General features: G+C 69.5%; 50 protein-coding genes and 1 tRNA gene (2 of these 51 cut by a window edge). 14 read left to right on the forward strand and 37 right to left on the reverse strand.

What is annotated here, in order from left to right; all coding sequences use genetic code 11:
- Positions 1–987, forward strand: the 3' portion of a protein-coding gene (ispG, locus tag ACEJ41_RS05895) for a flavodoxin-dependent (E)-4-hydroxy-3-methylbut-2-enyl-diphosphate synthase (protein ID WP_374013854.1). 282 nt of this gene lie to the left of the window's left edge; the window shows 987 of its 1,269 coding nt (coding positions 283–1,269); its start codon lies off the left edge, out of view; it ends in the stop codon at positions 985–987.
- Positions 988–1,033: 46 nt separating this feature from the next.
- Complete coding sequence (locus ACEJ41_RS05900) at positions 1,034–1,636, forward strand: phosphatase PAP2 family protein (protein WP_374013855.1); 603 nt, start codon at positions 1,034–1,036, stop codon at positions 1,634–1,636.
- Between the two features lie 337 nt (positions 1,637–1,973).
- Here ACEJ41_RS05900 and ACEJ41_RS05905 read toward each other — a convergent pair.
- Positions 1,974–2,049, reverse strand: a tRNA-Ala gene (locus ACEJ41_RS05905).
- Between the two features lie 91 nt (positions 2,050–2,140).
- A complete protein-coding gene (gene rnd, locus ACEJ41_RS05910) occupies positions 2,141–3,235 on the reverse strand; it encodes a ribonuclease D (RefSeq protein ID WP_374013856.1) in 1,095 nt (364 codons plus the stop codon).
- A 122-nt stretch (positions 3,236–3,357) separates the two neighbouring features.
- On the opposite strand from rnd, the gene ACEJ41_RS05915 reads away from it, so the two are divergent.
- Together ACEJ41_RS05915 and ACEJ41_RS05920 are read left to right on the forward strand one after the other, a co-directional pair.
- Positions 3,358–5,205, forward strand: a complete 1,848-nt coding sequence (locus ACEJ41_RS05915) for an SUMF1/EgtB/PvdO family nonheme iron enzyme (RefSeq protein ID WP_374014080.1) — start codon at positions 3,358–3,360, stop codon at positions 5,203–5,205.
- A 16-nt stretch (positions 5,206–5,221) separates the two neighbouring features.
- Positions 5,222–6,112 (forward strand): M48 family metallopeptidase, encoded by an 891-nt coding sequence (locus ACEJ41_RS05920; RefSeq protein ID WP_374013857.1) that lies wholly within the window; start codon positions 5,222–5,224, stop codon positions 6,110–6,112.
- 19 nt (positions 6,113–6,131) lie between these two features.
- Here the strand turns inward: ACEJ41_RS05920 and phaR are convergent, their stop codons facing one another.
- The 4 genes from phaR to ACEJ41_RS05940 all read right to left on the reverse strand — a co-directional run bounded on the left by phaR (position 6,132) and on the right by ACEJ41_RS05940 (position 8,973).
- Positions 6,132–6,632, reverse strand: a complete 501-nt coding sequence (gene phaR / locus ACEJ41_RS05925) for a polyhydroxyalkanoate synthesis repressor PhaR (RefSeq protein WP_374013858.1) — start codon at positions 6,630–6,632, stop codon at positions 6,132–6,134.
- A gap of 89 nt (positions 6,633–6,721) precedes the next feature.
- Positions 6,722–7,462, reverse strand: coding sequence for a beta-ketoacyl-ACP reductase (locus ACEJ41_RS05930; protein WP_374013859.1), 741 nt, complete (start codon positions 7,460–7,462; stop codon positions 6,722–6,724).
- A gap of 29 nt (positions 7,463–7,491) precedes the next feature.
- A complete protein-coding gene (gene gluQRS / locus ACEJ41_RS05935; protein ID WP_374013860.1) occupies positions 7,492–8,403 on the reverse strand; it encodes a tRNA glutamyl-Q(34) synthetase GluQRS in 912 nt (303 codons plus the stop codon).
- Positions 8,404–8,541: 138 nt separating this feature from the next.
- On the reverse strand, positions 8,542–8,973 hold the full coding sequence (locus ACEJ41_RS05940; RefSeq protein ID WP_374013861.1) for an MliC family protein: 432 nt from the start codon (positions 8,971–8,973) through the stop codon (positions 8,542–8,544).
- 267 nt (positions 8,974–9,240) lie between these two features.
- On the opposite strand from ACEJ41_RS05940, the gene ACEJ41_RS05945 reads away from it, so the two are divergent.
- The 3 genes from ACEJ41_RS05945 to ACEJ41_RS05955 all read left to right on the forward strand — a co-directional run bounded on the left by ACEJ41_RS05945 (position 9,241) and on the right by ACEJ41_RS05955 (position 12,395).
- The gene (locus tag ACEJ41_RS05945; protein ID WP_374013862.1) at positions 9,241–10,854 is read left to right on the forward strand and encodes an MFS transporter; all 1,614 of its coding nucleotides are present in this window, start codon (positions 9,241–9,243) and stop codon (positions 10,852–10,854) included.
- An 8-nt stretch (positions 10,855–10,862) separates the two neighbouring features.
- Entirely contained in the window at positions 10,863–11,480 is a 618-nt protein-coding gene (locus ACEJ41_RS05950) for a rhomboid family intramembrane serine protease (protein ID WP_374013863.1), read from the forward strand.
- 147 nt (positions 11,481–11,627) lie between these two features.
- A complete protein-coding gene (locus ACEJ41_RS05955) occupies positions 11,628–12,395 on the forward strand; it encodes a histone H1-like repetitive region-containing protein (protein WP_374013864.1) in 768 nt (255 codons plus the stop codon).
- A gap of 119 nt (positions 12,396–12,514) precedes the next feature.
- Here the strand turns inward: ACEJ41_RS05955 and ACEJ41_RS05960 are convergent, their stop codons facing one another.
- Positions 12,515–12,673 carry a hypothetical protein gene (locus tag ACEJ41_RS05960; RefSeq protein ID WP_374013865.1) on the reverse strand — a complete coding sequence of 53 codons (159 nt, stop codon included), beginning with the start codon at positions 12,671–12,673 and terminating at the stop codon, positions 12,515–12,517.
- A 180-nt stretch (positions 12,674–12,853) separates the two neighbouring features.
- On the opposite strand from ACEJ41_RS05960, the gene ACEJ41_RS05965 reads away from it, so the two are divergent.
- Both ACEJ41_RS05965 and ACEJ41_RS05970 read left to right on the forward strand, forming a co-directional pair.
- Positions 12,854–13,144 (forward strand): GNAT family N-acetyltransferase, encoded by a 291-nt coding sequence (locus tag ACEJ41_RS05965; RefSeq protein WP_374013866.1) that lies wholly within the window; start codon positions 12,854–12,856, stop codon positions 13,142–13,144.
- A gap of 5 nt (positions 13,145–13,149) precedes the next feature.
- Complete coding sequence (locus tag ACEJ41_RS05970) at positions 13,150–13,983, forward strand: hypothetical protein (protein WP_374013868.1); 834 nt, start codon at positions 13,150–13,152, stop codon at positions 13,981–13,983.
- Positions 13,984–14,108: 125 nt separating this feature from the next.
- Here ACEJ41_RS05970 and ACEJ41_RS05975 read toward each other — a convergent pair whose 3' ends face one another.
- The 6 genes from ACEJ41_RS05975 to ACEJ41_RS06000 all read right to left on the reverse strand — a co-directional run bounded on the left by ACEJ41_RS05975 (position 14,109) and on the right by ACEJ41_RS06000 (position 21,462).
- Positions 14,109–16,292: a M3 family metallopeptidase gene (locus ACEJ41_RS05975; RefSeq protein WP_374013869.1), complete on the reverse strand. Its 2,184-nt coding sequence runs from the start codon at positions 16,290–16,292 to the stop codon at positions 14,109–14,111.
- A 95-nt stretch (positions 16,293–16,387) separates the two neighbouring features.
- The gene (locus ACEJ41_RS05980; protein ID WP_374013870.1) at positions 16,388–17,170 is read right to left on the reverse strand and encodes a ferredoxin--NADP reductase; all 783 of its coding nucleotides are present in this window, start codon (positions 17,168–17,170) and stop codon (positions 16,388–16,390) included.
- Between the two features lie 95 nt (positions 17,171–17,265).
- Positions 17,266–18,447: a PQQ-dependent sugar dehydrogenase gene (locus tag ACEJ41_RS05985; protein ID WP_374013871.1), complete on the reverse strand. Its 1,182-nt coding sequence runs from the start codon at positions 18,445–18,447 to the stop codon at positions 17,266–17,268.
- 25 nt (positions 18,448–18,472) lie between these two features.
- Positions 18,473–20,347: an ABC transporter ATP-binding protein gene (locus ACEJ41_RS05990; RefSeq protein ID WP_374013872.1), complete on the reverse strand. Its 1,875-nt coding sequence runs from the start codon at positions 20,345–20,347 to the stop codon at positions 18,473–18,475.
- Between the two features lie 268 nt (positions 20,348–20,615).
- Positions 20,616–21,050 (reverse strand): cytochrome c, encoded by a 435-nt coding sequence (locus ACEJ41_RS05995; RefSeq protein WP_374013873.1) that lies wholly within the window; start codon positions 21,048–21,050, stop codon positions 20,616–20,618.
- A gap of 7 nt (positions 21,051–21,057) precedes the next feature.
- Positions 21,058–21,462, reverse strand: a complete 405-nt coding sequence (locus ACEJ41_RS06000; RefSeq protein WP_374014081.1) for a cytochrome c — start codon at positions 21,460–21,462, stop codon at positions 21,058–21,060.
- A 233-nt stretch (positions 21,463–21,695) separates the two neighbouring features.
- Between ACEJ41_RS06000 and ACEJ41_RS06005 the strand changes: the two genes are divergently transcribed.
- From ACEJ41_RS06005 to ACEJ41_RS06015, 3 genes are read left to right on the forward strand one after another with little or no spacing between them, the layout of a single operon-like run.
- A complete protein-coding gene (locus ACEJ41_RS06005; RefSeq protein WP_374013874.1) occupies positions 21,696–22,844 on the forward strand; it encodes an efflux RND transporter periplasmic adaptor subunit in 1,149 nt (382 codons plus the stop codon).
- The gene (locus tag ACEJ41_RS06010) at positions 22,844–26,326 is read left to right on the forward strand and encodes an efflux RND transporter permease subunit (protein ID WP_374013875.1); all 3,483 of its coding nucleotides are present in this window, start codon (positions 22,844–22,846) and stop codon (positions 26,324–26,326) included. The genes ACEJ41_RS06005 and ACEJ41_RS06010 overlap by 1 nt, the downstream gene beginning before the upstream one ends.
- Positions 26,327–26,330: 4 nt before the next feature.
- Entirely contained in the window at positions 26,331–29,399 is a 3,069-nt protein-coding gene (locus tag ACEJ41_RS06015; RefSeq protein ID WP_374013876.1) for an efflux RND transporter permease subunit, read from the forward strand.
- A 30-nt stretch (positions 29,400–29,429) separates the two neighbouring features.
- Here ACEJ41_RS06015 and ACEJ41_RS06020 read toward each other — a convergent pair whose 3' ends face one another.
- From ACEJ41_RS06020 to ACEJ41_RS06045, 6 genes are read right to left on the reverse strand one after another with little or no spacing between them, the layout of a single operon-like run.
- Positions 29,430–30,599, reverse strand: a complete 1,170-nt coding sequence (locus tag ACEJ41_RS06020; protein ID WP_374013877.1) for a cytochrome P450 — start codon at positions 30,597–30,599, stop codon at positions 29,430–29,432.
- A gap of 11 nt (positions 30,600–30,610) precedes the next feature.
- Positions 30,611–31,507: a UbiA family prenyltransferase gene (locus ACEJ41_RS06025; RefSeq protein WP_374013878.1), complete on the reverse strand. Its 897-nt coding sequence runs from the start codon at positions 31,505–31,507 to the stop codon at positions 30,611–30,613.
- Entirely contained in the window at positions 31,504–32,226 is a 723-nt protein-coding gene (gene ubiG / locus ACEJ41_RS06030; protein WP_374013879.1) for a bifunctional 2-polyprenyl-6-hydroxyphenol methylase/3-demethylubiquinol 3-O-methyltransferase UbiG, read from the reverse strand. Before ubiG ends, ACEJ41_RS06025 begins: the two co-directional genes overlap by 4 nt.
- The gene (locus ACEJ41_RS06035; protein ID WP_374013880.1) at positions 32,201–33,343 is read right to left on the reverse strand and encodes a sedoheptulose 7-phosphate cyclase; all 1,143 of its coding nucleotides are present in this window, start codon (positions 33,341–33,343) and stop codon (positions 32,201–32,203) included. The genes ubiG and ACEJ41_RS06035 overlap by 26 nt, the downstream gene beginning before the upstream one ends.
- Positions 33,340–33,822 carry an S-ribosylhomocysteine lyase gene (locus tag ACEJ41_RS06040; RefSeq protein ID WP_374013881.1) on the reverse strand — a complete coding sequence of 161 codons (483 nt, stop codon included), beginning with the start codon at positions 33,820–33,822 and terminating at the stop codon, positions 33,340–33,342. The genes ACEJ41_RS06035 and ACEJ41_RS06040 overlap by 4 nt, the downstream gene beginning before the upstream one ends.
- Complete coding sequence (locus ACEJ41_RS06045; protein WP_374013882.1) at positions 33,819–35,072, reverse strand: TIM barrel protein; 1,254 nt, start codon at positions 35,070–35,072, stop codon at positions 33,819–33,821. The genes ACEJ41_RS06040 and ACEJ41_RS06045 overlap by 4 nt, the downstream gene beginning before the upstream one ends.
- 1,154 nt (positions 35,073–36,226) lie before the next feature.
- On the opposite strand from ACEJ41_RS06045, the gene ACEJ41_RS06050 reads away from it, so the two are divergent.
- Both ACEJ41_RS06050 and ACEJ41_RS06055 read left to right on the forward strand, forming a co-directional pair.
- The gene (locus ACEJ41_RS06050; RefSeq protein ID WP_374013883.1) at positions 36,227–36,850 is read left to right on the forward strand and encodes a TetR/AcrR family transcriptional regulator; all 624 of its coding nucleotides are present in this window, start codon (positions 36,227–36,229) and stop codon (positions 36,848–36,850) included.
- A 113-nt stretch (positions 36,851–36,963) separates the two neighbouring features.
- A complete protein-coding gene (locus tag ACEJ41_RS06055; RefSeq protein ID WP_374013884.1) occupies positions 36,964–37,812 on the forward strand; it encodes an alpha/beta hydrolase in 849 nt (282 codons plus the stop codon).
- A 21-nt stretch (positions 37,813–37,833) separates the two neighbouring features.
- On the opposite strand, the gene ACEJ41_RS06060 is transcribed toward ACEJ41_RS06055, so the two are convergent.
- From ACEJ41_RS06060 to ACEJ41_RS06145, 18 genes are all read right to left on the reverse strand, one after another.
- Positions 37,834–39,315, reverse strand: a complete 1,482-nt coding sequence (locus ACEJ41_RS06060; protein WP_374013885.1) for a diguanylate cyclase — start codon at positions 39,313–39,315, stop codon at positions 37,834–37,836.
- Positions 39,316–39,440: 125 nt separating this feature from the next.
- Positions 39,441–41,312 (reverse strand): chemotaxis protein CheA, encoded by a 1,872-nt coding sequence (locus ACEJ41_RS06065; protein WP_374013886.1) that lies wholly within the window; start codon positions 41,310–41,312, stop codon positions 39,441–39,443.
- Between the two features lie 4 nt (positions 41,313–41,316).
- Positions 41,317–41,937 (reverse strand): protein phosphatase CheZ, encoded by a 621-nt coding sequence (locus tag ACEJ41_RS06070; protein WP_374013887.1) that lies wholly within the window; start codon positions 41,935–41,937, stop codon positions 41,317–41,319.
- Positions 41,934–42,326 carry a chemotaxis response regulator CheY gene (cheY, locus tag ACEJ41_RS06075; RefSeq protein ID WP_374013888.1) on the reverse strand — a complete coding sequence of 131 codons (393 nt, stop codon included), beginning with the start codon at positions 42,324–42,326 and terminating at the stop codon, positions 41,934–41,936. Before cheY ends, ACEJ41_RS06070 begins: the two co-directional genes overlap by 4 nt.
- A gap of 57 nt (positions 42,327–42,383) precedes the next feature.
- Positions 42,384–43,130 (reverse strand): RNA polymerase sigma factor FliA, encoded by a 747-nt coding sequence (locus tag ACEJ41_RS06080; RefSeq protein WP_374013889.1) that lies wholly within the window; start codon positions 43,128–43,130, stop codon positions 42,384–42,386.
- Positions 43,127–43,984, reverse strand: a complete 858-nt coding sequence (locus tag ACEJ41_RS06085; protein WP_374013890.1) for a P-loop NTPase — start codon at positions 43,982–43,984, stop codon at positions 43,127–43,129. Before ACEJ41_RS06085 ends, ACEJ41_RS06080 begins: the two co-directional genes overlap by 4 nt.
- Before the next feature lie 19 nt (positions 43,985–44,003).
- Positions 44,004–45,449 carry a flagellar biosynthesis protein FlhF gene (gene flhF / locus ACEJ41_RS06090; RefSeq protein WP_374013891.1) on the reverse strand — a complete coding sequence of 482 codons (1,446 nt, stop codon included), beginning with the start codon at positions 45,447–45,449 and terminating at the stop codon, positions 44,004–44,006.
- 163 nt (positions 45,450–45,612) lie between these two features.
- Positions 45,613–47,694, reverse strand: a complete 2,082-nt coding sequence (gene flhA, locus ACEJ41_RS06095; RefSeq protein WP_374013892.1) for a flagellar biosynthesis protein FlhA — start codon at positions 47,692–47,694, stop codon at positions 45,613–45,615.
- The gene (gene flhB / locus ACEJ41_RS06100; RefSeq protein WP_374013893.1) at positions 47,691–48,836 is read right to left on the reverse strand and encodes a flagellar biosynthesis protein FlhB; all 1,146 of its coding nucleotides are present in this window, start codon (positions 48,834–48,836) and stop codon (positions 47,691–47,693) included. The genes flhA and flhB overlap by 4 nt, the downstream gene beginning before the upstream one ends.
- Before the next feature lie 115 nt (positions 48,837–48,951).
- Positions 48,952–51,165, reverse strand: a complete 2,214-nt coding sequence (locus ACEJ41_RS06105; protein ID WP_374013894.1) for an EAL domain-containing protein — start codon at positions 51,163–51,165, stop codon at positions 48,952–48,954.
- Between the two features lie 201 nt (positions 51,166–51,366).
- Entirely contained in the window at positions 51,367–52,161 is a 795-nt protein-coding gene (fliR, locus tag ACEJ41_RS06110) for a flagellar biosynthetic protein FliR (protein WP_374013895.1), read from the reverse strand.
- A gap of 14 nt (positions 52,162–52,175) precedes the next feature.
- On the reverse strand, positions 52,176–52,445 hold the full coding sequence (locus ACEJ41_RS06115; RefSeq protein WP_374013896.1) for a flagellar biosynthetic protein FliQ: 270 nt from the start codon (positions 52,443–52,445) through the stop codon (positions 52,176–52,178).
- A 25-nt stretch (positions 52,446–52,470) separates the two neighbouring features.
- Positions 52,471–53,250 (reverse strand): flagellar type III secretion system pore protein FliP, encoded by a 780-nt coding sequence (gene fliP, locus ACEJ41_RS06120; RefSeq protein ID WP_374013897.1) that lies wholly within the window; start codon positions 53,248–53,250, stop codon positions 52,471–52,473.
- Positions 53,251–53,252: 2 nt separating this feature from the next.
- The gene (gene fliO / locus ACEJ41_RS06125) at positions 53,253–53,681 is read right to left on the reverse strand and encodes a flagellar biosynthetic protein FliO (RefSeq protein WP_374013898.1); all 429 of its coding nucleotides are present in this window, start codon (positions 53,679–53,681) and stop codon (positions 53,253–53,255) included.
- Positions 53,678–54,016, reverse strand: coding sequence for a flagellar motor switch protein FliN (gene fliN, locus ACEJ41_RS06130; protein ID WP_374013899.1), 339 nt, complete (start codon positions 54,014–54,016; stop codon positions 53,678–53,680). Before fliN ends, fliO begins: the two co-directional genes overlap by 4 nt.
- Entirely contained in the window at positions 54,013–55,029 is a 1,017-nt protein-coding gene (gene fliM, locus ACEJ41_RS06135) for a flagellar motor switch protein FliM (RefSeq protein ID WP_374013900.1), read from the reverse strand. Before fliM ends, fliN begins: the two co-directional genes overlap by 4 nt.
- A 16-nt stretch (positions 55,030–55,045) precedes the next feature.
- Positions 55,046–55,576, reverse strand: a complete 531-nt coding sequence (gene fliL / locus ACEJ41_RS06140; RefSeq protein WP_374013901.1) for a flagellar basal body-associated protein FliL — start codon at positions 55,574–55,576, stop codon at positions 55,046–55,048.
- A gap of 301 nt (positions 55,577–55,877) precedes the next feature.
- Positions 55,878–55,924, reverse strand: partial view of a flagellar hook-length control protein FliK gene (locus ACEJ41_RS06145; protein ID WP_374013902.1) — the 3' portion only. 1,234 nt of this gene lie beyond the right edge of the window; 47 of the gene's 1,281 nt are visible here — the last part of the coding sequence; its start codon lies off the right edge, out of view; the stop codon is at positions 55,878–55,880.

The raw sequence follows: 55,924 nt of genomic DNA on the forward strand, positions 1-55,924 counted from the left end.
GTGGACGTGCCCCTGATCGGCGACTTCCACTACAACGGCCACCAGTTGCTGGCTGGCGAGCCGGCCTGCGCCGAAGCGCTGGCCAAATACCGGATCAACCCCGGCAACGTGGGCTTCGGCAAGAAGAAGGACACCCAGTTCGGCGCGATCATCGACAAGGCGCTGGAGTACGGCAAGCCGGTACGCATCGGCGCCAACTGGGGCTCGCTGGACCAGTCCCTGGCGGCCCGGCTGATGGACGAGAACAGCGCCCGCGCCGAACCCTGGGATGCAGGGCGGGTGCTGCGCGAAGCGCTGATCGTCTCGGCCCTGGACTCGGCGGCGCGTGCGGTTGAGCTGGGCCTGCCGGCCGAGCGCATCGTGCTCAGCTGCAAGGTCAGCGGCGTGCAGGAATTGATCGCGGTGTACCGCGACCTGTCGGCACGCTGCGACTACGCCCTGCACCTGGGCCTGACCGAGGCCGGCATCGGCAGCAAGGGCATTGTGGCATCGGCCGCGGCGTTGTCGGTGCTGCTGCAGGAGGGCATCGGCGACACCATCCGCATCTCGCTTACGCCCGAGCCCGGCCAGCCGCGCACCCAGGAAGTGGTGGTGGCGCAGGAACTGCTGCAGACCACCGGCCAGCGCGCCTTCACGCCGATGGTCACCGCCTGCCCGGGCTGCGGCCGTACCACCAGCATCTTCTTCCAGGAACTTGCCCAGACCGTCCAGGAGCACGTGCGCGCGAAGATGCCGGAGTGGCGCATCTCCCATCCGGGCGCGGAGAACCTCACCCTTGCGGTGATGGGCTGCGTGGTCAACGGGCCAGGCGAGTCGCGCCACGCCGACATCGGCATCTCGTTGCCGGGCACCGGCGAGGCACCGGCGGCGCCGGTGTTCGTGGACGGCGAGAAGAAGCTCACGTTGCGGGGCGAGAACATCGCCAGCGAGTTCGTGGCGCTGATCGACGCCTACGTCGAGCAACGCTATGCGCGCGGGCGGCCCTGACCCAGGGCCGGGTACCGCCCGCCACGTGCGTGCGCGGCGGCGGCTGGTGAGCGCGGGATTGATCGTCACCACCGTGTTGTTCCTGGTGCTGGCCGGTTGCGTGCTGGCGCCGGCTTCGATCCCGCAGGACCACGCGATGCTGCTGTGGCTGCGCGGCCATGCAGGGGCCACCCTGGACGCCGTGTTCGTGGCCATCACCCGGGCCGGCTACGGGCACGGCGTGATTCCGGCGCAGGTGCTGCTGACCCTGGGGCTGCTGGCCTGGAAGCGCCGGCGCCAGGCGCTGTTCGCGTTCGGGTCGTTTGCAGGCTCGGCGCTGCTCAACCAGGCCATCAAGCACCTGGTCCAGCGCGAGCGGCCGTCGCTGTGGGTGTCGATCGCGCCGGAGTCGTCGTACAGCTTTCCCAGCGGGCATGCGATGGCGGTGGCCACCCTGGCCTGCGTGTGCGTGATCCTTGCGTGGCACGTGCGTGGGCGCTGGGCGGTGCTGACGGCGGCCATCGTGGCGGCGGCGGCCGTGGGCGTATCGCGGCTGTACCTGGGCGTGCACTGGCCCAGCGACGTGCTGGCCGGCTGGGCCGCGGGCGTGGCCTGGGTGCTGTGCGTGCACCTGCTGGTCCACACGCGCGCGCCGGCGCGGATCACGTGAGAAAAACAGTTTGATCTCCCGGGAACGCGAGGATGCGGACGCAGTGCTGCGGCGCTTCGGCATGTGGTGTGCTGCCGCTCATGTCCCCGGCTGCGGCCTGCGGCCGCCACATGTAGGAGCCGGTCTTGCCGGCGACCGCGGAGGGGGGTGGACCATGGGGGTCTGTTGCACGCCGGCCTTGCCGGCATGATGGGGTGGCCGGCAAGGCTGGCTCCTGCAGGAGGCTTCCAGCCGCCGGCCACGCGCCGAAGCACAGCAGTACAGCATCCGGTCCCCCAACCTGGGAGATGAGCCATGAAAAAGCCGGCGCAAGGCCGGCTTTTTCATCTCGGTGTAGTGGTGGAGCCAGGGAGGATCGAACTCCCGACCTCGTCATTGCGAACGACGCGCTCTCCCAGCTGAGCTATGGCCCCACGGATGTTGCATGCTCGCGCAGCGGCCGGCGCTGGATCTGTTGTGCTGCGCCGGTTTGCAGCCGGACGCCGCGCGCGCGAGGGGCAAATTCTAGCCTGAGGCGGGCGTGGCTGCCAACAGGGGTGCGAGCACCGGTTCCAGTTCGCGACGGCGCCAACCCTGCAGCGCCTCCGGCCAGGAGCCGTCCTCGAGCAGCGCTTCCAGGTGCCGGCGCGAGGCCAGTACGCCATCGGGCAGGCCGCGTTCGGCGCTGCGCCGGGCCACCGCATCCTGCAGGCGGCGCACCGCGCTGCGGTCCGGCTCGGGTGTGGGTGCCGGCATGGCCGCTTCGTCATCCAGCGGCGTGGACAACGCCTGCCAGATCGCCGAGCAAAGCTTGCGCGGGGAACGTGGCTGGGCCTCCAGTTGCTGCTGCAGGGCCGCCACGTCGCCGGGCGGGTCGCGCGCCAGGGCCGCGGCCAGCTCGTTGTCCAGCACCCAGCTGCGCGGCAGGTCGTGGTCGCGAGCATGGCGCTCACGCCAGCGCAACAGCCGCAGCAGGCGCCGCTGGCCATCGACATCGAGGTAGTGCGCAGCGCGCAGCGAGCGCTGCGGCCAGCGCTCGGCCTCGTCGCGTGCGGCCCCGGCCAGCAGGCGCTCCATGTCTTCCCGCAGCCAGTCCTCGCGGCCCTGCTCGCGCAGCAAGGCGACGGTGGCATCGTGCACGGCGCCGAGGTGGCGCACGTCATCGGCGGCGTATTCGAGCTGGGCGGGGCTGAGCGGGCGGCGCAGCCAGTCCGAGCGCGTCTCGCCCTTGGCCAGGGTCACCCCGGCAATGCGCTCGACCAGCTTCTGGTAGCCCATCCCGGCCCCCAGGCCGGCCAGGGCCGCGGCCGTCTGGGTGTCATACATCGGCGTGGGCAGCGCGTCGCAGGTGCACTTGAAGGCGACCAGGTCCTCGCTGGAGCTGTGCATCACCTTCAGCACGTCGGGCGCCTGCAGCCATGCCGCCAGTGCCTGCGGCATGCCCGGCACCAGCGGATCGACCAGCAGGATCTCGTCCTCCAGCGCCATCTGTACCAGCGCCAACCGTGGCCAGTAGGTGCGCTCGCGGATGAATTCGGTATCAATGCCGATGCGGGGCGGGGCCGATGGCAGGCGCCGCAGCAGGTATTCGGGGTTGTCGATCCAGGCGGGTGCGGGCACGTGGGTTCCGATGGTGGGCGATTGCCGCTTCCGGCTGCGATAGCCTAACGTCCAAACCGGTGGATGCGAACCGGACAGGAGGAGGCATCTTGCGCGCAGGCGGTCGGAGGGTGGTGTGGGCGATGCTGGTACTGGTGCTGGCCAGTGCCTGCGGGCGCACGCCGCCTGCCGAACAGGCTGCCGGCCCCGCGCCCGCGCGCGAGCAACTGCCTGCTTCGGTGGCCGCGGTGGACCTTGCCGCCGGCATCGAGGCAGCCCTGCCCACGCCTGCGCGCTGGGTAGCGCCGCCGGTGGACCTTGCGCTGCAGGCCGACTCCGCACAGTGGCGGCAGCAGGCAGCGCAGGCGCTGGAGGAAGGCCGCCTGTACGAGGATGCCGAAGCGGCCGTGCCGATCTATCTGGCCCTGCTCGCCGCCGATCCGGATGACACCGCCGCCGCCCGCGGGCTGGAGCGTGCGCGGCGTGCGGTGCTGGAAGCCGGGCGCGCGGCCCTGTCCGCCGCACGGGAAGGCGGGGACACCCGGGCGCTGCGGCGCGCAGCGCAACTGGCGGCGGTGGCGATGGTGCTGGACTCCGGCGACGAGGCTGCAGTGCAGTTGCAGCGCCAGGCAGCCCAGGCGCGCGCGGTGGCCGCACTGGCCGAAGCGGGGGAGCGGCTGCTGCAGGCCGGCGAACTGGGCGAGGCCGGCGGTGGCGCGCTGGCGCAGTTCCGCGATGCGCTGGCGGTGATACCCGGGGATCCACGCGCGCTGCAGGGCGTGGCCGCGGTGGAGAGCGCAATGCTGGACCGGGCGGTGCTGGCCGCCGATGCGCTGGATTTCGAGGAGGCCGAACGCTGGCTCGGCCACGCCCAGGCGACCCGCGAGGATGATGCGGGCGCGGTGGCCGATGCGCGCCAGCGGGTGGACATGATCCGCAGCCAGCACGTTGCCGCGCTGCGCGATGCGGCACTGCGCGACCTGCTGCGTCCGGACGGGTTGCGCGATGCGCGCGGGCGCCTGGCCGAGGTGCTGCGCATCGCCCCGCCGGGTGATCCGGTGGCGGTGCAACTGCGCGAGCGCATCGTCCTGTTCACCCACTACGGCGCGTTCCGGCCCGGCCAGGTGTTCACCGACGCACTGGCCGATGGCAGCCGCGGCCCGCAGATGGTGGTGGTGCCGCATGGCGCGTTCCGGATGGGCGCCGAAGCCACCGATCCGCTGGCCTCCGAGGCCGAGCAGCCAGCCCATTACGTGCGCTTCGACCGCGGCTTCGCGATGTCGCTCACCGAGGTCACGGTGGCCGAGTTCGGTCGTTTCGTGGAGCAGGCTGCGGCGCGCCCGCGCGCGACCCGGCGTGGCAACTCCACCGTCTACGATGAGCGCAGCGGCAATTTCGTGCGCCGCACGGGCGTGGACTGGCGCTCGGGCTACGACGGCCAGCCGGCTGCGCCGGGCGACCCGGTGATGCACGTGAGCGTGCGCGACGCCGAGGCGTACGCGGTCTGGCTGTCGGAGCAGACCGGCCGCTACTACCGCCTGCCCAGCGAATCCGAGTTCGAGTACGCGCTGCGCGCAGGCAACCCGGGGCGCTACCCATGGGGGGATGCCGGCATCCCGCCACCGGGCAGTGGCAACTTCACCGGCGGCGATGACGTCTCGCCGAGCGGGCGTACCTGGAACAACGCCTTCGTCGGGTATGGCGACGGTTACTGGGGCGCGGCCCCGGTCGGCCGCTTTCAGGCCAATGCATGGGGCCTTCACGACCTTGCCGGCAACGTCAGCGAGTGGGTGGGCGACTGCTGGCATGCCAGTTACCGGCGCGCGCCCGCCGATGGGGTGGCCTGGTTCAACCCGGGGTGTCGCACCCGGGTGATCCGGGGTGGTTCCTGGGCCGGGTCACCGGCGCAGACACGCTCGGCATGGCGTGCGCGCATGGATTCGGATATCACTAGCGCCCGCATCGGCTTCCGCCTGGTGCGTGGCATCTGAGAGCGGGGAAGAACTCATGCGCAGGCAGTCATCGGGTCGATCCGGCGCCGCACCGCGCCGTGGCGGGCGGTTGGGCAATGTGCGCTGGCTGGTCCTGCTGGCGTTCCTGGTCTATGGCGGCTGTTACTACCTGTCCAACCGCACCGAGGACCCGTACACGGGCGAGACGGTGCTGATCGACAGCGCCATCGGCCCGGACCAGGAGCGTGCGCTGGGCCTGCAGGCCTACCGTGAAATCCTGGCGCAGGAGCCGCCGCTGGATCCGTCCGAGCCGGTCGCCCGGGATATCCGCCAGATCGCCCAGCGCCTGATCGACAAGGTGGACGTGGTCTCGGCGGCGCTGGCGGCCGAGCACGGCATGCAGGCGCAGGATCATTGGCGCCAGTTCGAGTGGGACGTCAACGTGATCCCCTCCAGGCAGGCCAACGCTTTCTGCCTGCCTGGCGGCAAGATGGCGGTCTACAGCGGGCTGGTCCAGGTGGCCCGGACGCCCGATGCGATGGCGGTGGTGATGGGGCATGAGATCGCCCACGCGCTGCTGCGCCACGGCGCCCAGCGGATGAGCCAGCAGAAGCTGGCGCAGATCGGGCAGATGGCCGGCGCGGCCGGCGGGCTGGACCCGCAGCAGCAGGACATGGTGATGGCGGCGATGGGGTACGGCTACCTGCTGCCGTATGCGCGCAGCCACGAGACCCAGGCCGACGAGGTCGGGCTGATGCTGGCCGCGGCGGCCTGCTACGACCCCAACGAGGCGATCGGCCTGTGGGAGCGCATGGGCCAGTCCTCGGGCGGGCAGGCACCGCCGGAGTTTTCTTCCACCCATCCCAACCCGGGCAGCCGCATCCAGAACCTGCAGGCGCTGATGCCCAAGGCGATGGAGTACCGCAACAGGTTCTGCCGCATGTAGGGTGCGGCTGGATCGGGCCTCAGCGCCGCGGCTTGCCGCCAGCGCCGCGCTCGGGCGCGCGGGGAGCGGCCGCGGGACGGCCCGCTTCGGTGCCCAGGCCGCGCTGGAACTCCTGCCAGATTTCCATGTTGCGCTCGGTCAGCTGGTTCATCGCCGTCCATGGGGTCTGCCCCAGCAGGTTGCCCATCTGCTGGCGGAAACCCTGCTGCTGCTCCATGAACAGCTGCATGCTGCGCTCCAGGTAATTGCCCATGAAGCCCTGCAGCGAGTCGCCGTAGAAACGGATGATCTGGCTGAGCAGCTGGGTGGAGAGCATCGGCTCTCCGTCCTGCTCCTGCTCGGCGATGATCTGCAACAGCACCGAGCGGGTCAGGTCGTCACCGCTCTTGGCATCGCGCACCTCGAACGACTCACCATCGAGGATGAGCTGGCGCACGTCCTCGATGGTGATGTAGCTGGAAATCTCGGTGTCGTAGAGCCGGCGGTTCGGGTATTTCTTGATGATGCGTAAGGCGGCCATCTATAGCGCTCACTACGTGGCTTCATGTGCCAGCGAGCATGGCGCACTGCAGCAGCGCATGCAACTGCCGCCAGTACGCTTGACTTCCGTCACCAGCCCATGTGGTGGCCGCCGTTGATGTCCAGGTTGGAGCCGGTGATCCAGGCGGCCTCGTCGGCCACCAGGAAGCCGACTGCATAGGCGATCTCCTCCGGCTTGCCCAGGCGCCCGGTGGGGATGTCGGCCACGATCTTGGCGCGCACTTCCTCCGGCACCGCCATCACCATGTCGGTGGCCACGTAGCCGGGCGAGACGGTGTTGACCGTGATCCCGAGCTTGGCGTTCTCGCGTGCCAGGGAGATGGTGAAACCATGCATGCCGGCCTTGGCCGCGGCGTAGTTGGCCTGGCCGTACTGGCCCTTGAGGCCGTTGATCGAACTGATCTGGATGACCCGGCCCCACTTGCGCTCGCGCATGCCCTCGATGACCGGACGGGTGACGTTGAACACCGAGTTGAGGTTGGTGTTGATGACCTCGTGCCACTGCTCGGGGGTCATCCGGTGGAAGGTGGTGTCACGGGTGATGCCGGCGTTGTTGACCAGGATCTCGACCGGACCCAGCTTCTCCTCCACGCCGCGGACCAGTGCCTGTGCCGCTTCGGGGCTGCCCACGTCGCCGGGGACGATGGCGATGTCGTAGCCGGCCTCCTGCATCTTGCGCTGCCAGGCCAGGGTCTTTTCCTCGTTGCGGTAGTTGGTCGCGACGCGGTGGCCCATGTCCGCCAGGCGCTTGCAGATGGAGGTGCCGATTCCGCCGGTACCGCCGGTAACGAGTGCGACGCGACTGCTCATGTGTGTCCCTCCCTGGGGATGCGCAAAGGTCAGGCAGTTGTAGTGGCGGCCCCATGAAAGTGCAAGCGCGCCGGTATCCGTGCCGGATCGAAATGTGCACCGGCATGGTGCAGCAGTGCGTCCACGCTGGCGGCCTGGCGCAGCGGCGCCGGGTCCTGCCCCAGCAGCGTCCAGCACTGGCGCAGCGGCGGCAGCGGATCGGACGGATCCAGCGGCTGCGCGGCACTGGACTTGGACAGCTTGTCGCCGCTTGCGTCCAGCAGCAGCGGCAGGTGCAGGTAACGCGGGGTCGGCAGCCCGAGCGCGCGCTGCAGCAGGATCTGGCGCGCGGTGGAGTCGAGCAGGTCGGCGCCGCGGACCACGTCGGTGATGCCCTGCTCGGCATCGTCCACCACCACGGCCAACTGGTAGGCCCAGCAGCCATCGGCGCGCAGCAGGACGAAGTCGCCCACCGCGCTCGCCACGTCCTGGCGGACCGGCCCCTGCAGGTGGTCGTCGAAGGTGACCACGGTATCGGCGGCCACGCGCAGGCGGATTGCAGGATGCGGGCGCGGTGCGGCGGCCACGCACCGGCGGTGGATGCCACCCTGTGCGGCCAGTTCGCTGCGGCTGCAGGAGCAGGCGAATGCCTGGCCGGTGGCAAGCAGCCGGTCCAGCGCGGCCCGGTACAGCGCGGAGCGCTCGCTCTGGCGCACGGGCGGCAGGTCCGGCAGCAGGCCGAAGGCGGCCAGCGCCGCCAGTTGCGCGGCGGCCGCGCCGGGGACCTCGCGCGGTGGATCGATGTCCTCGATCCGCACCAGCCACTGGCCGCCTGCATGCCGGGCCAGCAGCCAGCTGCCAAAGGCAGCCAGCAGCGAGCCCAGGTGCAGCGGGCCGGTTGGCGAGGGCGCGAAGCGGCCGCGGTAGCCGGAGGGCGCAGACGGAACGGAAGGGCCGGGCATCAGCGCATGGTCGCGGGCCTTGCGGGGTGATTCAACCGCCAGCGATGCCAGGCTGCGGCCGGGTGCGGCGGAGCAGGGCCGGCGGCAATCGCTGCTGCCGGCGCCCCCGCTGCTGTCGAACGCACCCAGGGGGCCCGGCTAGGGCGTCGCAGCCTGTTCGGGCACAGGATGGATGCGCGTGCATGCCTGTTCCGGCGTGCCCGACAGGGTCAAGGTGGCATCCTCGCCCAAGGTGTGGAACGCGTTGCCGTTGTCGTCGGCATAGCGTGCACCGGCGTCGGAGATGGCCTGCGGCAGCAGCAACTGGCCACGCGCGTGGGTGAGGGTGGCGCTGGCCGCGGCGGTGTCGACGCGTGCCGCGATCGACTGGTCGGCGCATTTCCACTGGCTTTCCTGCAGGGCGCTGGCCGCGGCATCGGCCGGCCCACTGGCCAGCGTGGAGGCGGCCAAGGCATCGGGCGCGACGGACACGGCGTCCGGCGCGTTGCCTGCGCGGCAGGCGCCCAGCACCAGGGCCATCGCCATCACCATCACCATCACCATCGCGGTGCGGCCGCGGCTTGCAGTCATGCCGAGGCCTCCCGGCCGGGTTGGTGGCCCTGGGCGATTGCTTTCACCGGCCTGTCGCAGGAGGCCTGCGGGATACGCCTGTCTTGCAGGTGGCTCATGCTGGACTCCTTTGCCCGGGGGAACGGCCAAGCGTAGGCATGCCACTGCACATGCAGCGCGAACGTGGCGTGTTCAAATCATTAAAACCCTTCGCCCAGCGCGTTGCGGCGGTTCCGGCCCCACGGGTGATCGGGTACCCTCGGTTTCCTTTGAGACCGACCCGAGACGATGGCCACCACCGCCGGGACGGGGCACATGCCCCGCCAGATCGCCTACATCATCGGCAACGAAGCCTGCGAGCGCTTCAGTTTCTACGGGATGCGCAACATCCTGGTGCCGTTCCTGATCAGCTCGATGCTGCTGGCCTACCTGCCGCAGGGGCCCGAGCGCGACGGTGCGGCCAAGGACATCTTCCACAGCTTCGTGATCGGCGTGTATTTCTTCCCGCTGCTCGGTGGCTGGCTGTCGGATCGGTTCTTCGGCAAGTACAACACCATCCTGTGGTTCTCCCTGGTCTATTGCGCCGGCCATGCCTGCCTGGCGATGTTCGAGGACAACGCCGCGGGCTTCTACACCGGCCTGTTCCTGATTGCGCTGGGCTCGGGCGGGATCAAGCCGCTGGTGGTGTCGTTCTGCGGCGACCAGTTCGACCAGAGCAACAAGGACAAGGCGCGGGTGGTGTTCGACGCCTTCTACTGGATCATCAACTTCGGCTCGTTCTTCGCCTCGCTGCTGGCGCCGCTGTTCCTGCGCCACTACGGGCCGGCGGTGGCATTCGGCATTCCCGGTGCGCTGATGTTCATCGCCACGTTCGTGTTCTGGCTCGGACGCCACCGCTACATCAACGTGCCGCCGTCCGGCAACGATCCGCACGGCTTCCTGCCGGTGGTGCGCACCGCGCTGCGTGCCCGGCATCCGGGGCAGGGCAGGCCGGGCCATGCGGTGGCGCTGGCCGGCGTGATCCTGGCCGCGGCCCTGCTCGGGCTGTGGGCGCTTTCCCTTGCCGGGCTGGCGTCATGGTGGCCGGACTTCGGCTTCGTGATCTCCGCCTGCCTGGCGCTGGGTGTGTTGATCGCGCTGGGCGGGTGGGGGGCTTCGCTGCAACTGGAGCGTGCCCGCGGAGCGCATCCCGACGCGGCGGTGGATGGCGTGCGCGCGGTGCTGCGGATCCTGATCGTGTTCGCGCTGGTGACCCCGTTCTGGTCGCTGTTCGACCAGAAGGCATCGACCTGGATCATCCAGGGCCGGGAGATGGTGATCCCGCATGCGCAGGCCTGGTGGCCGAGCTGGCTGGTGCAGGATGCCGCGCAGATGCAGGCCCTCAACCCGCTGCTGGTGATGCTGCTGATCCCGTTCAACAACCTGGTGCTGTACCCGCTGTTGCGGCGCGCAGGCTTCCAGGTCACCGCGTTGCGGCGGATGGGCTGGGGCATCGCCATCTCCGGCGTGTCGTGGATCGTGGCCGGCATGCTGCAACTGTGGCTGGACGGCGGTGCGCAGGTGTCGCTGGCCTGGCAGGCACTGCCGTACCTGCTGCTGACCTTCGGCGAGGTGCTGGTCTCGGCCACCGCGCTGGAGTTCGCTTACAGCCAGGCGCCGCACGCAATGAAGGGCGTGATCATGGCGTTCTGGTACCTGACCAGCACCTTCGGCAGCCTGTGGGTGCTGCTGACCAACTTCGGCGTGCGCAACGAGGCGGTGCTGGGCCGGATCGCCGGCACCGGGCTGAGCGAAAACGCATTCCTGATGTTCTTCTTCGCCGGTTTCGCATTCGTGGCTGCGCTGGCCTTTGCCGCCTACGCCCGCCGCTACCCGGTGCAGGACAACTACCGTCCCGCCTGAGGCCCTGCATGTCGCCGTTCGTTACCATCATCCTGATTGCCGCCACCGCGCTGGTGTCCTGGCTCGCCTTCAACAACCGCCGCCTGGCGGACAGGCTGATCCTGTGGCCGCCGGCGGTGGCCAAGCGCCATGAATACTGGCGGCTGGTGAGCTACGGCTTCCTGCATGCGGACCTGCCGCACCTGCTGTTCAACATGGTCACCCTGTTCTTCTTCGGCCGGCTGATCGAACAGGTGATGCTGCAACTGACCGGCAGCATGCTGACTTATCCCTTGTTCTACCTTGGCGCGCTGCTGGTCTCGATCCTGCCCAGCTACCTGAAGAACCAGGACAACCCCAACTACTTCAGCCTGGGCGCGTCCGGCGCGGTCTCCGCGGTGCTGTTCGCCTTCATTCTGATCTCGCCGTGGTCGCTGATCTTCGTGTTCTTCATCCCGGCCCCGGCGATCATCTACGCCGTGTTCTATGTCGGCTACAGCCTGTGGATGGACCACAAGGGTGGCGACCGGATCAACCACAGCGCACACCTGCCCGGGGCGGCGTTCGGGGTGATCTTCATGCTGGCGATGGAGCCGCGCCTGGGCCAGGTGTTCCTCGCCGAGCTGCTGAATCCGCGCCTGGGCTGACGCGCACGCTCACCGCGCCTGCATGCGACCCATGCCAGCCTCCGGGGTACCCCCAAGACGGAGGCGAGCATGGCAACCCGCAACGCACCACGCACCAGGACGTCCAAAGCCCGCACGAATACCAAGGCGGCGCCCACCAAGGCGCCCGTGAAGGCTCCTGCGAAGAAGGCTCCGACCCGGAAGGCGCCTGCGAAGAAGGCGCCGGCGAAGAAGGCACCAGGCAAGTCCGATACGCCACGCGCCGCGACGGCCCGGGCCGTCAAGACCGCCACCAGGAAGGCCGCCACCAAGCGGGTGGCCACGAAGAAGGCCGCCACGAAGAAGACCGCCACGAAGAAGACCGCCACGAAGAAGACCGCCACGAAGAAGGCCGCCACGAAGAAGGCCGCCACGAAGAAGGCCGCCACGAAGAAGGCCGCCACCAGTGCGCGGACAGGCGTGTCGAAGCGCGCGGCAAGCGCGGCCAAGGTGGTCTCGAAAAAGCCTGTCGCCAGGAAGGTGGCGGCAAAAAAGGCGGTATCGAAGAAGGCCGCACCGAAGAAGGCCGCACCGAAGAAAACCGTAGCCAAGAAGGCTGCACCCCGGAAGGCGGTGGCCAGCAACGCCGCGCCGAAGAAGGCTGCCACCAGCAAGGCGCCCGCCAGGAAGGCTGCAAGCAAGCGCGCGGCGGTGCGCAAGCAGGCGCTGAAGACCACCCAGGCCCTGCTGCAGGCACACCAGGAGCAGGCGCGCCAGACGCCGGCGTGGCGGCTGCTGGACGAGCACGCCCATCAGCCCGCGATCGACGGCCATGTTTCGCCGGAAGCCGAGGCCAAGGCGCTGGAGCTGCATGCGGGAGAAAGCCGGATGCGCGCCATCCAGGGCAGTGCCAGTACCCATGACCGTCGCAACCAGCGCAAGCGCGACCGACGCTGATGGACGAGTGCCTGTGATGATTGGTGCCGCGTAGCCAGCCGGGCGGCCGGGTCGCTGGCCACTCACCAGCAGGCGAGGCGGGTGGAGCGGGGCGCAGGTCCGCGCCCCGTCAGGTCAGGTCAGGCAGCGACCGCGTAGGTTTCCATCAGGCGGTCATAGACCTCGCGGGTCAGCTGCTGGAATTCCCAGCTGTCGGTGCGGCCGTTCATGACCAGCTGGTAAAGGCCTTCAAGCAGGGTGGCGTCGTTGATGGAATCGCTGGGCTGGGAAGCATTCATGCCTGGCTCCGTCGTTGTCGCTGGTTGCGTTACCGGCGAATGACGCAGAACCCGTGCCAACCCCGCCAACGGCCCGCCAACCCGTCGCCTGCGTATGGGGATTCCTCACTGTCCACGCACGGCTGGCCGGCATAATGTGACGCAAATTGTCGCCAATCGCCGCGTTTCCCGGAGGCATTAATGAACCCGTCCCCCCCGCCGCCGATCTCCCATGACGCCGCGCACCACCGTTTCCATCTCGAGCTGGATGGCCATCAGGCTGAGCTGCTGTATCGGCTGCAGGGCGGCGCCATGGTCATCGACCACACCGGAGTGCCGCCGGCCATCGGCGGCCGCGGGCTGGCGGGCCGGCTGGTACGTGAGGCCTTCGACCACGCCCGCGCGCAGGGCTGGGCAGTGGTGCCGGCGTGTGCGTATGCAGCCACCTGGGTGGCCCGGCATCCCGACTACGCCGGGCTGGTGGCCGGGTGAGTCGCATGCTCGGCACCAGGCTTGCGCTGCTGGCGGGGGGCACCATGGCGCTGCTGGCGGCTGGATGCGGACGGCAGCCACCGCCGACCGCGGCCACCCCGGCAGTGGAACCCGCGCCGCCGGCAATCACAGTGGAAGCGCCACCGCCGCCACCGCCGTCGCTGGACGAGGTGATCGAGCACGATCCGCGCTACGTGGTCGGCATCAGCTACCCCCAGGAAGCCGCGCAATGGCCTGGCCTGGCCAGGGTGTTGCACGACTACGCCGAGGCGGCCCGCGCCGAACTGGCCCAGGCGGTTGCCGGAGTGCAGGAGCCGCCGGCAGCGCCTTACGGGTTGTCGCTGGGCTTCCGCATCCTGGTGCAGACGCCGGAGGTGGTGGCGGTGGCCGCCGACGGCAGCCTGTACACCGGGGGAGCCCACGGCCAGCCGCTGCTGGAGCGCTTCGTCTGGCTGCCTGGCCACGACGCATTGCTGACCTCCGAACAACTGCTGGCGTCGCCGGATGGGTGGCAGGCGGTGGCCGACCATGTGGCCGAGCAACTGGCGACCGCCGCCCACACCCGCGCCGCCGACCCGTCGCTGGAGCCGGACGAGCGTCAGCGCCTGCTGCGCACCGCGCTGTCGAACATCGCTGCCGGAACCGAACCGCGGCCGGAGAATTTCGCCCGATTCGAGCCGGTGACGGCGGGCGAGGACGGCCGCATCACCGCGCTGCGGTTCGTGTTCCCGCCGTACCAGGTCGGCCCGTATGCCGCTGGCGTGCATGAGGCCGAGGTCCCGGCCGCGGTGCTGCTGCCCCATGTGGCTCCGGATTACCGGGGGCTGTTCGCGCCCTGATCATGCCCACGCGCGCGAAACGCGGCCGTGCGACTGCGCGGCATGCGCGATCCCGGCAGTGCATCAACACCGCGCCCGCTGCCAGGGCCGGATGCGACATCGGCCCCGTCAATGACTTGCACGCCTCAGCGTGGCGCCTGGTCCAGGCCGCGCTTGGCCAGCAACGGTTCGATGGCCGGATCGTGGCCGGCGAAGTCACGGAACAGTTGCATCGCGTCCTTGCTGCCGCCGCGCGACAGCAGGGTCGCACGCAGGTGGTCGCCGTTCTCCCGGGTGAGGCCGCCGTGGTTGCGCATCCAGTCGCGGGTGTTGGCGTCCAGCACTTCGGACCAGATATAGGCGTAATAGCCGGCCGAATAGCCGCCCATGATGTGGCTGAAGTAGGGCGTGCGGTAGCGCGGCGGCACCGGTGCGTAGGCGATGGCATCGGCGGCCAGGGCATCGGCCTCGAACTGCATCACCGCCTCGGCAGACGGCACCTGGTCGGGGCCGATCTGGTGCCAGCGCTGATCCAGCATCGCCGCGCCCAGGTACTCGGTGGTGGCAAAGCCCTGGTTGAACCTGGCCGCGGCCAGCACCTTGTCCAGCAGCGCCTGCGGCATCGACTCGCCCGTTTCGTGGTGCCTGGCGTAGTTGGCCAGCACCGACGGCCAGTCGGCCCACATCTCGTTGACCTGCGAGGGGAACTCGACGAAGTCGCGCGGCACGCTGGTGCCGCTGAAGTACGGATACTCCACGTCGGAGAACATGCCGTGCAGGGCGTGGCCGAACTCGTGGAACATCGTGGTCACCTCGTCCCAGGTCAGCAGGGTGGGGCCGCTGGCGGGCTTGGTGATGTTCTGGTGGTTGGCCACCACCGGCCTGGTGTCGCGCAACCCGGACTGGGACACGTAGGAATTCATCCACGCACCGCCACGCTTGGAAGCGCGTGCGTACGGGTCGAAGATGAAGATCGCCAGCTGGCTGCCGTCGGCGTCGAACACGTCGTAGGTCCAGGTATCCGGGTGGTACCTGGGCAGGTCGGTGCGTTCCTTGAAGGTGATGCCGTACAGCTGGGTGGCCGCGAACAGCACGCCGTTCTCCAGCACGTTCTTCATTTCCAGGTACGGCATGAGCTGCGATTCGTCGAAATCGTAGGTGGCCTGGCGCACCTTCTCGGCGTAGTAGGCCCAGTCCCACGGCGCGAGCTCGAAGGTGGGCTCGCCCTTGGCGGCCTGTTCGGCGTCGATCATCTTCTGCAGTTCGGCGGCCTCGCGCCTGGCGTTGGCCACCGCCGCCGGCGCCAGCTTGCCGAGCATCTCGTTGACCGCCTGCGGGGTCTTGGCGGTGGCTTCCTCCAGCGAGAACGCGGCGTGGTTCGGGTAGCCCAGCAACGCGGCGCGCTCGGCACGCAGCTTCATCACCTGGGCCACGATGGCGGTGTTGTCGTACTCGTTGCCGCGGGCGCCGCGGCTGACCGATGCCTCGTGGATGCGCCGGCGCGCCTGGCGGTCCTCAAGATAGGCCAGGGGCGGCTGCCCGGTGGTGTTGAGCAGGGTCACCACATACTTGCCGTCCAGGCCACGCTTGCCCGCCTCCTCGGCGGCAGCGGCGATTTGCGCGTCGGTCGAGCCGGCCAGCGCCTCGGCGCTGTCGAACACCACCGCCGAGGCGTTCACCTCGTTGAGCACGTTCTGGTCGAACTGCGTCCCCAGCCTGGCCAGCTCGGCGTTCATGTCCTTCAGCCGCGCCTTGTCCGCATCGGACAGGTTGGCGCCGGCACGGACGAAATCGGTGTAATAGCGTTCGACCAGGCGCACGCCTTCGGCATCCAGGCCCAGCCCGTTGCGCCCTTCATGCAGCGCCTTGATCCGCTCGAACAGCGCGCCGTCGAGCATGATCGCGTCGCGGTGGGCGGCGAACTTCGGCGAGTACTGGGCCTGCAACTGCTTGCGGGTGTCGTTGGTGTCGGTGCCCACCAGGTTGTAGAACACCGCGCGTGCGCGAGCCAGGGTGCGGCCGCTGTTCTCCATCGCGACGATGGTGTTGTCGAAGGTCGGCGCCTCGCTGCTGGAGGTAATCGCCTTGATCTGCTCCAACTGTTCGGCCATCCCGGCGTCAAATGCCGGCGCGAAGTGTTCGTCCGTGATCCGGTCGAACGGCGGGTACTGCAAGGGCAGCGCGCTTTCGGCGAAGAACGGATTGTCCTGGCTGGCCGCCGCAGCCTGGCTGGCGTCGGTGCCGGGCGCGGGCGCCTCGGTGCGGTTGCAGGCGGTCATGGTGATACCCAGGGCGGCGACGAGGGCCAGGGAGAGGGCGGTCTTCTGCATTGAAACGGTTCCTGAAGAAACAAACCGTCACAGCCTACTCCACGGGGCGGTACCGGCGCCCGTGACCAACGGCACAGGCCGGCGTGCGCAGTGTTCTATTTTTCGACGAATGCCCGCTCGAACACGTACTGGCCGGCGCTGCCGATGCGCGGCGAGGCGGTGAAGCCGCGGCTGTCCAGCAGGGCGCGGAAATCGGCCAGCATCTGCGGGCTGCCGCAGACCATGGCGCGGTCGTGTGCGGGATCCAGCGGCGCCAGGCCCAGGGTCTGCATCATCGCGCCGCTGGCCATCAGCTCGGTGAGGCGGCCGCGGTTGGGGAAATCCTCGCGGCTGACCGCCGGGTAGTAGAGCAACTGGCGGCCGATGGTATCGCCCAGGAACTCGTGCTGCGGCAGTTCCTTGCCGATGTAGTCGCGATAGGCCAGGTCGGCTGCGTTGCGCACGCCATGGCACACGATCACGCGCTCGAAGCGCTCGTAGGTTTCCGGATCCTTGATCACCGACAGCCACGGCGCCAGCCCGGTGCCGGTGCCCAGCAGGTACAGGTTGCGGCCCGGATGCAGGTCGCTGATCAGCAGGGTGCCGGTTGGCTTGCGCCCCACCAGCAGGCTGTCGCCGGGGCGGATGTGCTGCAGGCGCGAGGTCAGCGGGCCGTGGGGCACCTTGATGCTGAAGAACTCGAGCTGCTCTTCCCAGTTGGCACTGGCGATGGAGTACGCCCGCAGGATGGGTTTGCCGGCCTCGGTGGGCAGGCCGATCATCACGAACTGGCCGTTGTCGAAGCGGAAACCGTCGTTGCGGGTGGTGGTGAAGCTGAAGTAGTCGTCGGTCCAGTGACGGACGTCGAGCACTGTCTCAGTGCCGTAGGCGGAAGACATCGGAGGAAAGGTCGTGGGGGGATGTTCGCAGGCCATTGTAGCCGACGCCCATCCCCCCGCCTTGCGCCAGGTCAATCCGCGCCGGGATCGGCCACTCAGCCCTGCGGCGGTTGCAGCCGCAGCAGCTTGCCGTCGGCCTCGTCGGTGACCAGGTAGATGATGCCGTCGGCGGCCACCCGCACGTCGCGGATGCGCTCGCCAAAATCCTGCAGCAGCCGCTCCTCGCCGACCACCCGGTCGCCTTCAAGCTGCAGCCGGATCAGCTGGCGCTGCGCCAGTGCGCCCAGGAACAGGCTGTCGTTCCAGGGTGCGCCGGGGCGTCCGGTGTAGAAGGCCATGCCGGACAGCCCGGGCGAGACCTCGAACACGAAATGCGGTGGCTCGATACCCGGCTTCTCCTTGCCGGTGGCCTCCGGGATCGGCTGCCCGGAATAGTCGATGCCGTGGGTGACCAGCGGCCAGCCGTAGTTGGCGCCCGGCTGCGGAAGGTTGATCTCGTCGCCGCCGCGCGGGCCGTGCTCGCTTTCCCACAGCTTGCCGGTACGCGGATCGATGGCCATGCCCTGCATGTTGCGGTGGCCGTAACTCCAGATCTCGGCGCGGGCATCGTCGCGGCCGACGAAGGGGTTGTCGGCCGGGATGCTGCCGTCCAGGTTCAGGCGCACCAGCTTGCCTTGCAGCTTGTCCAGCTCCTGCGCCATCGCACGCAGGGTGCGGTCGCCCTGGCTGATGAACACGTGGCCCTGGTCGTCGAAGGCCAGGCGCGAGCCGTAGTGGTTCTCGGTATTGACCTTGGGTTCCTGCCGGTAGATCACCTGCAGGTCCGCCAGCCCGTCCTCGCCCAGCGTGGCATGGGCCGCGGCGGTGCCGGACAGCCCGTTGTCGCCGGGCTCGGCGTAGGTGAGGTAGATGCGCCGGCTCTGGGCGAAGTCCGGCGCCAGGGCCACGTCGAGCAGCCCGCCCTGGCCGCGCGCCGCCACCGCCGGTACCCCCGCCAATGGGGCAGAGACGGTGCCGTCGGCGGCGACCTTGCGCAGCGCACCGCCGCGCTCGGTGACCAGGAAGCCGCCTTCGGCCAGCGGCAGCACCGCCCACGGATGGGACAGGCCGCGGGCCACCACCTCGAGCGTGGCTTCGCCCTTGACGCTGGCGACCTGGCGCACCTGTTCGACCGGTGCCGGTTCGGGCGCCTGGGTGGTCTGGGCAGGCTGGCACGCCGCAAGGGCGGCTGCGAGGGCGAAGGCGAGGGTGGTGCGTGCGTGGATGGCCGGGCGCATGGGGTTGGTCCTGCAGGGCGAAAGCTCAACGATATCCGGCCGCCTGCAGTTCGAACAACTCGGCGTAACGTCCGCCCTGCGCCATGAGTTCGTCATGCGTGCCGCTGGCTTCAACCCGGCCGCCGGCCAGCACCAGGATGCGGTCGGCCATGCGCACGCTGGAAAAGCGGTGCGAGATCAGCACCGCGGTGCGCTGGCGGGAGAGCTCCTTGAAGCGCTGGAACACTTCGAACTCGCTGCGCGCGTCGAGCGCGGCCGTGGGCTCGTCCAGGATCATCACCTGGGCATCGCGCATGTAGGCGCGGGCGATGGCCAGCTTCTGCCATTGCCCGCCGGACAGGTCCACGCCGCTCTTGAAGCGGCGGCCGATCAGTTGCGCGTAGCCGTCCGGCAGCGTGTCGATCACCTCGTCGGCCAGGGCGCGGTGCGCGGCGCTGAGGATGCGGGCTTGGTCGTCGATGGCCTCCACCCGGCCCACGCCGATGTTCTCGGCGGCACTGAGGTGGTAGCGGACGAAATCCTGGAAGATCACACCCGTGTTGGCGCGCAGGTCGTCCAGGTCATAGTCGCGCAGGTCGCGGCCGTCGAGCAGGATGCGGCCCTCGTCCGGGTCGTACAGCCGCGCCAGCAGCTTGACCAGGGTGGTCTTGCCGGCGCCGTTCTCGCCCACCAGGGCCAGCACCTCGCCGGCGCGCAGTTCGAATTGCAGCCCGCGCAGCACCCAATTCTCCGCACCCGGGTAGCGGAAGCCCACGTTCTCGAACACGAAGCCGCGTTCGATCGGCCGCGGCACCGGCAGCGCGTCCGGCCTGGAGGCGATCTCCGGCCGGATCTCGAAGAAGGAGAACAGGTCGTCCAGGTACAGCGCCTGCCCGGCGACCTGCGAAAACCCGATCAGCAGCCCTTCCAGCAACTGGCGCAGGCGGCGGAAGCTGCCGGCCAGGAAGGTCAGGTCGCCGATGCTGAAATCGCCGCGCACCGTGCGCCAGGCGATGTAGGCATAGGCCACGTAGTAGCCCAGCGTGCCCAGCGCGGCCAGCAGGGTGCCCCACAACGCGCGGCGCCGGGCCAGGGCGCGGTTGGCCAGGTAGAACTTGTCGGCCAGCACCCGGTAGCGGTCGATCAGGAAACGGTGGAGGTTGAAGATCTTCACCTCCTTGGCCGTTTCCACGCTGGCACCGGTCTGGCGCAGGTATTCGAGCTGGCGGCGCTCCGGCGTCCACTGGTGGTTGAGCGAATAACCCAGCGCGTTGAAGTGCGCCTCGCCGATGAAGGCCGGCACCAGCGCCACCGCCAGCAGTGCAATGAGCCAGGGCGCATAGATCATCAGGCCGATGGCAAAGCTGACCACGGTGATCGCATCCTGGAGCTGGCCGAACAGCTGGCTCATCAGGTTCATCCGGCTCATGGTCTGGCGCCGGGCGCGGTCCAGCTTGTCCTGCAGGTCCGGGTCCTCGAAGTCCTCCAGGTCCAGGGTGGCGGCATGCTCCATCAGGCGGATGCTGCTGGCGTTGGTGAACAGCTCCGAGAGCAGGCCGTCGGTATAGCCGACCAGCCGGCCCAGCAGGTCCGACACCACCGCCAGCACCAGCTCCACCCCCAGCAGCCACAACAGCGGATCAAGCTGGCCGCTGCGCAGGGCCGTGCCCAGGGCGTCGAAGCCCAGGTCCAGCCCGACCAGGCGGATGGCCTCGTCGATGATCAGCTTGCCGATGTAGAGCATGACCACCGGCATCAGCGCGCGCAGCAGGCGCAGGCACAGGCTGGCCAGGGTCAGGCCCGGGCTGGTCTTCCAGATCTGGCGCAGGAACGGCGGCAGGTTGCGCATCGCATCGAAGCGCTCGCGCAGGCTGGGGTTGCTGCGTGGGCCGGCCGCGCCGGCGTGGGCATGGGAGGACATCGGTGCATTGTGCCGGCTTGGGCTGCCGGACGCGCAACTACAGCTACGATGTAATGACCCAGTGATGTCCTGCTCAGGTACTACCTTTTCGCGGCGAGCACCGCACGGGGGAGTGCGATGCGCCCCGAAGGCTAAAGACATGCGGGTGGATGCAGGGCCCGGGTCAACGCCGTCGTCCTGTGCGGGGAGGCATTCCGGGGTAATACCCCGAGAAAACAAGAAGGCCCGCAGATGCGGGCCTTCGTTTGTCGCCGGATGCGCGGGCCGCTCAGTACAGGCCGTGCAGGTCGCGCAGTTGCGAGGGGCGCGAGGCGAAGTAGGCGGCCAGGTCGGCGATGTCCTGGTCGCTCAGGTCCGTGGCCTGCGGCGTCATCAGCGCATGCTGGCGGTCGCCACTGCGGTAGTCCTGCAGCGCGTGGCCGAGGTAGTCGGCGTACTGGCCGCCGAGCTTGGGGTAGGTGGCGTCGATCGGGACGTTGCCGTCCGCGCCGTGGCAGTCGATGCAGCTCTGGCCGGTGGCCTTGCCCTTGGCATTGGCCAGTTGCTCGCCGATGGCGATGCGGCCCTCGGGCAGGCCGGCCGAAGAACTGCTGGCAACGCCTTCTTCCGCGGCGTGGGAACCACCCTGTCCGGAACAGGCCGCCAGGGCGAGGATGGCGGTCAGGGCGATGGCGAGGCGCGGGGCGTACACGGCTGTCGACATGGGCTGCTTACTTGAGGGTGGACAGGAAGGCGGTGATGTCGGCGATGTCCTGGGCCGAGAAGCTCTGGGCCTGGGCGCGCATCGTCGGGTGCTTGCGCTGGCCCTGCTGGTACTCGTGCAGGGCCTGCGACAGGTACTCGGCCGACTGGCCGGCGATCTTGGGCACCTTGTAGCTGGGGTAGGCGTTCTTGTACCCGGTGATGCCATGGCAGCCGATGCAGGTGTAGCTCAGCGTGCGGCCGCGCTCGGCGTCGCCGGTGGCCGGCTGGGCAGGTGCTGCGGCGGCGGGCGCTTCGACAGCGGCCGGTGCGTCGGCCGGCACGGCCTCCTGCGCTGCTGGGGTGTCCTGGGCAGCAGCGACGGGCACGGCGGTGATCAGGGCGAGGCAGGCGGCTAACGGCAGCAGGCGCATCATTCTGTGGTCCGGATCGGATTGCGGCGGGATCGCCCGCGGCGGATCAACCCCTTCGCCGCGCAGCCGGAGCAGTATAGCCGCGCGTTGCCGCTGGCGGAAACTCGCGCCGGTGGGCCGCGGTCCCGCATCATCCCCCGGCGGTCACCATGACCTTCGGCGCATGGCGTCGATCCGGGCGGGTGATCTACTTGCATACAACACCTGATCACGCCCGCTCCGGACCCGCCCGCATGCCCATCTCCATGGATCGCCACGTCCTTCTCCACGCCCGGTCCCGGATCGGCATCACCCTGGCGGCGGCAGCGCTGCTGTTGCTGGTCGCCTGCAAGCCCGGCGCGCAGCCGGACAAGGCCGATGCCGACAAGGCGCCCGATGCCGTGCCGGTGGAGGTGGTACCTGCCAGCCGCCGCGCCATCGCCGCCAGCTACACCGGCACTGCCGCGTTGGAGCCGCGCGCCGAATCGCAGGTGGTGGCCAAGACCTCGGGCGTGGCCCTGGCGGTGCTGGTGGAGGTGGGTCAGCAGGTCGAGGCCGGGCAGCCGCTGGTACGCCTGGATGCCGACCGCGCACGCCTGGCCGTGGCCCAGAGCGAGGCGCAGATGCGCAAGCTGGAGAACAACTACCGCCGCGCCCGGCAACTGGCCGAGCAGCAGCTGATCAGCGCCGGCGAAGTGGACCAGATGCGCTACGACCTGGAGAACGCGCGCGCCCAGTACAACATGGCTGCGCTGGAACTTTCCTACACCACGGTGGTGGCGCCGTTGTCGGGCGTGGTGGCCTCGCGCGAGATCAAGCCGGGCAACTTCGTGCAGATCAACTCGCCGATCATCCGCATCGTGGACAGCAGCCGGCTGGAAGCCACGCTCAACGTGCCCGAGCGCGAGATCGCCAAGCTCAAGCCTGGCCAGGCGGTGGAGCTGGTGGCCGATGCGCTGCCGGGACGCAGCTTCACCGGAACGGTGGACCGGGTCGCGCCGGTAGTGGATGCCGGCACCGGCACCTTCCGCGTGGTGGCCGCGTTCCCCGGCGGCGGCGAGCTGCAGCCGGGCATGTTCACCCGCCTGAGCATCGGTTACGACCAGCGCGCCGACGCGCTGGTGGTGCCGCGTACTGCGTTGCTGGAGGACGGCGGCGCACCGGCGGTGTACGTGGTCCGCGACGGCAAGGCCGTGCGCACCGGGCTGGCGCTGGGCTACGACGACGCCGGTTGGATCGAGGTGCGCGACGGCCTGAAGGCCGGCGACGCGGTGGTGGTGGCCGGCAAGTCCGCGCTGCGCGACGGCACCGCGGTGCAGGTGCTGGAACAGGATGATGCCGCCAAGGCGCAAGCCGCCCCGGCCAAGGCGCAGGCCGCCGCGGCCGGCCAGGCGGTGCGCTGATGCCGGCGCACGATCCCCTCCCCACCGGGGGCGGGTTCGACCTGGTCGAATTCTCCACCCGTCGTCGCGTCACCATCGCGATGATGACGCTCACCCTGGTGCTGTTCGGCCTGATCTCGCTGTCGGCGCTGAAGGTGGAGCTGCTGCCGGACCTGAGTTATCCGACCCTGACCGTGCGCACCGATTACGAGGGCGCGGCGCCAGCCGAGGTGGAGACCCTGGTCTCGCGCCCGGCCGAAGAAGCACTAGGCATCGTCAAGGGGCTGCGCAACCTCAAGTCCGTCTCGCGCACCGGCCAGAGCGACGTGATCCTGGAGTTTGCCTGGGGCACGGACATGCAGCAGGCCGGGCTGGACGTGCGCGACAAGATGGAGACGCTGGAGCTGCCGCTGGATGCCAAGCCGCCGGTGCTGTTGCGCTTCAATCCCTCGACCCAGCCGATCATGCGCCTGGCGCTGTCCACCAGGCAGGAGGCAGGCGGCGAGGCCGAGGCGGTACGCCGGCTGATGGAGCTGCGCCGTTACGCCGAGGACGACCTCAAGCGCAAGCTGGAACCGGTCAGCGGGGTGGCCGCGGTGAAGGTCGGCGGCGGCCTGGAAGACGAAGTGCAGGTCGAGATCGACCAGCGCAAGCTGGCCCAGTTCGGGCTGTCGCTGGATACGGTGGTGCAGCGACTGCAGCAGGAGAACGTCAACCTGTCCGGTGGACGCCTGGAGGAAGGCACCCAGCGCTACCTGGTGCGCACGGTCAACCAGTTTTCCAGCGTCGAGCAGATGCGCGAGATGCTGCTGACCACCGCTGCCGGCTCTGGTGCGGGCTCCGCGGCCGGCGCCGAGAACCGGCAACTGATGACCGCCATCCTCGGCAGCCGCGACCCCAACGTGATCGCCGCGCTGCGCGGTGGCGAGGGCGGCGGCAGCGCCGGTGCTCCCGTGCGGCTGAAGGACGTGGCCGAGGTCTACCAGGGCTACCGCGAACGCGAGGCGGTGATCCGCAGCGGCGGCCACGAAGCGGTGGAGCTGGCGGTCTACAAGGAGGGCGATGCCAACACCGTGGCTACCGCCGATGCGCTGGAGGCCAGGCTGGAGTTGATCCGCGGGCAGATGCCGCAGGACATCGAGCTGACCGTGGTGGAGGACCAGTCGGTGTTCATCCGCCACGCCATTGCCGACGTCAAGCTGGACGCGGTGATCGGCGGGCTGCTGTCGATCCTGGTGATCTTCCTGTTCCTGCGCGATGCGTGGAGCACGTTCGTCATCTCGCTGTCGCTGCCGATCTCGATCATCACCACGTTCTTCTTCATGGGCCAGCTGGGGCTGAGCCTGAACGTGATGTCGCTGGGCGGCCTGGCCCTGGCCACCGGCCTGGTGGTGGACGATTCGATCGTGGTGCTGGAATCGATCGCCAAGGCGCGCGAGCGTGGGCTGGGCATGCTTGAGTCGGCCATCGCCGGCACCCGCGAGGTGTTCATGGCGGTGGTGGCTTCCACCCTGACCACCATTGCCGTGTTCCTGCCGCTGGTGTTCGTGGAAGGCATCGCCGGCCAGCTGTTCCGCGACCAGGCCCTGACCGTGTCCATCGCCATTGCGGTATCGCTGGTGGTGTCGATGACCCTGATCCCGATGCTCAGCGCGCTCAAGGGCCGTCCGCCACTGGAGTTTCCGGCCGAAGCGCCGGCCCCGGCATGGCGTCCGCAGAATCGCTGGCAGAAGCCGGTGGCCCTGGCCGGACGCGGCATCGGTGCGCTGCTGCGCGGCGGGTTCTACGCAGTGGTGTGGAGCGTGGTGCGCGTCTTCCGTGGTGCCGGCAAGGTGGCCGGCCCGGTGATGGGCAAGGCCAGCGACCTGGCGATGGCGCCGTACCGGCGTGCAGAGGCGGCGTACATGCGTGCCTTGCCGGCCGCGCTGCGGCGCCCGTGGCCGGTGCTGGGCGGCGCGGCGCTGGCGTTCGTGGCGACCATGGCCGTGGTGCCGCTGCTGGGCATGGACCTGATCCCGCAGCTTGCCCAGGATCGCTTCGAGATGACCGCCAAGCTGCCGCCCGGCACGCCGCTGGCGCAGACCGATGCACTGGTCCGCGAGGTCCAGCAGCGGCATGCCGAAGAACCCGGTGTGCGCCTGCTGTATGGCGTGTCCGGCACCGGCACGCGGCTGGACGCCAGCCCCACCGAGAGCGGCGAGAACATCGGCAAGCTGTCGGTGGTGATGAGCGATACCGCGCGCGAGGCCGAACTGGTGGACCGCCTGCGCCAGACCATGCGCGCCTGGCCGGCGGCGCAGGTGGACTTCGCCCGGCCCGAGCTGTTCGCGTTGTCGCCGCCGCTGGAGATCGAGGTCGAGGGCGACAGCCTGGAGGAGATCCGGGTGGCCGGCACGCGCCTGGCCGGGCTGCTGCGCGGCAATCCGCACTATGCCGACGTCAAGTCCACCGTCGAGCAGGGCTTCCCCGAGATACAGGTGCTGTTCGACCAGGATCGGGCCGCCGCGCTGGGCCTGACCACGCGCCAGATCGCCGACGCGGTGGTCAACAAGGTGCGCGGCAGCGTGGCCACCCGCTACAGCTACCGCGACCGCAAGATCGACGTGCTGGTGCGGGTGCGCGAATCGGAGCGCTCGTCGGTGGACGACATCCGCCGGCTGGTGGTCAACCCGACCGGCAGCGCGCCGGTGGAGCTGGGTTCGGTGGCCGATGTGGTGTCCACCACCGGGCCCAGCGAGATCCACCGCGTGAACCAGCGCCGCGTGGCCATCGTCTCGGCCAACCTGCGCGGCATCGACCTGGGCACGGCGATCACCGAGGTCCAGCAGATGGTGGCCGATGCGCCGCTGGGCACCGGCGTGGACATGCACATCGGCGGCCAGGGCGAGGAGCTGGGCGAGTCGGTGCGTTCGCTGCTGTTCGCGTTCGCCCTGGCGGTGTTCCTGGTCTACCTGGTGATGGCCTCGCAGTTCGAATCGCTGCTGCATCCGTTCGTGATCCTGTTCACCATCCCGCTGGCCCTGGTGGGCGCGGTGGCGGCGCTGCTGCTGGCGCGCTCGCCGGTATCGGTGGTGGTGTTCATCGGCGTGATCCTGCTGGTCGGCCTGGTGGTGAAGAACGCGATCATCCTGATCGACAAGGTCAACCAGTTGCGCGAGGCCGGCGTGGCCAAGCGCGAGGCACTGGTGGAGGGCGCGCGCTCGCGCCTGCGCCCGATCATGATGACCACCCTGTGCGCGGTGTTCGGCTTCCTCCCGCTGGCGCTGGCCTTCGGCGAGGGTGCCGAGGTGCGCTCGCCCATGGCCATCACCGTGATCGGCGGCCTGCTGGTATCGACCCTGCTGACCCTGCTGGTGATCCCGGTGGTGTACGACCTGCTGGACCGCAAGCCGGACGCCTATTACGCCGAACGCGGCCGCCGCGCCCGCCGCGACGCGGCGCACGCCGCGCAGGTGATCGCGCACGAGCACGACGCCCTGGGCGATGGCGCGGGCAGGGGCTGAGGCGATGAGCATCACCGAGCTGTCCATCCGCAGGCCGGTCACCACGATCATGCTGTTCGTGTCGATGGTGGCGATCGGCCTGATCGCCTCGTTCCGGTTGCCGCTGGAGGCCGAGCCGGAAGCCACCATCCCGTTCTTCTTCGTCTGGTTGCCGTATGCCGGCTCGACCCCGGAGGAAGTGGAGCGCAACCTGCTGCGCCCGGTGGAGGAAGCCATCGCCACGATGCCGGGCATCAAGTCGATGAACTCGCGTGCCAACGCCGAGGGCGCGCAGATCCAGGTGGAGTTCAGCGACTGGAGCCGCGACATCGCCGTGGCCGCATCCGAAGCGCGCGAGCGCATCGACGCGGTGCGCGACCAGTTGCCGGACGACTTCCGCCGCTACTACGTGCAGCGCTGGACCACCAGCGACCGCGAGGCGATCAGCCTGCGCCTGAGCAGCGACGATGACCTGACCGCGCGCGCGGACCTGATCGAGCGCAGCATGAAGCAGCGCCTTGAGCGCCTGCCCGGCGTGGCCCGGGTCGAGGTGGAGGGCGTGGCCAACCGTGAAGTGCTGGTGGCGCTGGACAAGGACCGGCTGAGCGCGCACGGGATCGCGCTCAACGACCTGGTGGAGCGGCTGCAGGCGGCCAACTTCTCGGTTTCTGCAGGGCAGATCACCGAAGCCGGACGCCGCCTGCGGGTGCAGCCGCGCGGCGAGCTGCAGCAACTGCAGACCCTGCGCGACCTGCCGGTGAACCGCACCGGTACCCGGCTGTCGGATATCGCCACGGTCGCGCTGCAACCGCAACGCATGAGCTACGTGCGCCAGATGGAAGGCAAGCCCAGCGTCGGCGTGGACATCTACAAGGAGCGCGCGGCCAACCTGGTGGACCTCTCGCGCGCGGTGCGCGCCGAGCTGGCCGAGCTTGAGCGCGACCCGGCCATGCGCGGCATCGAGATCGAGGTGACCGACGACCAGGGCCAGGCGGTGACCGGCTCGCTGCTGGCGCTGGCCGAGGCCGGCGGCATCGGCCTGGTGTTGTCGATCATGGTGCTGTACGCGTTCCTGCGGCACTGGCCCTCGACCCTGATGGTCACCCTGGCCATCCCGATCTGCTTCATCATGACCCTGGGCTTCATGTACTTCGCCGGCATCTCGCTGAACATCATCTCGATGATGGGCCTGCTGCTGGCGGTGGGCATGCTGGTGGACAACGCGGTGGTGGTGGTGGAGAGCATCTACCAAGAGCGCGAGAAGTTCCCGGACCGGCCCTCGCTGGCCTCGATCATCGGCACCCGGCACGTTGCCATCGCGCTGTCGGCGGGCACCCTGTGCCATTGCGTGGTGTTCCTGCCGATGATGTTCGGCGAGAAGAACATCGTGACCGTGTACCTGTCACAGCTGGCGGTGACCATCTCGGTGTCGCTGCTGGCCTCGTGGCTGGTGGCGGTGAGCCTGATCCCGATGCTGTCGGCGCGGATGAAGACCCCGCCGGCGGTGAAGTCGCCCATGATCACCCGCCTGCAGGACCGCTATGCGCGTGCGCTGCGCTGGACCCTGGGCCACCGCGGCTGGAGCGTGGCCGGCATCGTGCTCATTTCCCTGGTCAGCCTGGTGCCGATGGCCCACACCAAGGGCGGCGGCGATGACAGCGACCCCAGCCAGATCAACATCTTCTACCAGTGGCACGGCGCCTATTCCAAGGACGAGATGGGCAAGGAGGTGGCGCGGGTGGAAGCCTTCGTCAATGCCAACCGCGAACGCTTCCATGTCGAGCGCGTCTACAGCCGCTATGCCGAGCAGGGCTGGTCGCAGACCCGGCTGTTCCTGGACATCAAGGACCGCGAACAGAGCCGGCAGATTGCCGAGGAGGTGCGCAAGGGCCTGCCGCAGTCGGCGCGCGCCAAGATCGGCATCGGCTGGCCCGGAAGCATGGGCAACGACGGCGACGGCATCCGCTTCAGCCTGATCGGCGACTCCAGCCATACCCTGCAGGAGCTGGCGGACGACGTGGTGCCGCTGCTGTCGCGCGACCCGGCATTGCGCGACGTGCGGGTGGATACCGGCGATGCCAATACCGAGCTTTCGGTGCGGGTGGATCGCGAACGCGCCGCGGCCTACGGGTTCAATGCCCAGCAGGTGGCGCAGTTCGTCGGCATGGCCCTGCGCGGCGCATCGCTGCGCGATTTCCACCAGGACGGAGTGGAGATCCCGGTCAACGTGCGCTTTGCCGGCTCGGACGACTACGGCATCGAGGACCTGTCCACCTTCATGGTGCGCGCGGGCAACGGGGTGGAGGTGCCGCTGCTGGCGATGGTGGACGTGGACATCGACCCGGTGGCCACCTCGATCCAGCGCCTGAACCGGCAGACCATGCTGCGGGTGGAGGCCGGCGTGGCCCCGGACGTGCCGGTGGACCAGGCACGCAAGGCCATCGAGGCCAACCTGGAGCGGGTGCAGTTTCCGCCCGGTTACGGCTACACCTTCGACGGCGGCAGCTTCAACATCAATTTCGACGGCATGGACCAGATGCTGCGCAGCATCGTCATCGCCCTGGTGCTGATGCTGGTGATCATGGCGGCGGTGTTCGAGTCGATGCTGTTCCCGGCCGCGATCATGTCCTGCGTGCTGTTCTCCATCTTCGGCGTGTACTGGCTGTTCTGGATCACCGGCACCGAGATGAACATCATGGCGGTGATCGGCATCCTGGTGCTGATGGGCGTGGTGGTGAACAACGGCATCGTGATGATCGAGCACATCAACAACCTGCGACGGCGCGGGATGCCGCGCATGGAGGCGCTGGTGGAAGGCAGCCGCGAGCGCCTGCGTCCGATCATGATGACCATGGGCACGGCGATCCTGGCGATGATCCCCATCGGCCTGCACACCGACACGGTGCAGGGCATGCCCACCTACTACCCGATGGCGCGCGCGATCGCTGGTGGGCTGGCCTTCTCCACGGTGGTCAGCCTGCTGTTCCTGCCCACCATCTACGCGATCCTGGACGACCTGCGCCGCGGCACCGCCAACGTGGTGCGCCGTGCCCGTGGCATTCCTGCCGCGCGCGAGCCGGCACCGGCTGCCTGAGTGCAGCTTGCGCGGTCGCGGCGCCGGGCATCAGCTCCCGGCAGCGGGCCGCAGCAGCAACTCGACCTGCCGGTGGCCGCCGGCCGGGTACACCGCCGGCGTCGGCCGGCTGCCGGCCGGTTCGATGGAGGCGGTTGCAGCCAGCAGGGCAGCGATCACGGCCTCCAGTTCCAGCCGTGCCAGCGCGGCACCGGGGCAGGCGTGGATGCCGGCGCCGTACAGCAGGTTGAGGGCAGGGTCACGGTCCAGGCGGCACTCGTCCGGGTCACCGAACACCGCTTCGTCGCGGTTGGCCGCGGCCCAGACCAGGGTCAACCGCTCACCGGCGGCGATGTGCCGGCCGCCCAGGGTGACATCACGCGTGGGCACCCGGCGGTTGCATGTCAGTGGTGCATGGATGCGCAGGATTTCGTCATTGGCCGCACGCAGCAGGGTCGGCTTGCGGCGCAAGCGTGACTGCAACGCCGGGTGCGCGGCCAGGTACCAGGCGATGATGCCGACGCTGGAGGCGATGCTGCCCAGCTCGCCCACGGTCCAGTTGCGCAGGATGCTGACGATCTCCTCCTCGGCCAGCGGGCGCCCATGGATGGTTTCGCGCAGCAGCGCGGTGGTGATGTCGTCCGGCGCCGCATTGCCCGCGTCGCGGCGTTCCTGCAGCAGGTGGCGGATGGTGCTGTCGAAGCCGGTGGCCACGGCTGCCAGTGCGCGCGGATCAGCGGACAGCGTGGCTGCATTGCGCGCCTGCACCCATTGCAGCAGCGGTTGGTGCAGGGCCTGCGGCCAGCCCATGAACGCGCATTGCACCTGCACGGCGAACGGGTGGGCCAGCGCGGACATCAGTTCCACCGGTGCCTGCTGCGGCAATGCACCGACCAGGGCCGCCGCGATTTCCCGGCAGGCCGGCGCGAATGCCGCCACCCGCGCGCCGTCGAAGTAGGGCTCGATCATCCGCCGCCAGGCGGTGTGCTCGGGCGGATCCATGCCGTTGGGCACCGACAGGTGGCGCGAGGCCGCATTGCCGTAGGTGTGATGGTCGAGCACGATGCCCATCACGTCGGCATGGCGGAACACCGAGTGATGCAGGTAGTCGCTGTGCGCCACCGGGCAGGTGCGGCGCATGTGGTCGTAGGCGGCGATCGGGTCGGCCAAGACCTGTGATGCGCGCGGATCCCAGTCGGCAGGGCGGGAAGGGGCAGACATGCAGGCGGACCTCAACGCAGCAGAACGAAAGCGGTGACCAGCGCCAGCATCACCAGCGGATACAGGCTGGCCAGGTCGAACAGGCGCGCGGCGCGACGCCCTTCATGCGACAGGAACAGGCGCACTCCCGGCAGCACCAGCAGCAGCATCCCGGCCGTCACGCTGGCCACCTGCCAGGGCCAGCCCAGCGCCAGCGGCGACACCTGCGGCAACAGTGCGCCCACCGCCACGCACAGCACCAGGCTGGCCAGCACCAGCGCGCCGGCCACGCGCGTGCCGTACACCAGCGGGATGGTGCGGGCACCGACCCGGCGGTCCTCCTCGATGTCGTTCCAGTCGGCCGGGATGTTCTGGCCGCCGATTTCCCACAGCACCAGCCAGGCCACCATCAATGCCAGGTGCGGCAGGTGCGGATCGGGCACCACCACGTACACCGCCGCCACCGGTCCGGCGGACTTCACCAGGCCGCTGACCAGGGTGCGCCAGCACGACACCTTCAGCAGCAGGCAGTACGCGGCCTCCAGTACCGCCGCGGCCAGCACCACGATCACCAGCGGCGGGTTGAGCAGCCACGCGCCGGCCAGCGCCAGTGCATACCAGAACGCGAACCAGGCGATGCCGCTGCGCAGGCTCAGCAGGTTGCGCGCCACCGGGTAGCGCAGTGCCGAGGCCTCGACCGAGTAGCCGGCGTTGGGGCCGGCGGCGGCGAACTTCTCGCGGTCGGCCTTCACGCCCACAAGGTCGTTCAGCGCATAGATGGCGGTGTAGCCGGCCACCGCCGTGGCCAGCGCCAGCACCAGTACTTTCCATTCGGGGAAGCCGCCCAGCCACAGCAGGGCCGCGAAGCCGGGCATGGCCACGTCCAGCAGGCCATGGGTGGAGCGGGACAGGGCAAGGAAGGTTTTCATCGCGCCACCGCCGGCCTGATGAAGTGGGCGATGTAGTTCACATCCTCGCGGTCATGGGCGATGCGCCAGCGGCGATTGAACGGGTTGTACATGAGGCTTGAGCTGCGCACGAACTGCAGGCCGCTGTGCCTGGCCCAGCCGCGCATCTGCAGCGGATGGATCAGCCGGTCGTAGCGGTGGGTGCCGTGCGGCAGGATGCGCAACACGTACTCGGCGCCGACGATGGCAAACAGCCACGCCTTGAAGGTGCGGTTGATGGTGGAAAAGAACACGTGGCCACCGGGCCGTACCAAGCGCGCGCAGGCATCGATCACCGCCGCCGGGTCGGGGACGTGTTCGAGCATCTCCAGGCAGGTCACCGCATCAAAGCGACCCGGCTCGCACGCGGCCAGTTCCTCGGCGGTCTGGATGCGGTAGTCGATGTCCAGGCCCTGCCCGAGCGCATGCCGGCGCGCGACTTCCAGGGACTGGGTGGACTGGTCGATGCCAACGGCCTGCATGCCGGCGCGGGCCAGCGCCTCGGCCAGGATGCCGCCGCCGCAGCCCACGTCCACCACCCTGGGCCGCGCGATCGCCGCCAGCGGTTCCATCACGAACGCGCTGCGCAGCGGGTTGATGGCGTGCAGCATGCCCATCTTCCCGGCCGGGTCCCACCACAGTTGCGAGACCCGGTCGAACCTGGCGACCTCGTCCTCATCCACATTGCAGTGCTGGTTCATGCGCTCCGGTCCGGTCTCGGGTGATGGCGATGGCGGCGTCCAGTTCGCGCCGGGTGATGTCATTGAGGAACACGCAGCCACCCAGCCCGCGCGGCATCGGCACCCGCTGCAGGCCGTTGCGGTGTTCGGTACGGTCCAGCAGCGACTGCCACATCAGCGCGCCGTCCAGCAGCGCGGTGTCCGGCGCCAGGTCCAGTGCCTGGACCAGCGCATGCACGCGGCCGACTTCGCCGTCGTCCAGCAGTCCGCGCGCGGCGGCAATCGCCAGCGAGACCAGGATGTCCAGCAGCACCGCTTCGCCATGCAGCAGCCGTTCGCCATGGCGGGTTTCAAGGCCGTAGCTGAAGGTGTGGCCGAAATCGACCCTGCGCTCCAGGTTGTCCTCGAACAGGTTCGGCTCCAGTTCCTCCAGCATCGCGCCGATGGCACGGTCCAGCAGCACGCTGCCGGCCGGGTCCTGGAACCGCGCCGCGGTGCTGTGCGCGCCGTGCCGTTCAAGCAGGCGCAGCAGTTCCAGATCCTTGATCACCGCCAGCTTGACGATCTCGCACACCCCGTTGCGCAGGTGGCGGCGGGGCAGGGTGGCCAGCAGGGAGCGGTCCAGCAGCACCCGCAACGGCGGCTCGAAGCTACCCAGGCGGTTCTTGCGGCCATGCGCGTTGATCCCGGTCTTGATCCCCACGGCCGCGTCCACGTAGCCCATCAGCGTGGTGGGCACCTTCAGGTGCGGCACGCCGCGGCGGTAGCTGGAGGCGACAAAGCCGACCAGATCGGTCAGTACCCCGCCACCGATGGCGATGATCGGTTCGTCGCGGCGGTGGATGGGGAAGGCGTCCAGCTCGCGCACCAGCTCCAGGAACATGTCCACCGACTTGTGCTGCTCGCCGCCGGCGACCACCACGATCCGTGCATCCACGTCGCGCTGCGCGAAGTAGGTGCCGATGCGCGCGCCGCAGTGGCGTGCCACGTTGGCGTCCACCACCACGAAGCGGCGCCCGCCATGCGTGCGGCCGCCGGCCAGCAGCGCCGGATCGGCCGGGTCGAATACATCGGCCACGGTGAGGATGTCGTAGGCCACCGGGCGCGTGGCGCGCACCTGCCAGCGGCTGGCGCTCATGCCGCCTCCAGCCAGTGCGCACGCGCGGCGAGGATCTCGCGCGCCACCGCCTGCGCCTGTTCCACGCTGTGGTTGCGGTAGTGCCCGCACTGGGCGATGTCGGCATAGGGCACGGCCGTGGCCGCGGCCACGCCGGTCAGCACGGCCTCCAGCGCGGCGCACAGCCGTTGTGCCCGGCCCTCGTCGAGGAAGGTGAGGTAGAAGCCGGTCTGGCAGCCCATCAGGCCGACGCCGACGAAATTTCCCGGCAGCTCGCGCTGCAGCCCTTCCAGCAGGAAGTGCTCCAGCGAGTGCAGCGCGGTATCGCACAGGAAGGCGCCGGCATTGGGACGGCGCACGCGCAGGTCCACGCAGAACAGCGCGCCGTCGCGTCCGGCCTGCCGCGCCGAGCGCAGCTTGAGCGTGGGCGCCTTGAGCGTGCGGTGGTCCAGCTCGCCCACCGTGGCCGGGTCCCAGCCCAGGGCAACGACGTCGATCATGCCCGCGCCCCCGCCAGCACCGCAGCCAGGTGGCGATGGCTGTGATAGAGCGCCTGCCGCCACGAGGCCACATGGTGGTACAGCTCCACCGTGGCGTAGCCGGAGAAGCCGTTGTCGGCCAGGGTGCGGAAGCTGGACGCGAAATCGAGCACGCCCTCGCCGGGGATCTCGTGGAAATGGGCCAGGCCGGTGAGGGTGTTGGCCAGGCGACGCTCCACCAGCGGCAGGCAGGTGGCGCCGCGCAGGTAGGCAAGGATCGGCAGGGCGCGCTCCAGCACGTCGAACGCCAGCCCGGGCACCGAGATCAGGTAGGTGAAGATCTCGTCGTCCAGTGCCGAACTGCCGGCATGCAGGTTGCCGTAGTCCACATGCACCGGCGCCTGGTCCACCCCGGCCCGGGCCAGCAGCGCGTCGATGCGGCGCCTGCGTGCCGCATCCGGTGGCGTGTCGGCCACGTGCAGCGGGTGGCGCCGGTCCACCAGCAGGAAGCCGGCGTCGTCGGGGAAATACACCAGCACGCTGGCGAAATCCAGGTCGAACACCAGATCCGCTGCATCGCTGGCGATCTTCAGGTTGTAGCCGGCCGGGGCGTCGGACACGTGTAGGTAACGGGTGAGGGGAGCGGCCCTTGCCAGCGCACCGGCGATGTCGTGCTCGGAGCACCATGCATGGCACAGGTCCACGTGCAGCCTGAACTTCGGCGAGCCGACCGCCTCCACCAGCGCCAGCCCCTGGTCGATGGTTTCGATGAACATGCCCGGTTCCGGCTCGACCAGCAGGGTGATGTCCTCGCCCTGGCCGATCTCCGCCAGGCACTGCTGGATGCTGTCGGCCAGCACCTCGCCCGGATCGACCCCCGGGTGGCGCACGTGCTCGTCGCGGATGAAGCCGCTGCCGAAGCTGACCAGCGGCACACCCAGCGCCCGGGCGGTACGCACGCCGCGGCGCACCAGGTCGATGCGGCGCTTGCGCCCGGCCAGGTCCAGCGACATCAGCGAGGGTTCGTGCGGACGCTGCGGATCGAAGAAGTGCGATGCGGTGGCCATGCACGCCGGCTTGACCCGCAACCGCTGCAACTGCCGGCGCACCTGCGCCAGCGCGTCGTCATCCAGTTCAAAGGGGTTGAACTGGCGGCGATGGAACGACAGCTCCACTCCGTCGTAGCCGGCCTCGTCCACCGCTGCCAGTGCATCGGCGAAGGACAGGTCGGTCAGGCCGAAGGTGCTGTAACTGAGCTGGATCGGGCCCATGGGCGGTCATCCGGGTCGCACATCCGCGCGCCGGCACGCATGGCCGGTGGGGAGGGAAGGGGGGAGGTCAGGGCGCCCGGCGCGTGCGCCGCGTCCGGACGAAGCAAGGCGTCAGAGCGCCACGCGCGATGGAGGCTTCTCCGCATCCACCCGGGCGCAGCGCCGGCCCGTTGCCGGATGCGTGGCCGTGGCCCGCCTTGCGCATCGCAGTGCCCGCGCCCGCTGCGCAGCGACCAGACCGTGGCAGGACCATGCCGTTTCCATGGCGCGCAGTCTGTTCAACCCGCCGGCAGGTGTAATTGACCTAGGTCAACTCATGGTGGCCTGTCCGGCCTCAGTACGATCGGGCCGGGCCGCGATGCCCGTGGCAACCTCTCCAACAACGGCGGCCTGTACCAGTTCGACCACGCACCGGCTGCGCAAGGCGCCGGGGACTGAGAGCTACCGTTACGATGCCTGTCACTCTCCCTACGAGCCAGGGACCCTTATGGTCAAGCGCAATGCGCCTGCTGTACGTGCGGCTGCAGTGGCCGCCTTCCTTAGCGGAGCTGCGATTGCAGCTGGGCCGCCGCCTGTTGCTCATCCCCAAGCTTGTGCAGCAACCTACTGCATCGAAGTAGTGCCTCAAGACCCGTATCTTCCTTACCAGATCGAAGTGCTGACCGATCTTGAGGATCACACTTCAGACTTGGTCGTAAGGCTGAGGCATGGGGGTGCTGTGGCATTCCGATCGAAGCCGGTCGAACGTCGATAGGCGGGTATGAATCCGACCGCGCCAGTCTGGAGGTATGAAGGAGGTCTGGGCGTTTCCGCCGCATGCCTGACGTGTTCCGAGCCGGGCCGAAACATGGATCAAGTGTTGGGTGTCGCCATCGCAGGGATTCCCCATGTGGGGTCGAAGCATTTGTCTGAAGTCATGGACGTCTGCTATTGGCCTCTTGGCATGGCTTCAGCCGGTCACGGAAAAGGCAACAGCATGTCGCTGGGCCACAAGGTCTGCGTCATGGACGTTGGCGTCGAAGCGAAGCAGGGGCGAGACGCAGTGGCGATCCCGTAGCCGCCCGGTCTGATGGTCTGAAAGTCTGATCGTCTTTACGTTCCTTCTTGTCACCATGGCGCTTGAATAAAACGAACGGTCGTGCTATTCAAGCGGCATGGAACCGTCACCTGCCACCGCCGCGGCTACCCCCAAGGGCGCCAGTACCCGCGGGGTGCTGCTGGACCGCGCTGCCGAGATGGCTTCGCGGCTCGGCCTGGAAGGGGTGACCATCGGTGAGCTGGCGGCCGCCGCGGGGATGTCCAAGAGCGGGGTGTTTGCCCACTTCGGTTCGCGCGAGGACCTGGTGCGGCAGACCCTGGACTGGGTGGCCGGGCAGTTCGTCGACGCGGTGTTCCTGCCCTCGCTGAGGCAGCCGCGCGGGCTGCCACGGTTGCAGGCGATCATGGCGGCGTGGATCGAGTGGATCGGCGCGCATCCGGACGGCTGCGTGTTTCTTGGCGCGTCGGTGGAGTACGACGGCCGCCCCGGGCCCATGCGCGAACACGTTGCATCGCTGGCCGGGCGCTGGCACCAGGCACTGGAGCATGCCACTGCGATGGCAGTCGGGGAGGGGCACCTGGCGGCCGATACCGAACCGCCGCTGGTGGCGTTCCAGTTGCAGGCGCTGATGGATGGCCTGCACCACGCCCGCCTGTACCGCGCGGCCGATGCGACCGCGCTGGCGCGCCGCGCCGTTGCCGAATTGTTCTCGCGCCACGCGGTCACCGCACACGCCTGATTCCTGACCTTGGAGAACCTGCCATGTCCTCGGCTGTCCCTCACGCTTCGCCACAAAAAAGCACGATCGTTCGGTCAGTTGGTGCGCCGCGCCTGCTGCGCTGGGGCTTTTCCATGGGCAGTTGGGTGATGCCGGGCGCGACCGTGCGTCATGCTTCGCGGCTGTTCGGCACGCCGCTGCCCACCTCGCGCAGCCGTGCGCTTGCGGACCGCTGCAGCGATGCGGCGGTCGGCCAGGTGATCAGCGAGGGTGAGGGCATCACCACCTATGCCTGGGGCGAACCTGCGTGCCAGCCCTGCGTGGTGCTGGCGCATGGCTGGTCCAGCTACGGGCTGCGCTTCCGTCCGTGGGTGGAACCGTTGCGTGCGGCAGGCTATGCGGTGGTCGCGTTCGACCAGCCTGCGCACGGGCGCAACACCGGCGGACGGCCGTTGCTGCCGGCCTTTGCCGCGGCGCTGGCGGCGGTGGTGCGGCGCTATGGCCCGCCTGCCGCCGTGGTCGCCCATTCCATGGGCGGTGCATCGACATTACTGGCGCTGGCCTCGGGTGTGCGTACCAGCCGGACGGTGCTGCTGGCTCCGGTGGCTGACCTGCGCGCGGCTGGTGCGCGCTTCGGCCAGGCCGTGGGGCTGGCGCCGACCCTGGTGGGCAGGATGCTGGAAGGCTTCGAGCGCCAGGCCGGCGTGCAGGTGGACAGTTTCGCCGCGCACCTGCACGCCCCGGCGATGGGCATCCCGGCGCTGGTGGTGCACGACATCGGCGACCACGACGTGCCGTGGGAAGAGGGCGAGCGCTATGCGCGGCTGTGGCCTGATGCGCGCCTGCTGACTACCAGCGGACTTGGCCACCATCGCGTCGCCTCCGACCCGGCGGTGATTGATGCGGCACTGCGCTTTCTGCAGGGCGAGGCGGTGGGCGAGCGGGTGGTGTCCTCGCCCAACCTGCGCTTCGGGTTCGAATAGGACGGCGCGGCAGGCCCGGGCTCAGCCGCCCAGCAGCATGGCTCCCGGCGGCACCGGCAGGCCGTCGCTGGCCTCGACTACCCGGTCACGGCCGGTGCGCTTGGCGTGATACATCGCCGCGTCGGCGCGGGCCAGCAGGCGCTCGTAGTCGGGGTGGCCATCCTGCAATGCGACGCCGATCGAGGCGGTCAGCGGCACCTCGTGGCCTTCGCCCAGTTTCAGCGGGGAGGTGGCAATGGCCCGGCGCAGGGCTTCGGCGATGACCAGCGATTCGGAGCGGCCTACCGAGCCGAGCACCACCACGAACTCCTCGCCGCCAAAGCGGAACAGGTAGTCGCTGCCGCGGGTGTTGTCCACCAGCAGGGCCGCCACGTGCTGCAGGGCGCGATCGCCGGCTTCATGGCCGTGGGTGTCGTTGATGTCCTTGAAATGGTCCAGGTCCAGCATCAGCAGCGCGAACTGGCGCCCGGTGTTGGCCTGCAATGCGATCTCGCGGCGCAGGATGGTGGGCAGGAAGCGGCGGTTGAGCAGGCGGGTCAGTGCGTCGCGGCCCGATTCCAGGTCGCCGATGCCATCGAACATCACCAGCACCAGGCTGCGGATCTGGCCGGCAAGTTCGCGCACCTCGTCCAGCAGCAGGCGCCGCGCTGCGATGTCGTTGGCGTGTGGCAGCCGTTCGAGCAGAAGCTGGTCGATGCGCGTGGTCAGCGCGGTCACCTCGCGGGTCTCGGCGCTGTCGCCAAAGCTGGCCAGGCCCTTGTGCAGGAACCACAGGCCGAATTCGGAGCGTGACAGCAGCAGGCCCTGCGGATCGCCTGCCTGCTCGCCGGTCAGCGTGTAGAGCAGGGCGTTCTCCCAGCCCAGCAGCAGGGCGCGCTGGCGTTCGCGCTCGGTGCTGACGTTCTGGATCAGCGAGAACAGCCGGAACGAGCCGTCGATCTGGCCGGCAATCTCGCGCGAGCGTGCATACGCGCTGGTCATGCTTTCCAGGGCGATGTCCAGCAGCGCGCCGGCGGTGACGGTGGCCTCCAGTGCGGTGTCCGCATCCGGCGCCAGTGCGCGCAGGCGCGCGTACAGCTCCTGCTTGACCACGCGCGCGCCGCGACCGACCAGGTCCACCGGGATGCCGATGCGTGCGTGGACGTGGCCGACATGCTCCTGCGTGGCCCACAGCGCGTCGATGTCGCCTACCCGTGCCGACAGCAGGTCGGCCAGCCAGCGTTGCAGCGATGGCTTGAGCCGTTGCTGGACCTGCTCGATGGTGAGGAACCGTGCGGCCCGCGCATCGGCCAGCAGGCGATCGTAGAAGTGGTCGGCCAGGGCTGGGCCGGCTTCGGCCACGGCGGCGTCCAGCAGCGCGCGGATCGCCTCGGGCGTTGCTTCCAGGCGCGCTTTCCAGTCGGCGATGACGATCGGGTCGGGCGCCGGGCTGCCTTCGCGCTGGCCCTGGTGCGCGGCGGTGGCGCCGTTGCCGGGTGGAGAAGAAGAGTGGGGCGTGTGCATGGAAGTCGTCGGGGGTGCGTTGGCCGGCATGCGGTGCGCTCCTTAACGAGAACGCCCCATCCTCGCCATCGCAGTGTTAACCGGGTGGCAACTGCGCCGGTGCAGTGCGGGGAACGTGACGCGGGTCAGCCTGATGCGCGCAGCCCGTCCACGTCCAGGATCAGTGCCAGCCGGCCATCGCCGATGAGGGTGGCGCCGGCATAACCGGGCAGGCCGCGCAGGGCGCGGGGCAACGGCTTGATCACCACTTCCTCGCGGCCGCGCACCTGGTCCACGATCAGGCCGAAGCGCGAGTCGCCCATCTGCAGCACCACCACGGTCAGCAGGTTGTTTTCCACGGGTGCAAGGTCGAGCCAGCGGCGCAGGTCCAGCAGGGGCAGGGTGTGGGACTGGCGGTCCAGCACCGGGCGGCCATCGAACCAGCCCAGCGACGCGGGCGCGGCGTGCAGCACCTCCAGCACGCGCGCCAGCGGCAGCGCGTACACGGCCTCGCCGGCCTGCACCAGCAGGGTGGGCAGGATTGCCAGGGTCAGCGGCACACGGATCAGGAAGCGGGTGCCGCGGCCCAGTTCGGACTGGATCTGGATCTGCCCGCCCAGCTCGCGGATGCGCGACTGCACCACGTCCATGCCCACGCCGCGGCCGGAGATGTCGGTGACCTCCGCCTTGGTGGAAAACCCTGGCAGGAATACCAGGTGCAGGCACTCCTCCACGCCGAGGCGGGCGGCGGCTTCGGGGTCCAGCAGGCCCTTCTCGCGGGCCTTGGCGCGCAGGCGCTCGGCATCGATGCCGGCGCCGTCGTCCTGCACTTCGATGCCGACGTAGTCGCCTTCCTGCTGCGCGGCCAGGCGCAGGCGGCCGGCGCGCGGCTTGCCGGCGGCTTCGCGCACCTCCGGCGGTTCGATGCCGTGGTCGATGCCGTTGCGCACCAGGTGCACCAGCGGGTCGGCCAGGGCTTCGACCAGGTTGCGGTCCAGCTCGGTCTCGGCGCCGACCATCTCCAGCTCCACTTCCTTGTTGAGCGAGCGGGCCACGTCGCGGGCGACCTTGGGGAAGCGCGAGAACACCTTGCCCACCGGCTGCATGCGGGTGCGCATCACCGCCGACTGCAGGCGCGCGGTGGCCACGTCCAGGTTGCTGACGGCGCGGTCCAGTTCCTCGTCCTTGAGCCGCGTGCGCAGGGTCTTGAGCCGGTTGCGGGCCAGCACCATCTCGCCGATCAGGTTGACGATGGCGTCCAGGCGCCGGGTGTCCACGCGCACGGTGTGTTCGGCCTCGCTGCCGCCTGGCCGGGCCGGTGTCGCGGCGCGTGACGGGGTGCGCGGCGGTGCGGCCGCGCGCGGCGGGGCCGCGGCCTTGGCCGGCGCCGCCGGCAATGGCTGGGCACCGGGCGCGGCGGCGCCATGCAACTGGTCGAGCAGGGCCTCGAATTCGTCGTCGTCGATCAGGTCGGGCGCCTTCGCCTTCGCCTTCGCCGGTGCGGGCGCGGCGGCGGCCGGCGCGGCACCGGGCATGGCGCTGCCGTGCAACTGGTCGAGCAGGGCTTCGAACTCGTCCTCGTCGATGGTGTCCGATGCGGATGCGGTGATGGCCGGTGCGCCGGGAATGCATTCGGCGGCCGCGTCCAGGCTGAACTGCGCGATCAGCTCCGGCGGTGCATGTTCGGGTTCGACCCCGCCGGCCACGGCATCGAGCATTGCCTGCAGCCAGTCCAGCGAGCGCTGCGCGGCATCGAAGTGCAGCGGGTCCAGCTGCGCTTCGCCGGCGCGGGCTGCGCCCAGGGTTTCCTCGGCGGCGTGGCACAGCTCCACCATGGCCTGGATGGCCAGGAAGCCGGCGCCGCCCTTGAGGGTGTGGAAGCCGCGGAACACCGCGTTGAGCTGCTCCAGGTCGTCGGGTGCCTGCTCCAGCGTCACCAGCTGCTCGCCGAGGCGGTCCAGGATTTCCTGGGCCTCGATGATGAAGTCGGCAGCGATGTCCGGCGTCACCCCGCTCATGGTGCTACAGCCCCAGGTCCGAGAGCAGGGCGTCGGCGTCGTTCTGCGACACGGCGTGGCGGTCCAGGCCGCCCACTGCCGGGCCGGCCAGGGCAGGGCCTTGTTGTTCGTCCTTGGGCGGCAGGCCCAGTGCGCCGAAGCCTTCGTGCACGCGACGCACGATGCCGGCCACGCGGCGGATGATCTGGCCGGTGAGGTCCTGGTAGCTCTGGGTCAGGCCGATCTCGGTGAGGTTGCTGCGGATCCGGTCCAGGACCTGGTCCTGGCCCTGGGATACGCCCTCGCTGCGCAGGCCTTCGACCAGGGTGCGGCATTCGTCGGCCAGGTCCAGGGTGCGGTGGGTGGCCTGTTCGGTCATCGCCACCACGTGGTCCAGGCGGGCGCAGGCATCGTCCAGGTCAATGCCGCGGCGCGCCTCGTCCGGCAGCTGAGGCAGGTCGCCAAGGGCCTGGCTCAGTTCGCGCGCCAGCCGGCCCAGGCCCTGCACCAGCGGGCGGGTGCGGGCGGCGGCCAGGGCGTCGATCTCGGCGCGCAGGGCGCTTTCGTCGCCGCGCTCCAGCGCGCCCAGCGCATGGTGCAGGCGCCGGATCAGCGCGCTGCGCTCGGGACTGACGGCGGCACTCATGCGGTGGCCGCCAGGCGCTCGAAGATCTTGCCGAGTTTCTCTTCCAGGGTCTGGGCGGTGAACGGCTTGATGATGTAGCCGTTCACGCCGGCCTGGGCGGCCTCGATGATCTGCTCGCGCTTGGCCTCGGCGGTGACCATCAGCACCGGCAGGGTCTTGAGCTTGTCGTCGCTGCGGATGGCGCGCAGCAGTTCGATGCCGGTCATGCCGGGCATGTTCCAGTCCGTGATCACGAAATCGAACGGTGCCGTGCGCAGCGCTGCCAGCCCGGTATGGCCGTCATCGGCCTCGGCGGTGTTGGTGTAGCCCAGATCGTTGAGCAGGTTCTTGACGATGCGGCGCATCGTCGAGAAGTCGTCCACGATCAGGATGCGCATGTTCTTGTTCACTTCGTGCTCCGTTGTTCGGCGTTGGCGCGATGGCTCCAGTATGCCTGCGCTGGCCGGTCAGTCATCTTCCAGCCCGGCGTCGCGCGATTCGTACTGGGACAGGCGCCCGCGCAGGCGCAGCACGGCCTGGCCATGGATCTGGCACACCCGCGACTCGCTCACGCCGAGGACGGCGCCGATCTCCTTGAGGTTCAGTTCCTGCTCGTAGTACAGCGACAGCACCAGTTGTTCGCGCTCGGGCAGCTGGCCAATGGCACCGGCAAGCTCGCGGCCGAAGTCGCTGCGCTCGAGCGCCTGTTGCGGGGTGGGGCCGCCGCCATGGGACTGCACGTCGCCGTGGTCCTCCACATGCGAGTCCAGGCTCAGCACCTGGCCGCGCGAGGCGTCCTCCAGCAGGCGCAGGTAATCAGGCAGGGGGATGTCCAGGCGCGTGGCGACCTCCTGCGGCGTTGCGGCGCGGCCGGTGGCCTGCTCGATCTCGCGCACGGCCGCGGCGGCGTCGCGGGCGCGGCGGTGCACCGAACGCGGCACCCAGTCGCCGCGGCGGATGTCGTCGATCATCGAGCCGCGGATGCGGATGGAGGCGTAGGTCTCGAACGAGGCGCCCTGCTCGGGGTCGTAGCTGCGCGAGGCTTCGATCAGGCCGATCATGCCGGACTGGATCAGGTCGTCGATTTCCACGCTGGCCGGCAGGCGCGCGGCCAGGTGATGGGCGATGCGGCGCACCAGGTCCGAGTGCCGCACGACGGTGTCGTTGGCGCTGGCGCGCTGCACGGCCCGGTATTCGGCGGCGGCCAGGTTCATGCCACTGCCCCCTGCCGGATCATCCGGTCCATGAAGAACTCGATGTTGCCGCGCGCGGCCACCGGCGGCTCCCAGCGGGCGGCGCGGCGGGCGATCTCGGCGATGGCGCGGGCCGAGGCACTGGCCGGATACGCGGTGGCGACCGCCTGCTGGCGCTGCACGGCCATGCGCAGCCAGTCGCAGTGCGGCACCGCGCCCAGGAAATTGAGCGAGACATCGCCGAGGAAGCGTTCGCACACGCGCGCGAGCTTGTCGTACAGGGCGCGGCCCTCGGCCGGGTTGCGGACCATGTTGGCCACCACCTGCATCCGGTCCACGCCGCGTTCGCGCGCCAGCACCTTGATCAGGGCGTAGGCGTCGGTGATCGAGGCCGGCTCGTCGCAGACCACCACGATGGCGTCCTGTGCGGCCTGGCAGAAGGTGAGCACGCTGTCGGTGATGCCGGCGGCGGTGTCCACCACCAGCACGTCCAGTTGCCGTTGCAGGTCGTTGAACACGTTGACCAGGCCCACGTGCTGGGCCGGCTGCAGCTCGGCCATGTGCCGGCGGCCCGAGGCGGCGGGCACCACCAGCATGCCGGCGGGGCCTTCCAGGATGATGTCGTCAAGCTCGCAGCGGCCCGAGACCAGGTCGGCCAGGGTGTTCTGCGGCGACAGGCCCAGCAGCACGTCGACGTTGGCCAGGCCCAGGTCGGCATCCAGCAGCAGGGTGCGCTTGCCCAGCAGCGCCAGAGACGCGGCCAGGTTGACCGACAGGTTGGTCTTGCCCACGCCGCCCTTGCCGCCGGTGACGGCGATGCTGCGGACCGGGGTGAGCGGTGCGGGGCTGGCAAGCGGTGCGTTTGCGGCTGGCATGGTGTTCAGTGGACGCGGCTCAGGCGACGGCATGGTCGTGCTCCGGGGTATTCGGCTTATCGGCAGCGCGGCGCAAATCTTCAAGGTGGAGGACCAGGCTGGCCGCATTGGCGCGGTGCAGGTCCTCGGGCACCCGCTGGCCGTCGGTGACCCAGGTCAGCGGCAACTGGTGGTCCACCACCACCGACAGGGCGCTGCCCAGGCGGCCGGTTTCGTCCAGTTTGCTCAGGATCACGCCCTGCGGGCGGGCCGCGCCGAACCGGCGCACCACCTCGTCCAGGTCGGCGTAGTGGGAGTTGGCCGGCAGCACCAGCAGGGTACTGACGTTGCGCGCGGCGCGCAGCCAGGTGAGCTGGCTGGCCAGGGCGCGGTCGCGCTGGCCCAGGCCGGCGGTGTCCACCAGGACCAGGCGATAGTCGTCCAGCTTCTGCAGCAGTTGGATCAGGGCCGCGTCGCTGTCGGCCTCGTGTACCGCGATGCCGAGCTGGCGGCCGTAGCCGTGCAACTGCTCGCGGCCGCCAATGCGGGCGGTATCGGTGGTGACCAGGGCGATGTCGCGCGGGCCGTGCTGGGCCACGAAGCGGGCGGCCAGCTTGGCGATGGTGGTGGTCTTGCCGGCGCCGGTCGGGCCGACCAGGGCGATCACGCCACCCAGTTCCAGGGGATCGGCCGGGCATACCGGCAGGCGCTTGGAGATCAGCCCCAGCATCAGCCCGCGGCCCTTGGGCTCGGGGGTGTCGGGCGGCAGTTGCAGGACGATGTCGCGGGTGATGCCGGCGTCGAAGCCGTAGTCCTCCATCAGCTGCATGGCCTGCAGCCGTACCGGCGAGCCACGCAGGCGCTCGTCGGTGAGGCGGTGCATCTCGCGCTCGATCATCTGCCGCATCTGCGCCAGTTCCTCGCGCATGGCGATCAGTTGCGCGTCGTTGGCCGGTGCTGGCGCAGGAACCGCGGCCAAGGCCGGGACCGTGCCGGCGGTATCGGCAGGGATCGACGCGGCAGCTTCGGGCGTGGCCGTGGTGGCCGGCATGGGAAGGGCTGCGCCGTTGCCTTCCGCGGCGGCACGCGCGGTGGGGGTGGCCAGCGCTGCGGCCATCGCCGCCGAGAAATCCGGGGTTGCCTGCACCGCGGCATCGGCGGGCGCCGGTGCGGCGGCCCTGGGCTCGGGTGCCGGCGGCAGGTTGTCCAGGAACGGGTTGGGACGGCGCGGGGCAGCCTGGGCTGCGACCTGGGCTGCGGCCGTGCGGGCTTCGGCGGCACGGGCTTCGGCCTCGGCCTCGGCGCTGCGCTGGGCCTCGACCAGGGCGCGCTGCACCGCGTTCTCGTCGTAGTTGCTGGCCGCCACGATCTCCACGCCTTCCTCGGTGCGGCGGTTGGACAGGATCACCGCATCCGGGCCGTGCTCGGCACGGACCATCCGCAGCGCAGTGCGCATGTCGGGGGCGACGAAACGTTTGATCTTCATGATTCACAACCGGGAATGAGGGAAGGGGATTGGGCGCTGCGGGGCTGCGCACGGGCAGGGTGGATTGCTCCGGCCATCGCCCGTTGCTGTTCCGGTGTCTTGTTCATCACAACCTCCTTTCCGCGTGCCGCGATCCGCGTGTCCGGACCATGAATCCCGCTGTTCAACTGATGGTGCCGATCAACTTCAGCCGCTTGTCTTCGGGTACCTCGGTGTAGGCCAGCACCGACAGTGCGGGGACGCTGTGGCGGACCAGCCGGGCCAGCGAGGAGCGGACCGTGGCCGGTACCAGCACCACCGCCGGCTCGCCGCGTGCCTCCTGGCGGCCGGCGCAATCGGCCAGGCTCTGCTGCAGGCGCTCGGCCAGGCCCGGTTCCAGTGCGGCGCCATTGCCTTGGGCAGAGTCTTGCAAGACCCGTTCCAGTGGCGCGGCCAGGGTGAACACCGGCAGTTCGGCCGCGTTGCCGGCGATCTCCTGGACGATGAAGCGGCCCAGCGCGGTGCGCACCGCGGCAGTGAGCACCGCCGGGTCCTGGCTGTGCGCGCCGTGCTCGACCAGGGTCTCGACGATCTTGCGCAGCTGGCGCACCGGGATGCGTTCGATCAGCAGGTTCTGCAGCACCCGCACCACCACCGGCAGTGCCAGGGTCTTGGGGGTGAGGTCCTCGACCAGCCGCGGCGCGCTCTTGGCCAGGTTGGCCAGCAGTTGCTGCGCCTCCTCATGGCCGAGCAGTTCCGGCGAATGCTCGCGGACCAGGTGCGACAGGTGGGTCGCCATGACCGTGGCCGGGTCGACCACGGTGTAGCCCAGCGACTCGGCCTGGGCGCGCTGGTGGGGCTGGATCCAGATGGCATCCAGGCCGAACGCTGGGTCCTTGCCCTTGATGCCTTCGATCGAACCCAGCGCGCCGCCCGGGTCCAGCGCCAGCTCGCGGTCCGGGTGGACCTCGGCGGTCGCCACCGGCACGCCGTGCACCAGCACCCGGTAGTGGGTGGCCGGCAGCTCCAGGTTGTCGCGGATGTGCACGGCCGGCACCAGGAATCCGATCTCGTGGGTCAGCTTGCGGCGCACCGCCTTGATCCGGGCCATCAGTTCGCCGCCCTGGGCCTTGTCCACCAGCGGAATCAGCCGGTAGCCCACTTCCAGGCCCAGCGGGTCGATCGGGCGCAGCTCGTCCCAGTCCAGTTCGGCGCCGGGCTGGCCCGGCTCGGCCAGGCTGGCCACGGTGGCGCTGTCCTCGGGCTGCGGCTGCGGGCCACGCCGCCACAGTTTCCAGGCAGCGAAGCAGAGCAAGACGCCCAGCGTCAAAAAGGCGACGTTGGGCATGCCCGGGACCAGCCCGACCCCGACCAGGATGCCGCCGGCCACGGCCAGCGCCTTGTGCTGGCCGAAGGCCTGGCCAACCATCGCTTCGCCCATGTCCTGGGCGCGCGAGGCCCGGGTGACCAGCATCGCCACGGCGGTGGAGACCAGCAGCGCAGGCAACTGCGCCACCAGGCCATCGCCGATGGACAGCAGGGTGTAGGTGGCGGCCGCGTCGGCCACGGGCATGCCGTGCTGGAGCACGCCCACGGCCAGGCCGCCGACGAGGTTGATGAGCATGATCAGGATGCCGGCGATGGCATCGCCGCGGATGAACTTGCTGGCACCGTCCATCGCGCCGTAGAAGTCGCCCTCGTCGCGAACTTCCTCGCGCCGGGCCTTGGCCTCCTCGCGGGTGAGCAGGCCGGCGTTGAGGTCGGCGTCGATCGCCATCTGCTTGCCGGGCATGGCATCGAGGATGAAGCGCGCGGTCACCTCGGAGATGCGTCCGGCACCCTTGGTGATGACCACGAAGTTGATGATGGTGAGGATGGCGAACACCACGATGCCGACCGCGTAGTTGCCGCCGACCACGAACTCGCCGAACGCGGCAATGACCTTGCCGGCCGCCTCATGGCCATCCTGGCCGTTGAGCAGGATCACCCGGGTGGAGGCCACGTTCAGCGCCAGGCGCAGCATCGTGGTGGTCAGCAGGATGATCGGGAACACGGTGAAGTCCAGCGGCCGCTTGACGTACACCACCGCCAGCAGCACCACCAGCGAGATGGCGATGTTGAAGCTGAACAGCGCATCCAGCACCGGCGGCGCCAGCGGCACCACGATCATTGCCAGCAGCGCCATCACCACCAGCGGCGCGCCAAGGCCGTTGCGCGCCATCTCGACCAGGCGCCGCGACATCGGGGTGGCCGCCACCGCGCTCATCGGGCGTCACCGCGGCCGTCGGCAAACTCGTCCACGTCCACCCGGCCCAGCTGCGGCGCGGCCGGGGCGGTACCGCGACGCCAGGCGCGCAGCTGGTAGACGTAGGACAGGACCTGGGCGACGGCCGCGTACAGTCTCACGGGGATTTCCTTGTCGAGTTCCCCCTCCCGATACAAGGCCCGTGCCAAAGGCGGCGCCGACACCACCGCGATCCGGTGCAGCTCGCCCAATTCCCTGATGCGGAAGGCCATTTCATCCGCGCCCTTGGCCACCAGCCTGGGCGCGCGCATGCTGTCGCCGTCGTATTTCAGTGCCACCGCGTAGTGGGTGGGGTTGACCAGGATCACGTCGGCGGTCGGCACCGCCTCCATCATCCGCCGCTGCGACATCTGCATCTGCAACTGCCGGATCTTGCCCTTGACCTGCGGGTTGCCTTCCGACTCCTTCATCTCATCGCGCAGTTCCTGGCGGGTCATCTTCAACTTCCGCTTCCAGTTCCACTTCTGGTACGGCGCATCGATGGCCGCCAGCAGCATCAGCGCCACGGCGCCGGCCAGCAGCAGGCGGCTGGCGAAGTACAGCCCGGTCTGGGCCGCCTGTTCCAGGCTCTGGTTGGGCATGGCCTGCAGTACGTCCATGCCGTGGACCAGGGTCAGGCCGGTGGCGGTGCCCAGGAAGGCCACGCGCAGCAACGACTTGGTCAGCTCGGCCAGGCCTTCGGGCCCGTAGGTGCGCTTGAGGCCGGAGATCGGGTTGAGCCGCTTGAGGTCGGGCACCAGCGACTTGCTGGCAACGTTCAACCCGCCCATGGCCAGCGGCGCGATGAACGCGGCCAGCACGCAGATGCCCAGCACCGGCACCATCACCAGCATCAGTTTCAGCAACAGCAGGCCCATGTGCCCGAACAGCCGCTCGGGCGCCTGCAGCAGCATCGGCTCGGGACTGAGCGCGCCACGCATCCAGCCCAGGGCGCCACGGCCCAGCAGCGGCCCCAGGGTCATCAGTGCGATCACCCCTGCGCCGAACACCGAGGCGGTGGCCAGTTCCCGCGAACGGGCGATATTGCCGTCCTCACGCGCCTTGTTCAGGCGTTTGGCGGTCGGTTGTTCGGTTTTGTCCTGGCCGTCTTCGTTCTCGGCCATGGCAGGCTCCTGCGCCCGGGGGTGCAGGGGACCAAGCAAGCGCCGTTCCACACCTGGCGGTGGGTGCCGGGGTCGGGAAAGTGCTCACGCCGGCAAGGGCCGGCGGCGGCGTGCGCTACCGGCGGGGATGGACCAGGTCCGGGTCGTCCGGGTCCAGCGCATGGAGCGGACGCGGGCGGCCGAGGTGGTAGCCCTGGACCCAGTCCACCTGCAATTCGTGCAGCGCGGCCAGGATCTGTGCATTTTCCACGTACTCGGCCACGGTTTCGGCCTGGTAGGCGCGGGCGATGGTGACCATGGCCCGGACCAGGTCGCGGTCGCGCGGGTTTGCAGCCACGTTGCGGATGAAGGCCCCGTCGATCTTGACCACATGGATCGGCAGTTGCTGCAGCCGCTCGAAGCTCTGCATGCCGGTGCCGAAGTCGTCCAGCGCGATCAGGCAGCCGCGCTGGCTCAGCCCGTCCAGCAGGGGGCGCACCTGGCCCAGGCCGCCGGCGATGGCGCGCTCGGTGATCTCGAAACACAGCCGCCCGGCGATGCCCGGGAAGTTGTCCAGCTGGTACAGCAGCCAGTTGCGGAACTGCTCGGACACCAGGCTGCGGCCGGTGAGGTTCACCGCCAGGCGCTGGAACGGCAAGCGTTCGCCGTGCTCGCGCAGCCAGGCCAGCAGGGTTTCCACCACCGCCCGGTCAAGCTCGACCACGCCGCGGCTGGCCTCCAGCTCTTCCATGTAGTCGCGCGGCATCAGCAGGCGGCCGTCGTCCATGCGCAGGCGGCACAGGATTTCTCCCATCGGCCGGCCGCTGCCGTCGATCCGGTGGATCGGCTGCACGTGCAGCTCGACCTGGCGCCGGCGCAGCAGCGACAGCGCCAGCGAGTGGGTCTCCAGCACCGCACGCAGCAGGGCCGGATCGGTGCGGCCATGGGCGAAGACCGGGGCGGTTTCACCGCGCTGGCTGGCATCCTTCATCGCCCCGTAGGCCGCATGCAGGGCCAGCTCCATCGCCTCCGGGCCACGGTCGCGCAGTGCGCACACGCCCAGATAGGGCTCGATCCGCACCCGCGCATCGGCATAGCGGAATTCGAACTGTTCGATCCGGTCCAGCAGCGATTGCCATGACAGCTTGTCGGCCTGCGGCACCAGCACGAAGCGGCCCATGCCCAGGGTGTAGGCCTGCACGTCGGGACGCAGGTGCGCGTGCACCGCGGCGGTCAACGCTTCCTGCGCCGGCAGGCCGAAGCCGGCCATGAGGTTGTCCAGGTGCTCGATGCTCAGGCAGGCGATCTCCGCCGGAGGGGCGTCGCGCGCCACCAGGTCGTGCCGCAGCGCGTTGATGTTGGGCACCCCGCTGAGGCTGTCGAGGCGGCTTTCCTCGGCCAGCCGCAGGACCGAGCGGCGGTTGTCGCGGGAGATCACCAGGATCAGCGCCATGAGCTGCTGCAGCATGCTCATTTCCAGGCCGATCTGGATCAGGTGCAGCGCATCGGCGCGTATCCCCGTGCGGGTGCCGACGCCCACCAGGTACACCAGCAGCAGGGTCACCGCCGCGATCAGCGGCGTGGACCAGCGCCACGGCAGGCGCAGTACCGCCCAGATCATCAGCGCGGCGAGCATGAAGCGCTGCTCGATCAGCCCGGCCAGCGGATGCGGCGCCTGGGCCGACATCGCCCACAGCATCGTCACCATCAGCACGAAGTAGGCGCTCAACAGCCAGAACTCCCAGCGCGGCATGCGGCTGGGCAACGGCGCCGGCTCGTGGCGCCCGGTGACGTACAGCATGATCGGCAGGGCCCCGCACAACACGCCGAAGAAGCGCGAGAAGCCCACCCGCATCGCCTGGTCCAGCAGTTCCGGCTTCCATCCGTCCAGGACCAGGCTGACCGTCATTTGCGCCAGCGCCCAGCCCAGCGGATACAGGGCGAAGGCCACGGCGCCGAAGGGCACGATGTCGCGCTGGCGGACGCGCGCCTGCCGTGGTGGTCGCGGCCACCCCAGCCAGCGAGCGCACAGCAGCGTCCAGCCATACATGGCCAGGTACAGCGGGGCCAGGCGCAGGATGTAGATGGCCGCGTCCTGCAGCGGCATCTTGAGCAGCGTCTGCACGCAGATCGCCGCGCACAGCGCCAGGTAGCCGATGCGGAAATGGGCGCGCTGCGGCAACAGCATCGCCACCGCCAGGATCACGCCCCAGTGCAGGTTGGCCAGCGGCGCGGCGCCGCCGCCTTCCTTGAAGGAGGGCCAATAGCTGATCGGCCACAGCGGCAGGGCAAAGCACGCCAACGCGATCAGGACCGCGGTCCGGGTGTCGCTCCGGGTCCATGTGTGCATGACGCCCCCTGTTGCGTCATCTGGACTGTTCGCGTCCGCCACTATGTGTTCCCCGCGGGAAAATGGAAAGCGCCAACCCTGGCGCGCAGGCGATGCGGGCGGGCCGGCCCGGATGGCATGTGCGAGCGATAGCGATGGACACACGCAGCCGTTACAGCATATCGGCCATCGCGCGGGGCGCTTGACCTGGGCCGGGCTGCGCTACGGGGCAAATACCCGTGTGGCGGCGCCGAACGCGACCTGGAACAGGTTCAGGATCGGCGTGGCCACCTCGGTGGCCAGGTTGGCCAGCAGGAACAGGCCCAGCAGCAATGCCACCGGCAGGCCCAACTGGATGGGATTGAGCGCCGGTGCGGCGCGCGCCAGCACGCCAAAGGCCAGGTTGGTGGCCAGCATCGCCACCATCACCGGCAGGGCCAGGGTGACCCCGCCACGCAGGACCATGCTGAACAGTTCCGGGACCACCCCGAGCATGGCCGTCGGGTCCGGCCAGGCCGCCGCGACCGGCAGTGCCTGGTAGCTGTGCACCAGCAGCGAAATCATCGCCAGATGGCCATCGGAGGCGAAGAACAGCAGGCCGAAGGCGATGTAGAACCACTGCGCCACGACGCCCGAACTGGTGCCGCGCAGCGGATCGGTCATCTGTGCGAAGGCCAGGCCCATGCCCAGCGAGACCAGCTCGCCAGCCAGCGCGCCGGCTTCGAAGATCAGGCGCAGGCCGAACCCCATCGCCACGCCCAGAGCCAGTTCACGCGCCACGCCCAGCACGGTGGCCGCGTCGATGCCCGAACCGGCCGGCGGCGGGGGCAGCAGCGGGGCGATCGCCATCGCAAGCGTGCCGGCCATCAGGACCCGGATCCGCATGGGCAGGGCGCGGGTGCCGATCAGCGGCATCGCCATCAGCATCGCGCCGGTGCGCAGCATGGCCCACATGATCGCGCCGATCATGCCGAAGGCCTGCTGGCCGTCGATCACCATGGCGGTGGCCGGATCCACGCCGCTGCCCCGGCTCAGCCGATCAGGTGGGGAATGCGCTGGAACAGCGCAAGGGTGTAATCGACCATGTAGGCCAGCAGCAGGCTGCCGCCCGCGAACAGGGCCAGGGTCAATGCCGCGGCCTTGGCGACGAAGGCGATGGTGGGCTCGTTGAGCTGGGTGGCGGCCTGGACGATGCCGACCACCACGCCGACCACCAGCACGGTCAACAGAAGCGGGCCACCAACCCACAGGGCGACCTGGAGTCCGTTGCGCAGTTCGGTGAGGGCAAGTTCGGGAGACATGGCAGGGCCGCCTGGGTGGGTGCCGCTAGGCAACGTTGAAGCTGGCCGCCAGCGTGCCCACGGTCAGCACCCAGCCGTCCACCAGCACGAACAGCAGGATCTTGAACGGGGCCGACACCAGCATGGGCGAGAGCATCATCATGCCCATCGACATCAGCACCGAGGCCACCACGATGTCGATGATCACGAACGGGATGAAGATCAGGAATCCGATCTCGAACGCGGTCTTCAGCTCGGAGGTGACGAACGAGGCCACCAGCACCGGGAACGGCACCGCGTCCGGGCCGCTGTAGGTGCCATGGCCGGCCAGGCCAGCGAAGGTCATCAGGTCGGTCTCGCGTACCTGGGCCAGCATGAAGCCGCGCAGCGGCGCGGTGCCAAGGTCCCAGGCGCTGCGGAAATCCAGGTCGCCGTTGAGGTAGGGCGCAAAGCCGGCCTCCCAGGCCTTCTGCCATACCGGCAGCATGATCAGCGCGGTCAGGAACAGGGCCAGGCCCACCAGGATCTGGCTGGAGGGGGTCTGGCCGGTGCCCAGCGCCTGGCGCAGCAGGGCCAGCACGATGATGATCCGGGTGAACGCGGTCATCACCAGCAGCAGCGACGGCAACAGGGTGATGGCCGTCATCAGCAGCAGGGTCTGCAGCGGCACGCTCACCGGCGCATCGCCGATGCGGCCGACGGTGACGTCAGGCAATGCCGGCAGCTGCGGTGCGGCGGCCGGCGCGGCCACGGCCAGCATCGGCAGCAGGACCAGCGCCAGCAGGACCAGCAATTGCGGCAGGCGGAAGGGGGCGCGGCACGGCATGGTCAGGAATCCTTGCGCAGCCGCTGCGACAGCAGCTGGGCGAAATTGGGCAGGTTCTTGAGGTTGGGCAGGCGCGGCGGCTCGACCGGCGGCAGCGGCTCGGGCAGGTCGTGCAGCAGGGAGATGCCGGCCGGGGTCACGCCCAGCAGCAACTGGCGCCCGCCGACCTCCACCACCATCACCCGCTCCTTGGCGCCCAGCGCCAGGCTGCCGACCACGCGCAGGCCTTCGGCCGGGCGGAACCCGCCGGGCAGGCGCCGCAACAGCCAGGCCAGGCCCAGGATCAGCCCCAGCACCAGCACCAGCGCCATGAACGCGCCGAACAGGCCGGGCGTGGCGGGCGCATGCGCGCCGGCTTGCGCGCCGGCCTGCGCCACGGGGCGCGCGAGTGCCCCGGCGGCCGGAGCGGCAGTGGCCAGCAACGTGATCAACGCAGTCTCCGGATCCGCTCGCTGGGGCTGACCACGTCGGTCAGGCGCACGCCGAAGCGGTCGTTGATCACCACCACCTCGCCATGCGCGATCAGGGTGCCGTTGACGTAGACGTCCAGCGGCTCGCCGGCCCCGCGCTCCAGCTCGATCACCGACCCCTGGTTGAGCTGCAGCAGGTTGCGGATCGGCATGCGGGTGCGCCCGACCTCCAGCGACAGGGTCACCGGTACGTCGAGGATGACATCCAGGTTCAGGTCGCGCAGTTCGGCGTCCGCATCCGATTGCAGTGCGTCGAACTGCGCCGGGCTGACTTCGGTTTCTGGTGTGGTGTTCATGCGGGCGGTTCCTCGGGAATCGGGGCGCGCGACGTGGCGGTGCCGGGCGGGTGGGTCTGCACGATCTTCACCGCGTTGCGGCCGTTGGTCAGGCCGAACTGCCCGGTGAATACCGGGATGTCCTCCACGCACACCGGGATATGCGGCGGGAGTTCGATGGGCAGGATGTCGCCAACCTTGAGGCTGGTGAGCTGGCGCAGGTCGATGCGCTTTTGCGCAAGCACGCTGGATACGTCCACTTCGGCGAGCATGAGCTGTTCGCGCAGGGTGGTGTTCCAGCCCTCGTCGCGGTCGATGCGGTCGCTCTGGATGCCGGCGTCCAGCAGCTCGCGGATCGGCTCGAGCATGGAGTAGGGCAGGGTGACGTGGATCTCGCCGCCGCCGCCCTCCAGCTCGACATGGAAGCGGCTGACCACCACGTACTCGCGTGGCGTGACGATGTTGGCGAAGTGCGGGTTGATCTCGGAGTTGATGTACTCGAACTCCACGTCCATCACCGGCGCCCAGGCTTCGGTCAGGTCGGCGAAGGTCTGGCGCAGCAGCAGCTGGATCACCCGCATCTCGGTGGCGGTGAACTCGCGGCCCTCGATGCGGGTCGGGTAGCGGCCGTCGCCGCCGAAGAAGTTGTCCACCACGGTGAACACCAGCTTGGGCTCGAACACGATCAGCCCGGTGCCGCGCAGTGGCTTGAACTTGACCAGGTTGAGGTTGGTGGGCACGTACAGCGAATGCATGTACTCGCTGAACTTGATCAGCTCGATGCCGCGCACCGACAGGTCCGCCGAGCGCCGGATCAGGTTGAACAGTCCGATCCGCCACAGGCGCACGAAGCGCTCGTTGACCATCTCCAGGGTCGGCATGCGCCCGCGGATGATCCGGTCCTGGCTGGCGAAGTCGTATGCACGGGCGACGTTGGGGTCGACGGGTTCCGGCTCGGTGCTGACCGTGCCCGAGTCCACGCCATGCAGGAGGGCGTCGATCTCGTCCTGGGACAACAGGTCGTTGATGGTCATGGCGGGTCCGGTCCGGTTACTGGGTCACGAAGCTGGTGAACAGCAGCGCTTCTGCGCCGGGGGCACCGGTTTCGGCACGCATGAGTTTCTGCACCTCGGCCAGGGCCTGGGCCTGCAGCTTCTCCTTGCCGGCGCGGTCGTTGATGCTCTCCGGCGTCTGCTGCGCCAGCAGCATCAACAGGCGGGCGCGGATCGCCGGGCTGTGGCGCTGCAGGTTGGCCAGCGCGGTGGAGTCGCGGGTCATCAGCTGGATCTCGACCTGCAGGTACTGGGGGCCGTCCATGCCGCCATTGAGGTTGACCACGAAGGGCGGTTCCAGCGCCAGGTACTGGGCCTGGGCGGGCAGCCTGGACCTGGTGGCTTCTGCGGCGGCGGCCTGCTCGACCTCGGCGCTGCGGCGCGAGGCCATGTACCAGGTGCCGGCGGCGCCGGCGACGGCCACCACGGCCACCAGGCTCAGGATCAGCGGCAGCTTGCCGCCGCCTTTGCCGGCAGGGGCGCTCTTGGGCGGCGGGGTGCGTGATGTCTTGTCGGCGGCAACGGGCACGCGTGCTTCTCCTTGGGATTGCACCCGGTCCAATGCAAGCAGCGTGCCGATGAGGCGTCAGGGATATGACGCATGCGCCTTCCGGATGGCCGTCGGCTGCGCTGCATCGGGACAGCGCAGCCCCCGAAGGCCTTTTCCTGGGTCCATCTCCCGGGTGAGGGGATGGACGCGGCCTCGCGGCCTGAAATGGTGGGGCGGGGTTTTGGTCGCGGCGGTGCGGCACGATGCCTGCTGCCGCGCACCACACCGTGGCACGAGCGTCGGCGCCGCAGGTGCGGCGCAGGGATCAGGAGATCAGCGATCAGGCGTAGGCGTCGAGCAGGCCGCGGTGGACGACGCCCGGGGTGG

It is taken from the genome of Pseudoxanthomonas koreensis, from assembly GCF_041890415.1.
GTDB classification, from domain to species: domain Bacteria; phylum Pseudomonadota; class Gammaproteobacteria; order Xanthomonadales; family Xanthomonadaceae; genus Pseudoxanthomonas; species Pseudoxanthomonas koreensis_A.

Excerpts from the sequence above, each read along its gene's own strand:
- ACEJ41_RS06065 (WP_374013886.1), bottom strand. The coding sequence starts at position 41,312 with ATGAGCGGGGTGACGCCGGACATCGCTGCCGACTTCATCATCGAGGCC.
- ACEJ41_RS06045 (WP_374013882.1), bottom strand. The coding sequence starts at position 35,072 with ATGGGCCCGATCCAGCTCAGTTACAGCACCTTCGGCCTGACCGACCTG.
- flhB (WP_374013893.1), bottom strand. The coding sequence starts at position 48,836 with ATGGCCGAGAACGAAGACGGCCAGGACAAAACCGAACAACCGACCGCC.
- ACEJ41_RS05915 (WP_374014080.1), top strand. The coding sequence starts at position 3,358 with ATGCTGGTACTGGTGCTGGCCAGTGCCTGCGGGCGCACGCCGCCTGCC.
- phaR (WP_374013858.1), bottom strand. The coding sequence starts at position 6,632 with ATGGCCGCCTTACGCATCATCAAGAAATACCCGAACCGCCGGCTCTAC.
- ACEJ41_RS06105 (WP_374013894.1), bottom strand. The coding sequence starts at position 51,165 with ATGCACACATGGACCCGGAGCGACACCCGGACCGCGGTCCTGATCGCG.
- gluQRS (WP_374013860.1), bottom strand. The coding sequence starts at position 8,403 with ATGCCCGGCCCTTCCGTTCCGTCTGCGCCCTCCGGCTACCGCGGCCGC.
- ACEJ41_RS06050 (WP_374013883.1), top strand. The coding sequence starts at position 36,227 with ATGGAACCGTCACCTGCCACCGCCGCGGCTACCCCCAAGGGCGCCAGT.
- ACEJ41_RS06020 (WP_374013877.1), bottom strand. The coding sequence starts at position 30,599 with ATGTCTGCCCCTTCCCGCCCTGCCGACTGGGATCCGCGCGCATCACAG.
- fliM (WP_374013900.1), bottom strand. The coding sequence starts at position 55,029 with ATGACCATCAACGACCTGTTGTCCCAGGACGAGATCGACGCCCTCCTG.
- ACEJ41_RS06010 (WP_374013875.1), top strand. The coding sequence starts at position 22,844 with ATGCCGGCGCACGATCCCCTCCCCACCGGGGGCGGGTTCGACCTGGTC.
- ACEJ41_RS06055 (WP_374013884.1), top strand. The coding sequence starts at position 36,964 with ATGGGCAGTTGGGTGATGCCGGGCGCGACCGTGCGTCATGCTTCGCGG.
- ACEJ41_RS06025 (WP_374013878.1), bottom strand. The coding sequence starts at position 31,507 with ATGAAAACCTTCCTTGCCCTGTCCCGCTCCACCCATGGCCTGCTGGAC.
- ACEJ41_RS05980 (WP_374013870.1), bottom strand. The coding sequence starts at position 17,170 with ATGTCTTCCGCCTACGGCACTGAGACAGTGCTCGACGTCCGTCACTGG.
- ACEJ41_RS05930 (WP_374013859.1), bottom strand. The coding sequence starts at position 7,462 with ATGAGCAGTCGCGTCGCACTCGTTACCGGCGGTACCGGCGGAATCGGC.
- ACEJ41_RS05950 (WP_374013863.1), top strand. The coding sequence starts at position 10,863 with ATGTCGCCGTTCGTTACCATCATCCTGATTGCCGCCACCGCGCTGGTG.
- ACEJ41_RS05985 (WP_374013871.1), bottom strand. The coding sequence starts at position 18,447 with ATGCGCCCGGCCATCCACGCACGCACCACCCTCGCCTTCGCCCTCGCA.
- ACEJ41_RS06070 (WP_374013887.1), bottom strand. The coding sequence starts at position 41,937 with ATGAGTGCCGCCGTCAGTCCCGAGCGCAGCGCGCTGATCCGGCGCCTG.
- ACEJ41_RS06035 (WP_374013880.1), bottom strand. The coding sequence starts at position 33,343 with ATGAGCGCCAGCCGCTGGCAGGTGCGCGCCACGCGCCCGGTGGCCTAC.
- ACEJ41_RS06040 (WP_374013881.1), bottom strand. The coding sequence starts at position 33,822 with ATGATCGACGTCGTTGCCCTGGGCTGGGACCCGGCCACGGTGGGCGAG.
- fliN (WP_374013899.1), bottom strand. The coding sequence starts at position 54,016 with ATGAACACCACACCAGAAACCGAAGTCAGCCCGGCGCAGTTCGACGCA.
- ACEJ41_RS05965 (WP_374013866.1), top strand. The coding sequence starts at position 12,854 with ATGAACCCGTCCCCCCCGCCGCCGATCTCCCATGACGCCGCGCACCAC.
- ACEJ41_RS06060 (WP_374013885.1), bottom strand. The coding sequence starts at position 39,315 with ATGCACACGCCCCACTCTTCTTCTCCACCCGGCAACGGCGCCACCGCC.
- ACEJ41_RS05920 (WP_374013857.1), top strand. The coding sequence starts at position 5,222 with ATGCGCAGGCAGTCATCGGGTCGATCCGGCGCCGCACCGCGCCGTGGC.
- ACEJ41_RS06080 (WP_374013889.1), bottom strand. The coding sequence starts at position 43,130 with ATGAACCTGGCCGCCGCCGAATACCGGGCCGTGCAGCGCGCCAGCGCC.
- ACEJ41_RS05995 (WP_374013873.1), bottom strand. The coding sequence starts at position 21,050 with ATGTCGACAGCCGTGTACGCCCCGCGCCTCGCCATCGCCCTGACCGCC.
- ACEJ41_RS06015 (WP_374013876.1), top strand. The coding sequence starts at position 26,331 with ATGAGCATCACCGAGCTGTCCATCCGCAGGCCGGTCACCACGATCATG.
- ACEJ41_RS05940 (WP_374013861.1), bottom strand. The coding sequence starts at position 8,973 with ATGACTGCAAGCCGCGGCCGCACCGCGATGGTGATGGTGATGGTGATG.
- ACEJ41_RS06115 (WP_374013896.1), bottom strand. The coding sequence starts at position 52,445 with ATGTCTCCCGAACTTGCCCTCACCGAACTGCGCAACGGACTCCAGGTC.
- ubiG (WP_374013879.1), bottom strand. The coding sequence starts at position 32,226 with ATGAACCAGCACTGCAATGTGGATGAGGACGAGGTCGCCAGGTTCGAC.
- ACEJ41_RS05990 (WP_374013872.1), bottom strand. The coding sequence starts at position 20,347 with ATGTCCTCCCATGCCCACGCCGGCGCGGCCGGCCCACGCAGCAACCCC.
- flhA (WP_374013892.1), bottom strand. The coding sequence starts at position 47,694 with ATGAGCGCGGTGGCGGCCACCCCGATGTCGCGGCGCCTGGTCGAGATG.
- ACEJ41_RS06000 (WP_374014081.1), bottom strand. The coding sequence starts at position 21,462 with ATGCGCCTGCTGCCGTTAGCCGCCTGCCTCGCCCTGATCACCGCCGTG.
- ACEJ41_RS05960 (WP_374013865.1), bottom strand. The coding sequence starts at position 12,673 with ATGAATGCTTCCCAGCCCAGCGATTCCATCAACGACGCCACCCTGCTT.
- fliP (WP_374013897.1), bottom strand. The coding sequence starts at position 53,250 with ATGCCGTGCCGCGCCCCCTTCCGCCTGCCGCAATTGCTGGTCCTGCTG.
- flhF (WP_374013891.1), bottom strand. The coding sequence starts at position 45,449 with ATGAAGATCAAACGTTTCGTCGCCCCCGACATGCGCACTGCGCTGCGG.
- ACEJ41_RS05970 (WP_374013868.1), top strand. The coding sequence starts at position 13,150 with ATGCTCGGCACCAGGCTTGCGCTGCTGGCGGGGGGCACCATGGCGCTG.
- ACEJ41_RS06085 (WP_374013890.1), bottom strand. The coding sequence starts at position 43,984 with ATGCCAGCCGCAAACGCACCGCTTGCCAGCCCCGCACCGCTCACCCCG.
- ACEJ41_RS05945 (WP_374013862.1), top strand. The coding sequence starts at position 9,241 with ATGGCCACCACCGCCGGGACGGGGCACATGCCCCGCCAGATCGCCTAC.
- ACEJ41_RS06005 (WP_374013874.1), top strand. The coding sequence starts at position 21,696 with ATGCCCATCTCCATGGATCGCCACGTCCTTCTCCACGCCCGGTCCCGG.
- ACEJ41_RS05975 (WP_374013869.1), bottom strand. The coding sequence starts at position 16,292 with ATGCAGAAGACCGCCCTCTCCCTGGCCCTCGTCGCCGCCCTGGGTATC.